At 64.6% G+C, this 55025-nt stretch carries 59 protein-coding genes (1 of these 59 running past the window's edge); 42 read left to right on the top strand and 17 right to left on the bottom strand.

Features of this window, described 5'->3' with window-relative positions:
- The 31 genes from EPB08_RS14880 to EPB08_RS15030 form a co-directional block, all read left to right on the top strand.
- The coding region (locus tag EPB08_RS14880) for an EF-Tu C-terminal domain-related protein (protein ID WP_081500574.1) at positions 1-140 on the top strand (140 nt) is incomplete at its 5' end.
- A gap of 457 nt (positions 141-597) precedes the next feature.
- Positions 598-909: a 30S ribosomal protein S10 gene (rpsJ, locus tag EPB08_RS14885; RefSeq protein WP_017461875.1), complete on the top strand. Its 312-nt coding sequence runs from the start codon at positions 598-600 to the stop codon at positions 907-909.
- Positions 910-929: 20 nt separating this feature from the next.
- Positions 930-1571, top strand: a complete 642-nt coding sequence (gene rplC, locus EPB08_RS14890) for a 50S ribosomal protein L3 (protein WP_130619920.1) — start codon at positions 930-932, stop codon at positions 1569-1571.
- 11 nt (positions 1572-1582) lie between these two features.
- Positions 1583-2185 carry a 50S ribosomal protein L4 gene (rplD, locus tag EPB08_RS14895; protein WP_130619921.1) on the top strand — a complete coding sequence of 201 codons (603 nt, stop codon included), beginning with the start codon at positions 1583-1585 and terminating at the stop codon, positions 2183-2185.
- Complete coding sequence (rplW, locus tag EPB08_RS14900) at positions 2182-2475, top strand: 50S ribosomal protein L23 (protein ID WP_130619922.1); 294 nt, start codon at positions 2182-2184, stop codon at positions 2473-2475. Before rplD ends, rplW begins: the two co-directional genes overlap by 4 nt.
- A gap of 18 nt (positions 2476-2493) precedes the next feature.
- Entirely contained in the window at positions 2494-3315 is an 822-nt protein-coding gene (gene rplB, locus EPB08_RS14905) for a 50S ribosomal protein L2 (protein WP_130619923.1), read from the top strand.
- A gap of 12 nt (positions 3316-3327) precedes the next feature.
- Positions 3328-3600, top strand: a complete 273-nt coding sequence (gene rpsS / locus EPB08_RS14910; RefSeq protein WP_017461870.1) for a 30S ribosomal protein S19 — start codon at positions 3328-3330, stop codon at positions 3598-3600.
- Positions 3600-3935, top strand: coding sequence for a 50S ribosomal protein L22 (gene rplV, locus EPB08_RS14915; protein WP_130619924.1), 336 nt, complete (start codon positions 3600-3602; stop codon positions 3933-3935). The genes rpsS and rplV overlap by 1 nt, the downstream gene beginning before the upstream one ends.
- A 15-nt stretch (positions 3936-3950) precedes the next feature.
- Positions 3951-4700: a 30S ribosomal protein S3 gene (gene rpsC, locus EPB08_RS14920; RefSeq protein ID WP_130619925.1), complete on the top strand. Its 750-nt coding sequence runs from the start codon at positions 3951-3953 to the stop codon at positions 4698-4700.
- An 11-nt stretch (positions 4701-4711) separates the two neighbouring features.
- Positions 4712-5125 (top strand): 50S ribosomal protein L16, encoded by a 414-nt coding sequence (rplP, locus tag EPB08_RS14925; RefSeq protein WP_038620428.1) that lies wholly within the window; start codon positions 4712-4714, stop codon positions 5123-5125.
- A 1-nt stretch (position 5126) separates the two neighbouring features.
- Entirely contained in the window at positions 5127-5312 is a 186-nt protein-coding gene (gene rpmC, locus EPB08_RS14930; RefSeq protein ID WP_019464891.1) for a 50S ribosomal protein L29, read from the top strand.
- Between the two features lie 12 nt (positions 5313-5324).
- Entirely contained in the window at positions 5325-5585 is a 261-nt protein-coding gene (gene rpsQ / locus EPB08_RS14935) for a 30S ribosomal protein S17 (RefSeq protein ID WP_114239849.1), read from the top strand.
- Positions 5586-5599: 14 nt separating this feature from the next.
- Complete coding sequence (gene rplN / locus EPB08_RS14940) at positions 5600-5968, top strand: 50S ribosomal protein L14 (protein WP_007513359.1); 369 nt, start codon at positions 5600-5602, stop codon at positions 5966-5968.
- 14 nt (positions 5969-5982) lie between these two features.
- On the top strand, positions 5983-6297 hold the full coding sequence (gene rplX / locus EPB08_RS14945) for a 50S ribosomal protein L24 (RefSeq protein ID WP_019464889.1): 315 nt from the start codon (positions 5983-5985) through the stop codon (positions 6295-6297).
- A 10-nt stretch (positions 6298-6307) separates the two neighbouring features.
- Positions 6308-6850, top strand: a complete 543-nt coding sequence (rplE, locus tag EPB08_RS14950) for a 50S ribosomal protein L5 (protein WP_130619926.1) — start codon at positions 6308-6310, stop codon at positions 6848-6850.
- Between the two features lie 18 nt (positions 6851-6868).
- On the top strand, positions 6869-7174 hold the full coding sequence (gene rpsN / locus EPB08_RS14955) for a 30S ribosomal protein S14 (protein ID WP_038620418.1): 306 nt from the start codon (positions 6869-6871) through the stop codon (positions 7172-7174).
- 222 nt (positions 7175-7396) lie between these two features.
- Entirely contained in the window at positions 7397-7792 is a 396-nt protein-coding gene (rpsH, locus tag EPB08_RS14960) for a 30S ribosomal protein S8 (protein ID WP_130619927.1), read from the top strand.
- 10 nt (positions 7793-7802) lie between these two features.
- A complete protein-coding gene (gene rplF / locus EPB08_RS14965; protein WP_130619928.1) occupies positions 7803-8330 on the top strand; it encodes a 50S ribosomal protein L6 in 528 nt (175 codons plus the stop codon).
- A gap of 29 nt (positions 8331-8359) precedes the next feature.
- Positions 8360-8713, top strand: a complete 354-nt coding sequence (gene rplR, locus EPB08_RS14970) for a 50S ribosomal protein L18 (protein ID WP_130619929.1) — start codon at positions 8360-8362, stop codon at positions 8711-8713.
- Positions 8714-8831: 118 nt separating this feature from the next.
- Positions 8832-9341: a 30S ribosomal protein S5 gene (gene rpsE / locus EPB08_RS14975; protein WP_019464883.1), complete on the top strand. Its 510-nt coding sequence runs from the start codon at positions 8832-8834 to the stop codon at positions 9339-9341.
- Complete coding sequence (gene rpmD / locus EPB08_RS14980) at positions 9334-9528, top strand: 50S ribosomal protein L30 (protein ID WP_114825377.1); 195 nt, start codon at positions 9334-9336, stop codon at positions 9526-9528. The genes rpsE and rpmD overlap by 8 nt, the downstream gene beginning before the upstream one ends.
- On the top strand, positions 9528-9965 hold the full coding sequence (gene rplO / locus EPB08_RS14985; protein WP_205746368.1) for a 50S ribosomal protein L15: 438 nt from the start codon (positions 9528-9530) through the stop codon (positions 9963-9965). Before rpmD ends, rplO begins: the two co-directional genes overlap by 1 nt.
- A gap of 4 nt (positions 9966-9969) precedes the next feature.
- A complete protein-coding gene (secY, locus tag EPB08_RS14990) occupies positions 9970-11295 on the top strand; it encodes a preprotein translocase subunit SecY (protein WP_038620404.1) in 1326 nt (441 codons plus the stop codon).
- 137 nt (positions 11296-11432) lie between these two features.
- Positions 11433-11789 (top strand): 30S ribosomal protein S13, encoded by a 357-nt coding sequence (rpsM, locus tag EPB08_RS14995; protein WP_019464879.1) that lies wholly within the window; start codon positions 11433-11435, stop codon positions 11787-11789.
- 12 nt (positions 11790-11801) lie between these two features.
- Positions 11802-12188 carry a 30S ribosomal protein S11 gene (rpsK, locus tag EPB08_RS15000; RefSeq protein WP_007513384.1) on the top strand — a complete coding sequence of 129 codons (387 nt, stop codon included), beginning with the start codon at positions 11802-11804 and terminating at the stop codon, positions 12186-12188.
- An 11-nt stretch (positions 12189-12199) separates the two neighbouring features.
- Complete coding sequence (rpsD, locus tag EPB08_RS15005; RefSeq protein WP_130619931.1) at positions 12200-12826, top strand: 30S ribosomal protein S4; 627 nt, start codon at positions 12200-12202, stop codon at positions 12824-12826.
- 16 nt (positions 12827-12842) lie between these two features.
- Complete coding sequence (locus EPB08_RS15010; protein ID WP_130619932.1) at positions 12843-13841, top strand: DNA-directed RNA polymerase subunit alpha; 999 nt, start codon at positions 12843-12845, stop codon at positions 13839-13841.
- Positions 13842-14143: 302 nt separating this feature from the next.
- A complete protein-coding gene (rplQ, locus tag EPB08_RS15015) occupies positions 14144-14521 on the top strand; it encodes a 50S ribosomal protein L17 (RefSeq protein ID WP_130619933.1) in 378 nt (125 codons plus the stop codon).
- A 158-nt stretch (positions 14522-14679) separates the two neighbouring features.
- Positions 14680-15180, top strand: coding sequence for a disulfide bond formation protein B (locus tag EPB08_RS15020; protein ID WP_130619934.1), 501 nt, complete (start codon positions 14680-14682; stop codon positions 15178-15180).
- A gap of 3 nt (positions 15181-15183) precedes the next feature.
- Positions 15184-16575: a class II 3-deoxy-7-phosphoheptulonate synthase gene (locus EPB08_RS15025; RefSeq protein ID WP_229238361.1), complete on the top strand. Its 1392-nt coding sequence runs from the start codon at positions 15184-15186 to the stop codon at positions 16573-16575.
- Between the two features lie 243 nt (positions 16576-16818).
- Positions 16819-18453 (top strand): MASE1 domain-containing protein, encoded by a 1635-nt coding sequence (locus EPB08_RS15030; RefSeq protein WP_165418514.1) that lies wholly within the window; start codon positions 16819-16821, stop codon positions 18451-18453.
- Here the strand turns inward: EPB08_RS15030 and EPB08_RS15035 are convergent.
- The gene (locus tag EPB08_RS15035; protein ID WP_130619936.1) at positions 18450-20057 is read right to left on the bottom strand and encodes an amidase; all 1608 of its coding nucleotides are present in this window, start codon (positions 20055-20057) and stop codon (positions 18450-18452) included. The genes EPB08_RS15030 and EPB08_RS15035 overlap by 4 nt on opposite strands.
- A 154-nt stretch (positions 20058-20211) precedes the next feature.
- On the opposite strand from EPB08_RS15035, the gene EPB08_RS15040 reads away from it, so the two are divergent.
- Positions 20212-20967, top strand: a complete 756-nt coding sequence (locus EPB08_RS15040; protein WP_130619937.1) for a c-type cytochrome — start codon at positions 20212-20214, stop codon at positions 20965-20967.
- Positions 20964-22247 carry a cytochrome c gene (locus EPB08_RS15045; RefSeq protein ID WP_130619938.1) on the top strand — a complete coding sequence of 428 codons (1284 nt, stop codon included), beginning with the start codon at positions 20964-20966 and terminating at the stop codon, positions 22245-22247. The genes EPB08_RS15040 and EPB08_RS15045 overlap by 4 nt, the downstream gene beginning before the upstream one ends.
- Positions 22248-22260: 13 nt before the next feature.
- Here the strand turns inward: EPB08_RS15045 and EPB08_RS15050 are convergent, their stop codons facing one another.
- A complete protein-coding gene (locus EPB08_RS15050; RefSeq protein ID WP_130619939.1) occupies positions 22261-23253 on the bottom strand; it encodes an NAD-dependent epimerase/dehydratase family protein in 993 nt (330 codons plus the stop codon).
- Positions 23254-23344: 91 nt separating this feature from the next.
- Between EPB08_RS15050 and EPB08_RS15055 the strand changes: the two genes are divergently transcribed.
- Positions 23345-24238: a LysR family transcriptional regulator gene (locus EPB08_RS15055; RefSeq protein ID WP_130619940.1), complete on the top strand. Its 894-nt coding sequence runs from the start codon at positions 23345-23347 to the stop codon at positions 24236-24238.
- 27 nt (positions 24239-24265) lie between these two features.
- Here the strand turns inward: EPB08_RS15055 and EPB08_RS15060 are convergent, their stop codons facing one another.
- Positions 24266-24778, bottom strand: a complete 513-nt coding sequence (locus tag EPB08_RS15060) for a mismatch-specific DNA-glycosylase (RefSeq protein ID WP_130619941.1) — start codon at positions 24776-24778, stop codon at positions 24266-24268.
- A gap of 39 nt (positions 24779-24817) precedes the next feature.
- Positions 24818-26776: a hypothetical protein gene (locus tag EPB08_RS15065; protein WP_130619942.1), complete on the bottom strand. Its 1959-nt coding sequence runs from the start codon at positions 26774-26776 to the stop codon at positions 24818-24820.
- Between the two features lie 634 nt (positions 26777-27410).
- Between EPB08_RS15065 and rng the strand changes: the two genes are divergently transcribed.
- The 5 genes from rng to EPB08_RS15090 all read left to right on the top strand — a co-directional run bounded on the left by rng (position 27411) and on the right by EPB08_RS15090 (position 37269).
- Positions 27411-28904: a ribonuclease G gene (gene rng / locus EPB08_RS15070; protein WP_130619943.1), complete on the top strand. Its 1494-nt coding sequence runs from the start codon at positions 27411-27413 to the stop codon at positions 28902-28904.
- Between the two features lie 71 nt (positions 28905-28975).
- Positions 28976-32842 (top strand): YhdP family protein, encoded by a 3867-nt coding sequence (locus EPB08_RS15075; RefSeq protein ID WP_130619944.1) that lies wholly within the window; start codon positions 28976-28978, stop codon positions 32840-32842.
- 92 nt (positions 32843-32934) lie between these two features.
- Positions 32935-34374, top strand: coding sequence for a metalloprotease TldD (gene tldD / locus EPB08_RS15080; RefSeq protein WP_130619945.1), 1440 nt, complete (start codon positions 32935-32937; stop codon positions 34372-34374).
- Positions 34375-34567: 193 nt separating this feature from the next.
- The gene (locus tag EPB08_RS15085; protein WP_130619946.1) at positions 34568-35677 is read left to right on the top strand and encodes a hypothetical protein; all 1110 of its coding nucleotides are present in this window, start codon (positions 34568-34570) and stop codon (positions 35675-35677) included.
- Positions 35678-35850: 173 nt separating this feature from the next.
- Entirely contained in the window at positions 35851-37269 is a 1419-nt protein-coding gene (locus EPB08_RS15090) for a YeiH family protein (RefSeq protein ID WP_130619947.1), read from the top strand.
- 292 nt (positions 37270-37561) lie between these two features.
- On the opposite strand, the gene yjgA is transcribed toward EPB08_RS15090, so the two are convergent.
- Entirely contained in the window at positions 37562-38143 is a 582-nt protein-coding gene (gene yjgA / locus EPB08_RS15100) for a ribosome biogenesis factor YjgA (RefSeq protein WP_130619949.1), read from the bottom strand.
- Positions 38144-38172: 29 nt separating this feature from the next.
- The gene (locus tag EPB08_RS15105; protein WP_130619950.1) at positions 38173-38421 is read right to left on the bottom strand and encodes a DUF1653 domain-containing protein; all 249 of its coding nucleotides are present in this window, start codon (positions 38419-38421) and stop codon (positions 38173-38175) included.
- 370 nt (positions 38422-38791) lie between these two features.
- Here EPB08_RS15105 and pmbA point away from each other — a divergent pair, with 370 nt between their 5' ends.
- Together pmbA and EPB08_RS15115 are read left to right on the top strand one after the other, a co-directional pair.
- A complete protein-coding gene (pmbA, locus tag EPB08_RS15110) occupies positions 38792-40153 on the top strand; it encodes a metalloprotease PmbA (protein ID WP_425598264.1) in 1362 nt (453 codons plus the stop codon).
- A 126-nt stretch (positions 40154-40279) separates the two neighbouring features.
- Positions 40280-40717, top strand: coding sequence for a DUF4870 domain-containing protein (locus EPB08_RS15115; protein WP_130619952.1), 438 nt, complete (start codon positions 40280-40282; stop codon positions 40715-40717).
- A 50-nt stretch (positions 40718-40767) separates the two neighbouring features.
- Here the strand turns inward: EPB08_RS15115 and EPB08_RS21085 are convergent, their stop codons facing one another.
- The 8 genes from EPB08_RS21085 to dnaE all read right to left on the bottom strand — a co-directional run bounded on the left by EPB08_RS21085 (position 40768) and on the right by dnaE (position 51496).
- Positions 40768-41547, bottom strand: a complete 780-nt coding sequence (locus tag EPB08_RS21085; RefSeq protein ID WP_165418513.1) for a hypothetical protein — start codon at positions 41545-41547, stop codon at positions 40768-40770.
- Between the two features lie 118 nt (positions 41548-41665).
- On the bottom strand, positions 41666-42565 hold the full coding sequence (locus EPB08_RS15130) for a polyprenyl synthetase family protein (RefSeq protein ID WP_130619954.1): 900 nt from the start codon (positions 42563-42565) through the stop codon (positions 41666-41668).
- A gap of 251 nt (positions 42566-42816) precedes the next feature.
- A complete protein-coding gene (locus EPB08_RS15135) occupies positions 42817-43074 on the bottom strand; it encodes an exodeoxyribonuclease VII small subunit (protein ID WP_130619955.1) in 258 nt (85 codons plus the stop codon).
- 133 nt (positions 43075-43207) lie between these two features.
- Entirely contained in the window at positions 43208-44497 is a 1290-nt protein-coding gene (gene tilS / locus EPB08_RS15140) for a tRNA lysidine(34) synthetase TilS (protein WP_229238362.1), read from the bottom strand.
- The gene (locus EPB08_RS15145; protein WP_130619956.1) at positions 44490-45242 is read right to left on the bottom strand and encodes an NYN domain-containing protein; all 753 of its coding nucleotides are present in this window, start codon (positions 45240-45242) and stop codon (positions 44490-44492) included. Before EPB08_RS15145 ends, tilS begins: the two co-directional genes overlap by 8 nt.
- Positions 45243-45353: 111 nt before the next feature.
- Positions 45354-46445: an NHL repeat-containing protein gene (locus tag EPB08_RS15150; RefSeq protein WP_130619957.1), complete on the bottom strand. Its 1092-nt coding sequence runs from the start codon at positions 46443-46445 to the stop codon at positions 45354-45356.
- A gap of 359 nt (positions 46446-46804) precedes the next feature.
- Positions 46805-47761, bottom strand: coding sequence for an acetyl-CoA carboxylase carboxyltransferase subunit alpha (locus tag EPB08_RS15155; protein ID WP_130619958.1), 957 nt, complete (start codon positions 47759-47761; stop codon positions 46805-46807).
- Between the two features lie 177 nt (positions 47762-47938).
- The gene (dnaE, locus tag EPB08_RS15160; protein WP_130619959.1) at positions 47939-51496 is read right to left on the bottom strand and encodes a DNA polymerase III subunit alpha; all 3558 of its coding nucleotides are present in this window, start codon (positions 51494-51496) and stop codon (positions 47939-47941) included.
- Positions 51497-51803: 307 nt separating this feature from the next.
- Here dnaE and EPB08_RS15165 point away from each other — a divergent pair, with 307 nt between their 5' ends.
- Complete coding sequence (locus EPB08_RS15165; protein ID WP_130619960.1) at positions 51804-53243, top strand: amino acid permease; 1440 nt, start codon at positions 51804-51806, stop codon at positions 53241-53243.
- 54 nt (positions 53244-53297) lie between these two features.
- Here the strand turns inward: EPB08_RS15165 and EPB08_RS15170 are convergent, their stop codons facing one another.
- The 3 genes from EPB08_RS15170 to lpxB all read right to left on the bottom strand — a co-directional run.
- Complete coding sequence (locus tag EPB08_RS15170; RefSeq protein ID WP_130619961.1) at positions 53298-53513, bottom strand: hypothetical protein; 216 nt, start codon at positions 53511-53513, stop codon at positions 53298-53300.
- Between the two features lie 444 nt (positions 53514-53957).
- Positions 53958-54602, bottom strand: coding sequence for a ribonuclease HII (gene rnhB / locus EPB08_RS15175; RefSeq protein WP_425598262.1), 645 nt, complete (start codon positions 54600-54602; stop codon positions 53958-53960).
- Positions 54595-55025, bottom strand: the final stretch of a protein-coding gene (gene lpxB, locus EPB08_RS15180; protein ID WP_130620094.1) for a lipid-A-disaccharide synthase. Its footprint extends 778 nt past the window's final position; only the last 431 of its 1209 coding nucleotides appear in the window; its start codon lies beyond the right edge, outside the window — the gene reads right to left on this strand; its stop codon occupies positions 54595-54597. The genes rnhB and lpxB overlap by 8 nt, the downstream gene beginning before the upstream one ends.

A 55025-nucleotide genomic window follows, 5' to 3' on the forward strand; every position in this document is an offset into this window, starting at 1 on the left:
AAATGGTCATGCCGGGCGACAACATCAAGATGGTTGTCACCCTGATCCACCCGATCGCCATGGACCAGGGCCTGCGCTTCGCCATTCGCGAAGGCGGCCGTACCGTCGGCGCCGGCGTGGTGGCCAAGGTCATCAAGTAAGAAAGGGAACTCACCCTCGTGGTGACGACCTGAAAAAAACCGGCCTTCGGGCCGGTTTTTTTTAGCAAATTCAGCTGCAAGCACGATTAAGGGCTTTTCTTTAGCCGAATTTGGAGCTATAGTCGCTGTCTTGCCTGTCGCTGCGCCTTGTGTGCAGTGACCTTACAGCGAAATGAGGCACAGGAAGTGCTTCGAGTTCGCTGGCCGGGATGGCCAATACGCAAGAGAGGGCTCGGACGACAAAGCGTGACGCTTTGTTGACCTGGCCATTTCGCGCGTTTTATAGTTTTTAGTCTGGGCGGGCCCGATAAGGGCCTGCCTAGTCTTTTAAGGTCGATTTGGGTCGATTAGATGTCGGCCGAGGTGGCCTGTAGTGCCGCAGTAAATGGGTTGTGCGGATGGGTGAGAAGCCCATCCGGTTCACAGTATTTGTTCTTTCGATAACAGGACACGGTTTATGGCGAACCAAAAGATTCGCATCCGGCTCAAAGCGTACGATCATCGTCTGATCGACCGCTCGGCCAGCGAAATCGTCGAGACGGCCAAGCGCACTGGCGCTACGGTTCTCGGCCCGATTCCGCTCCCGACCAAGATCGAGCGCTACACCATTCTGGTGTCGCCGCACGTCGACAAAGATGCCCGCGACCAGTACGAGACCCGTACGCACAAGCGTGTGCTCGACATCGTCGACCCCAACGACAAGACCGTGGACGCGCTCATGAAGCTTGATCTCGCCGCTGGCGTTGACGTTCAGATCAAGCTCGGTTGAGCGATAGACAGGATACGAAGATGAGTATCGGACTAGTTGGCCGCAAGTGCGGCATGAGCCGACTCTTCACTGAAGACGGACGTTCGATTCCGGTGACCCTGATTGAGGCCACCCCGAATCGCGTCACGCAGCTGAAGACGGAAGATAACGATGGCTACAGCGCTGTGCAGGTCGCAGCCGGCGTCAAGCGCGCCAGCCTGCTGACGCAGCCGCTGAAGGGTCACTACGCAAAGGCGAAGGTCGAGCCGGGTCGTGGTCTGTGGGAGTTCCGCGTGTCTGCCGATGACCTCGGCAAGTACAGCGTGGGCGCCGAGATCAAGGCTGACGACGTGTTCCAGGTGGGTCAGATCGTTGACGTCGCCGGCGTGTCGAAGGGCAAGGGCTTCCAGGGCGCCATCAAGCGCCACCACTTCACCATGGGCGACGCTACCCACGGTAACTCGCTGTCGCATCGTGCGCCGGGTTCTATCGGTCAGCGCCAGACCCCGGGTCGCGTGTTCCCGGGCAAGAAGATGGCAGGCCACATGGGTGCGGTGAACCGCACGCAGCAGGGCCTGGAAGTGGTCAAGGTCGACGCCGAGCGTCATCTGATCGCGGTGAAGGGCGCGGTGCCGGGTGCTACCGGCGGCGACGTCGTCATCCGTCCGACGACCAAGGGCTGAGGAGAGACGCCATGGAACTCAATGTTATTGGCGCCAAGCCGCTCAACGTGTCGGACGAAGTGTTCGGCGGTGAGCTCAAGCAGGCCCTGATCCACCAGGTGGTCGTTGCCTATCAGGCAGGCGGTCGCGCCGGCACCCAGTCGCAGCTTTCGCGCGGCGAAATGTCCGGTACCACCAAGAAGTTCAAGAAGCAGAAGGGCGGCGGCGCCCGTCACGGTGACTACCGTGCACCGATCTTTGTCGGTGGTGGCCGCACGTTCGCTGCCAAGCCGCGCAGCTACGAGCAGAAGGTCAACCGCAAGTCGTACCGCGTTGCCATCCGTTCGATCCTTGCCGAGCTGATCCGTCAGGATCGTCTGAAGGTTGTCGAGAGCTTCGGCATCGACTCCCCGAAGACCAAGGCGATGGTTGCGAAGCTGGCTGAGCTGCAGGTGTCGGGTCGCGTGCTGCTGGTGTCGGAAGACGCCAACGAAGCCACCTTCCTGGCTGCGCGCAACATTCCGTACATCCACGTCGTGGACGTGCTGGCGCTGAACCCGGTCAGCCTGGTCGGTTCCGACCACATCGTCATGACCGTCGATGCGGTGAAGAAGATCGAGGAGTGGCTCGCATGAGCAACGAACGCATCCTGAATACGCTGCGTGCGCCGCACATCTCGGAAAAGGCAGCTCGCCTGGCCGAGAAGAACCAGTACGTTTTCGTGGTTGCTCCCGAAGCAACCAAGGCCGATGTCCGCGCTGCGGTGGAACAGATGTTCGACGTCAAGGTCGAGCAGGTGAACCTCGTCAACGCCAAGGGCAAGGTCAAGTCCTTCCGTTTCCGCGCTGGCAATCGTCAGGGCAAGCGCAAGGCCTATGTTCGCCTCGCCGATGGTCAGACCATCGACGTGTCGTCCAAGGCCTGAGCCAGGAGTTGAATTGAGATGGCACTGATCACTCATAAGCCGACCTCCCCCGGACGCCGCGACGCAGTCAGCGTCCGCACCGAGGGTCTTCACAAGGGCGCGCCGTACGCGGCGTTGACCGAGGCGAAGACCAAGAATGGCGGTCGCAACAATAACGGTCGTATCACTGTTCGCCACCAGGGTGGTGGTCACAAGCAGCGTTACCGCATCATCGACTTCAAGCGCGACAAGGAAGGCATTGCCGCCCAGGTCGAGCGCATTGAATACGATCCCAACCGTACCGCGCATATCGCACTGCTGTGCTATGCCGACGGCGAGCGTCGTTACATCATCGCGCCGAAGGGTGTGCAGGCGGGCGACCGTCTTGTGTCGGGCAGCGATGCGCCGATCAAGGCTGGCAACAGCTTGCCGCTGCGCGCCATCCCGGTGGGTAGCACCATTCACTGCATCGAGATGCGGCCGGGCAAGGGTGCGCAGATCGCGCGTTCTGCCGGCGCTTCGGTCCAGCTGGTCGCCCGTGAATCCGGTTACGCCACGCTGCGTCTTCGCTCCGGCGAAATGCGCCGCGTGCCGGTCGATTGCCGCGCCACCATCGGTGAAGTGGGCAACGGCGAGCACAGCCTGAAGAAGCTCGGCAAGGCCGGCGCCAAGCGCTGGCTGGGTATTCGCCCGACCGTTCGCGGTGTGGTGATGAACCCGGTCGACCATCCGCACGGCGGTGGTGAGGGCAAGACCTCTGGCGGTCGTCACCCGGTTTCTCCGTGGGGTACGCCGGCCAAGGGCTACAAGACGCGCTCCAACAAGCGCACCCAGCAGTTCATCGTGCGTCGTCGCAAGTAACAGGAAACGATTATGCCGCGCTCTCTAAAGAAAGGTCCGTTTGTCGACCTGCACCTCGTAAAGAAGGTGGAAGCCGCCGTTTCCGCCAATAACAAGCGTCCGATCAAGACCTGGTCGCGTCGTTCGATGATTCTGCCGGAGATGGTCGGTCTGACCATCGCCATCCACAACGGCCGTCAGCATGTCCCCGTGCTGGTCAACGAGAACATGGTCGGGCACAAGCTCGGCGAGTTCGCGGTGACCCGTACCTTCAAGGGCCATGGCGGCGACAAGAAGGGCAAGTGATGAGCACTGAAGCCAAAGCGATCCTGCGCAGCGCCCGCATTTCGGCGCAGAAGGCACGCCTGGTAGCTGACCTGGTCCGCGGTATGCCCGTGGGCCGTGCCAGCGACGTGCTCAATTTCACCAACAAGAAGGCCGCAGCCATTGTCCGCAAGGTGCTGCTGTCGGCCGTCGCCAACGCCGAGAACAATCTCGGTGCTGACGTCGACGAGCTGAAGGTCTCGCGCATCTTTGTCGACGAAGGTCCGGCGATGAAGCGCATGTACGCCCGCGCCAAAGGCCGCGGTTCCCGCATCCTTAAGCGCACGAGCCACATCACTGTGGTCGTTGGCAACTGACTGAGGACGTAGACGATGGGTCATAAAGTTCATCCCACCGGTATCCGCCTCGGCATCGCCAAGGACTGGAACTCGAAGTGGTACGCCAATAAGGGCGAATACGCCCAGTACCTCGCTGCCGACCTGAAGGTTCGCGAGATGCTGCGCAAGAAGCTGGCCCAGGCCGGCATTTCGAAGATCCTCATCGAGCGTCCGGCCAAGACCGCACGCGTGACGATCCACACCGCCCGTCCGGGCGTGGTGATCGGCAAGAAGGGCGAGGATATCGAGAAGCTGCGCAAGGAAGTCAGCGACATGATGGGCGTTCCGGCGCACATCAACGTCAGCGAAGTGCGCAAGCCCGAGATTGACGCGCAGCTGGTTGCCGAGTCCATCGCGCAGCAGCTGGAGCGTCGCATCATGTTCCGCCGCGCCATGAAGCGCTCGGTCGGCAACGCGATGCGCCTCGGCGCCCTGGGTATCAAGATCAATGTCTCTGGCCGTCTGAACGGCGCTGAGATTGCTCGTTCCGAATGGGCTCGTGAAGGTCGCGTGCCGCTGCATACGCTGCGTGCGGACATCGACTACGGCACCGCCGAGGCGAAGACCACCTACGGCATCATCGGCATCAAGGTGTGGATCTACAAGGGCGAGATCTTCGATCTGTCCCAGATCAACCAGGAGCCGAAGGAAGAGCAGTCCCAGCCGCGCCGTGAGGGTGGTGAGGGTCGTCGTGAATCGCGTCGCGAGGGCGGTGAAGGCCGTCGCGAGCGGACGGCGAAGTAAGGAGAGTTGCCATGCTGCAACCCAAGCGAACCAAATTCCGTAAGCAGTTCAAGGGCCGCAACGACGGTCTGGCTTTCTCCTCGAACCTCGTCAGCTTTGGCGAGTTCGGTCTGAAGGCCACCACGTTCGGCGCGCTGACCGCGCGCCAGATCGAGGCCGGTCGTCGCTGCATCACCCGCTTCGTCAAGCGTGGTGGCAAGCTGTGGATCCGCGTGTACCCGGACAAGCCCATTACCAAGAAGCCCATCGAAGTTCGAATGGGTGCCGGTAAGGGTGGCGTCGAATACTGGGTCGCCCCGATCCAGCCGGGCCGCATGCTCTATGAAATCGAGGGTATCGACGAGGCAACCGCACGCGAGGCGTTCCGCCTGGCTGCTGCCAAGCTCTCGGTCCAGACCCAATTCGTGACCCGGGCGGTGATGTGATATGGCCATCAAAGATCTGACCAACAAGACGGCCGAAGAGCTGAATAAGCACCTGCTGGACCTGCGCAAGGAGCAGTTCAACCTGCGCATGCAGAAGGGCACCGGCCAGCTCAACCAGCCGCACCAGCTGCGCCGAGTTCGGCGCGACATCGCCCGCACGAAGTTCGTGCTCGGCGGCAAGAAGTAAGGGACGGCCGATATGAGTGACAACCAGAAGCAGACGCGCACCCTCGAGGGCCGCGTCATCAGCAACAAGATGGACAAGACCGTGACGGTCCTGATCGAGCGCCAGGAACAGCATCCGCTGATCGGCAAGATCATCCGTCGTTCGACCAAGCTGCACGCGCAGAACGACCTGGGTGCCAACGAAGGCGACCTGGTCCGCATCGCGGAATGCCGTCCTCTGTCCAAGACCAAGCATCATCGCGTGGTCGAAATCATCACGCGCGCTAACGTCTAAGGGAGGGTGCAGACATGATCCAGATGCAAAGCACGCTTTCCGCGGCCGATAACAGCGGTGCCAAGGAACTGATGTGCATCAAGGTGCTCGGCGGCTCCAAGCGCCGTTACGCCGCGATCGGTGACGTAATCAAGGTCACCGTGAAGGATGCCATTCCCCGTGGCAAGGTGAAGAAGGGCGAGGTGTACAACGCCGTGGTGGTTCGCACCGCCAAGGGTGTGCGCCGTCCCGATGGCTCGCTGATCCGTTTCGACGGCAACGCAGCGGTCCTCCTCAACAACAAGCTCGAGCCGATCGGCACCCGTATCTTCGGGCCGGTCACTCGCGAGCTGCGCAGCGAGAAGTTCATGAAGATCGTCTCCCTCGCGCCCGAAGTGCTCTGAGCGGAGACTAGACCATGAACCGTATCCGCAAGGGTGATCAGGTCCTCGTGATCACCGGCAAGAACAAGGGTCAGCGCGGCGACGTGCTGCGCGTTGATGGCGACCGCGTGTTCGTCTCCAACGTGAACCTGGTCAAGCGTCACACCAAGCCGAACCCCCAGGCCAACCAGGCTGGCGGCATCGTCGAGCGTGAAGCTTCGATCCACATCTCTAACGTCCAGCTGTTCAACTCTGCCACGGGCAAGGGTGAGCGCGTTGGCGCCAAGACGCTCTCTGATGGGCGTAAGGTGCGCGTGTTCAAGTCCAACGGCGAAGTTGTGGACGCGTAAGGAATAAATCATGACGACGCGTCTCGAAACGTTTTACAAAGACCAGGTAATGAAGAAGCTCACGGAGCGCTTCGGTTACCAGAACGTGATGCAGGTTCCCCGCATCACCAAGATCACGCTGAACATGGGCGTGGGCGAAGCGGCGGGCAACAAGAAGGTGCTCGAGAACGCCGTGGCCGACATGGCCAAGATCTCCGGCCAGAAGCCGATCCAGACCAAGGCCCGCGTGTCGGTTGCCTCGTTCAAGATCCGCGACGGCTGGCCGATCGGCTGCAAGGTCACCCTGCGCCGTGCCCAGATGTGGGAATTCCTCGATCGCCTGATCAACATCTCGCTGCCGCGTACGCGCGACTTCCGTGGTGTGTCGGGTCGTGCCTTCGATGGCCGTGGTAACTACAACTTCGGCATCAAGGAACAGATCATCTTCCCGGAAATCGACTTCGACGCCGTCGACGCGATGCGTGGTATGGATATCTCCATCACCACGACCGCCAAGACCGACGAAGAAGCCAAGGCGCTGCTGGAAGCCTTCAGCTTCCCGTTCCGCAACTAAGAGAGTCGCGAGAGACACATGGCCAAGACCTCAATGGTTAACCGCGACCTCAAGCGGACCAAGCTCGTCAAGAAGTACGCCGCCAAGCGCGCCGAACTGAAGGCGATTGTGCTGAGCCCCACCGCCTCCTACGAGGAGAAGATGGACGCCCAGGCCAAGCTGCAGAAGCAGCCGCGTGACGCCAGTCCGGCTCGCCAGCGTACCCGCTGCGCGCTGACCGGTCGTCCGCGCGCCGTGTACCAGAAGTTCGGCCTCGGCCGTAACAAGCTGCGCGAAGCCACCATGCGTGGCGACGTTCCTGGCCTGCGCAAGGCCAGCTGGTAAGACCCCAAACAGGGCAGGGCGGGTGACAACCCTCCCTTGCTCGATGCGGCGGCAGGCCCCACGGTCTGCCGCCGTTGGCGCGAATACGCGCCGACGTTCGCAAAGTCGGAAAAATGCTGCTATAGTCGATGGTCTGCACTTCGCAGACCGGTCACTGTGCCGGCATACAACTCAATTGATTTCCGGTTTTTCGGATATCGGTGCACTCTGAAGGATGTTTTCATGAGCATGACTGATCCCATCGCCGATCTGTTTACGCGTATCCGCAATGCCCAGCTCACGGGCAAGCAGACCGTAAACATGCCGTCGTCGAAGCTGAAGGTGGCCATCGCCAACCTTCTCAAGAACGAGGGCTATATCCTCGACGCCAAGGCCTCCACTGCGGAAGGCAAGCCGGTGCTCGAGATCAAGCTCAAGTATTTCGAAGGCCGTCCGGCCATCGAGACCATTACCCGTGTCAGCCGCTCTGGCCTCCGCGTCTACCGCGGCAAGGACGAGCTGCCGAAGGTCCTTGGTGGCCTGGGTATCTCGATCATCTCGACTTCCGCCGGTCTGCTGACCGACGCGCAGGCCCGTGCCAAGGGTCTGGGCGGCGAAGTCATCGGCCAGGTCGCATAAGGAGCCGACGATGTCCCGCGTTGCCAAACAGCCGATTACCCTGCCGAAGGGCGTTGAGATCACCTCGAACGCCAACGGCATCACCGTCAAGGGCCCGAAGGGCACCCTGACGACCCACGCCCTGCCGGGCGCATCCGTCTCCGTCGACAACGGTGTGGCGAACATCGTCGTTGCCGAAGGCGCCGACGACAAGTTCGGTGGCACCCTGCGTGCGCTGCTGGCCAATATGGCCAAGGGCGTGTCCGACGGTTTCGAGCGCAAGCTCGAGCTGGTCGGCGTGGGCTACCGTGCCTCGATGGCCGGCAAGTCGCTGAACATCGCTCTGGGCTTCTCGCATCCGGTCGTGTTCGAAGCACCGGAAGGCATCACCATCGAAACCCCGTCGCAGACCGAAATCCTCATCAAGGGTTCGGACAAGCAGCGCGTGGGCGAAGTGGCTGCCAAGATCCGCGGCTTCCGTCCGCCGGAGCCCTACAAGGGCAAGGGCGTGCGCTACTCCGGCGAGAAGATCACCCTGAAGGAAGCCAAGAAGGCTTAATCGCCTATCCGCTTCCTGGAGAGAACACGATGAACAAGAACGAATCCCGCCTGCGTCGCGCCAAGTCGACCCGCTCCCACATCCGCAAGCTCGCCGTGGCTCGTCTGTCGGTGCATCGCACCGGTCAGCACCTGTACGCGCAGGTGTTTGCCGCCGATGGCCAGAGCGTGGTGGCTGCTGCGTCGACCGTGCAGAAGTCGGTCGCCGAAGGCCTGAAGGGCACCAAGAACCTCACCGCCGCCGCTGCTGTCGGCAAGGCCGTGGCCGAGCGTGCCCTGGCTGCCGGTATCGAGTCCGTGGCGTTTGATCGCTCGGGCTTCCGCTTCCATGGTCGTATCAAGGCGCTGGCCGATGCGGCTCGCGAAGCCGGCCTGAAGTTCTAAGCCGGTTGGCGTCGAGTGCCGGGTTCACCCGGCACTTGAAGCCACATGTAGTACCCACAACTCCAAGCGGCTTAGCCGCAAGCAAAAGTCCTGGTTCGCCAGGCATACGGAAAAGAACATGTCTTCTACCGATCGCGAAAATTCGGACGGCCTGCTCGAGAAGCTGATTGCCGTCAACCGCGTGGCCAAGACCGTCAAGGGTGGCCGCCAGATGAGCTTCACCGCGCTGACCGTGGTCGGCGATGGCGAAGGTCGCGTGGGCTTCGGTTATGGCAAGGCGCGTGAAGTGCCGGTTGCCATCTCCAAGGCCATGGACCGCGCCCGCCGCAACATGGTGAGCATTGATCTGAACAACGGCACCCTGTGGTACGCCATCAAGGCCAACCACGGCGCAGCCCGCGTGTTCATGCAGCCGGCCTCTGAAGGTACCGGTGTCATCGCCGGCGGTGCCATGCGCGCCGTGCTGGAAGTGGTGGGCGTGAAGAACGTGCTGGCCAAGGCCGTCGGTTCGCGCAACCCGATCAACCTGGTTCGCGCGACCATCAAGGGCCTGCAGGCCGTTGCCTCGCCGAAGCAGATCGCTGCCAAGCGCGGCAAGACCATCGAAGAGGTGCTGGGCAATGGCTAAGAACGAAACCGCCGCCACTGTGCGCGTGCGTCTGGTCAAGGGCCTGCGCGGCGTGCAGCACCGCCATCGCCTGAGCGTGCAGGCGCTCGGCCTGAGCAAGCTCAACGACGTCCGTGAATTGAAGGACAGCCCGCAGGTGCGTGGCCTGATCAACACGGTCTATTACCTCGTGCGGGTTGAGGAGTAATCACCATGCGTCTTAACGACATCAAGCCGGCCGCCGGTTCCCGCAAGACCCGCCTTCGCGTGGGTCGCGGTATTGGTTCGGGCCTGGGCAAGACCGCCGGTCGCGGTCACAAGGGTCAGCACGCTCGCGCGGGCGGCACCCACAAGTACGGTTTCGAAGGCGGTCAGATGCCGCTGCAGCGCCGCCTCCCGAAGGTGGGCTTCCGCTCTCTGAAGAAGAAAGAGAGCCAGGATGTGTTCCTGTATGAGCTGGCTGCTCTCAAGGCTGACGTGATCGACGCGATCGTCCTGCACCAGGCCGGTCTCATCGACAGCCACGCCAAGAAGGTCAAGGTCGTCCTCAAGGGCGAGATCGGCCGCGCCGTGAAGCTGTCGGGCCTGCTGGCTACGGCCGGCGCCAAGGCAGCGATCGAAGCTGCCGGCGGCAGCGTGGAGTAATCACGTGGCGTCAGCCCAGGGCACATCGCTCGGATCGCTCGGCAAGCTGACGGAACTGCGTCAGCGCATCTTCTTCGTGATTGGTGCGCTGATCGTCTTCCGTCTCGGTTCCTTCATCCCGGTCCCGGGTGTGAACCCGGAAGCCATGACGAACCTGATCGAGCAGGGCGGCGGCCTGATGAACATGTTCAACATGTTCTCGGGTGGCTCGCTGGCACGCTTCTCGGTGTTCGCGCTTGGCGTGGTGCCGTACATCTCCGCATCCATCGTGGTGCAGATGATGGGTTCGGTGATCCCGAGCCTGCAGGCGCTGCGCAAGGAAGGTGAGTCGGGTCGTCGCAAGATGACCACCTACACGCGCTTCGGCACGGTGGGTCTGGCCGCCTTCCAGGCGTTCGGTATCGCGGTGGCCCTGCAGAAGCAGGTCGCGGCGGGCGGTGCACCGGTGGTTTATACCCCGGGTGCTGGCTTCATCATGGCGTCGATCGTTGGCCTCACCGCCGGCACGATGTTCCTGATGTGGCTGGGCGAGCAGATCACCGAGCGTGGTATCGGCAACGGTATTTCGCTGCTGATCTTCGCCGGTATCGTTGCCGGTCTGCCGGGTGCCGTGGCGCACACGCTGACCATGGCCAGCAATGGCGAGCTCTCCGTGATCAAGATGATCATGGTGGTCGGCCTGATCCTCGCGGTGACGGCGTTCGTGGTCTTCATGGAGCGCGCCCAGCGGCGCATTACCGTGAACTACGCACGGCGTTCGGGCGGGCAGCGGGCTTACATGAACCAGACCTCGCACTTGCCGCTGAAGATCAACATGTCGGGTGTGATCCCGCCGATCTTCGCGTCGAGCCTGCTGATGTTCCCGGCGACCGCGGCAACGTGGTTCGGCCAGGGTCACCAGTCGCGCTGGCTGACCGAGCTGACCCAGGCGCTGACCCCGGGTGAGCCGCTGTACGACATCGTCTTCGCGGTGCTGGTGATCACCTTCGCCTTCTTCTATACGGCGATCGTGTTCAACTCCCAGGAGACGGCGGATAACCTCAAGCGCTCCGGCGCCTTGATCCCGGGTATCCGTCCCGGCCGCTCGACGGCTGATTACATTGATAACGTGATGACCCGTCTGACCGGTGTCGGCGCCCTTTACCTGGTGCTGGTCTGTCTGGTTCCCTCGTTTATGCAAAAGGCGTGGCACGTCCCGTTCTACTTCGGTGGCACCTCTCTGCTCATCGTCGTGGTTGTGGTGATGGATTTCACTGCTCAGGTGCAGGCGCACTTGGTCAGTCACCAGTACGAAAGCCTGCTCAAGAAGGCCAACCTCCGCCGCAACTGATGGCTGCTGGGGTGGTGGGAAGTTGGTCTGGATTGGAGGGCGGCGGCACCCCTGGTGCCGCAGGGCTTTCCTGTTGGGTTATTTACGGTTAGAATTGCGCGTTTACCGCGCACGAAACGCATCGGAGAAAGTACATCATGGCGCGCATCGCGGGTGTCAATTTGCCGGTCCAGAAGCATGTCTGGGTCGGCCTGCAGAGCATTTACGGGATCGGCCGCAGCCGGGCCAAGAAGGTCTGCGCGGACGCAGGCGTGGTTCCCACCACGCAGATCAAGTCCCTGAGTGAAGGTGAAGTGGAAAAGCTTCGCCACGAAATCGGCAAGTACGTCGTCGAAGGCGATCTTCGCCGTGAGGTCGGTATTGCCATCAAGCGTCTGATGGATCTGGGTTGCTACCGCGGCCTGCGTCACCGCCGTGGCCTGCCGGTGCGCGGCCAGCGCACGCGTACCAACGCACGCACCCGCAAGGGTCCGCGTCGCGCCATCAAGAAGTAACGGATTCCGAACATGGCTAAGCCTGTCAAGACCAAGAAGAAGATCAAGCGCGTTGTCACGGATGCCGTGGCCCACGTGCAAGCCTCCTTCAACAACACGATCGTCACGATCACCGATCGCCAGGGCAACGCCCTGTCGTGGGCGACTGCCGGCGGCGCGGGTTTCCGCGGCTCGCGCAAGTCGACCCCGTTCGCTGCCCAGGTGGCTGCCGAGAAGGCCGGCCGTGCGGCTGGCGACTACGGCGTGAAGACGGTGGAAGTGCGCATCAAGGGCCCGGGCCCGGGTCGCGAGTCGGCGGTTCGTTCGCTGAACGCTCTCGGCTACAAGGTTCTGAACATCATTGACGTCACGCCGATTCCGCACAACGGCTGCCGTCCCCCCAAGAAGCGTCGAGTCTAAGGAGCATACCCATGGCACGTTATCGTGGAGCTACCTGCAAGCTCGCCCGCCGCGAGGGTGCAGATCTCAGTCTGAAGAGCCCCGCTCGCGCTATCGATTCGAAGTGCAAGCTGGAAAACAAGCCCGGTCAGCATGGCGCCAACAAGCGCGCCCGTCTGTCGGACTACGCGCTGCAGCTGCGTGAAAAGCAGAAGGTCAAGCGTATCTATGGCGTTCTCGAGCGCCAGTTCAGCAACTACTACTCGAAGGCGTCGACCCTCAAGGGCAACACCGGCGAGAACCTGCTGCGCCTGCTCGAAAGCCGTCTGGACAACGTCGTCTATCGCATGGGCTTCGCGGTCACCCGCGCCCAGGCTCGTCAGCTGGTCAGCCACAAGGCTGTGCTGGTCAACGGCAAGAAGGTGAACATCCCGTCGTACCAGGTTCGTGCCGGTGACGTGGTGGCCCTGACCGAGCGCGCCCGCACCCAGCTGCGCGTGCAGGAAGCGGCGACCGTGTTCGACACCATGGACCTGCGTCCGCAGTGGGTCGAAGTCGACGCCAAGAAGTTCGAAGGTACGTTCAAGGCGATGCCGGACCGCGGCGACCTGCCGACCGACATCAACGAGAGCCTGATCGTCGAGCTCTATTCGAAGTAATCAACCGGAGCCCTGCATGGCAGTTTCGTCAACTAGCGTGCTGCGGCCTCGCGGCCTCAGCGTCGAGCAGCTTGGACCCAACCGCGCGAAGGTGGTGGTCGAGCCGCTCGAGCGTGGTTTCGGCCACACCCTGGGCAACGCGCTGCGTCGCGTGCTGCTCTCCTCGATCCCTGGCTCTGCCATCGTCGAGGTTGAAATTGATGGCGTGCTGCACGAATACACCACCCTTGAGGGCCTGCAGGAGGACGTGATCGAAGTCCTGCTGAACCTCAAGGACGTGGCGATTCGCCAGCACACGGGTGACGAAGTCACCCTGACCCTGTCCAAGAAGGGCAAGGGCGTGGTCACCGCCGGCGATATCGCCGTCGATCACTCGGTGGAAATCATCAACCCCGAGCATGTGATCTGCCACCTGACCAAGGACATCGCTCTCAACATGCGCCTGAAGGTGCGTCGCGGCGTCGGCTACCAGCCGGCCAGCGCGCGCCAGCATCCGGATGATGAAGCTCGTCCGATCGGTCGCCTGCAGCTCGACGCGTCGTTTGCGCCGGTCCTGCGCGTGGCCTACGAGGTGGACGCTGCCCGTGTGGAACAGCGTACCAACCTCGACAAGCTCGTGTTGGACATCGAGACCAACGGCACCATCGGTGCGGAAGACGCGGTTCGCAAGGCCGCCGAGATCCTCAACGACCAGCTGTCGGTGTTCGGTGACTTCTCGCGTCGCGAGAGCGCCACGGACAAGGCGGAGAAGGGCGGTTTCGATCCGCTGCTGCTCCGTCCGATCGACGACCTGGAGCTCACCGTGCGTTCGGCTAACTGCCTGAAGGCCGAGAGCATCTACTACATCGGCGACCTCGTGCAGAAGACGGAAGTCGAACTGCTCAAGACGCCGAACCTCGGCAAGAAGTCCCTGACTGAAATCAAGGACGTGCTGGGTGGTCGTGGTCTGGCCCTGGGCATGAAGCTTGAAAACTGGCCGCCGCCGGGCTTGTCGCACGGTATGCAGCTGGGCTGATGTTTGAAGGCGACCGTTCGCGGTCGTCGGTAGTATCGGCAAACTGGCGAGCGCACTCCGGTGCGCTCGCCAGCTGCCAAAAGCGGCTCGCAAAGTCGCGTGATGTTCGGGCAACCGTCTTGGTTGTCTGGTTTTGGCAGTCTGACGAGTGTTTATTCCTCGGATTTTGCAGACGCCCCAACGGCACTTAGCCGTCTTGCTCAACAAGAGCCCGTTTCATGAAGGGCTTCATCAGCGGGTAACCGCGGGAAGTCGGACATAACCGCCGACTTTTCATAACAACAGACATAGAGAGTATTGCCATGCGCCACCAGAAATCCGGTCGCAAGCTCAACCGCACGAGCAGCCACCGCGAAGCCATGTTCAAGAACATGGCTGCGTCGCTGATCAAGCACGAGCTTATCCGTACCACCCTTCCCAAGGCGAAGGAACTCCGTCGCGTTGCCGAGCCGCTCATCACGCTCGCCAAGACCGATGGCGTTGCCAATCGTCGTCTCGCTTTCGCACGTCTGCGCGACAAGGAAGCTGTGGGCAAGCTGTTCATCGAGCTGGGTCCCCGTTACCGCGAGCGTCCCGGCGGTTACCTGCGCATCCTCAAGGCTGGCTTCCGCGCGGGCGACAATGCCCCGATGGCGTACGTCGAGCTGGTGGATCGCCCGCGTACCGAAGCCGCCGAGTAATCGGTAGCTGCAAGTGTTTCGCAGAACCCGGCAGGGCAACCTGCCGGGTTTTTGCGTTTATGCCCCGGCTGCAGGGGGGAGGGATGTGATCAGGCGGGGCTGACAGTGACCGGGCGAGCGGGTAATGTCCCGCTTTCGCACCGCAGCATGCCCGAGCCATGAACCCTCTTCGCTGGTCGTATCGCACCACCTATCTCACTGGTTTCCTGATCTGTGTGGCCCTGCTGGCCTACGCGCTGTACGCCGAGCATGTGCTTGGCATGATTCCGTGCCCGCTCTGCATCTTCCAGCGCATTGCCTTCATGGTGATGGGCGTGTTTTTCCTGCTTGGCGGCGTGCACGCGCCGCGCGGCGGAGTACGCTGGGTGTATACCGGCGGCGTCCTGGTGGGCGCGCTCGGTGGCATCGCCACGGCGGCGCGGCACCTGTGGTTGCAGACGCTACCGGCGGATCAGATTCCGGCCTGCGGACCGAACCTTGGCTACATGGTGGACACGTTTCCGTTCGCCAAGGTGCTGAAGATGGTGTTCACTGGTTCGGGCGAGTGCGCCAAGATCGAGCCGGTGTTCGGCCTGCCGATGCCGGCATGGACGCTGCTCTGGTTTCTGTTGCTCGCCTTCATGGCGCTGTACGCCGCAGCGCGCAGGCGCGCTCGATAGGCCATGCTCATGACCAACGCCATACCCCTGACACAAGCGACGACGGACGCTTCCGCTGGCTGGACACCCGCCAGCTGGAAGCAACGCGAAGCGCTGCAGCAGCCGTTGTATGAAGACGCGGCGGAACTTGATCGAGCCATTGGCCAACTGGCCGCGCTTCCCCCGCTGGTAACTTCGTGGGAAGTGCTGGCGTTGAAGCAGGCCTTGGCCGAAGCCCAGGAGGGTCAGCGCTTCCTGTTGCAGGGCGGTGATTGCGCGGAGAGTTTTGCCGACTGCAGCAGCCCGATCATCTCCAATCGGCTGAAAGTGCTACTGCAGATGAGCCTGGTGCTGGTGCACGGACTGCAGAAGCCGGTCCTGCGCGTCGGGCGATTCGCCGGCCAGTACGCCAAGCCGCGCTCCACCGACACCGAAACGCGCGACGGGGTGACCTTGCCGAGTTTTCGCGGTGACCTGGTCAACAGCCCTGAGTTCACCCCGCAGGCGCGCCGCGCTGACCCGCAGCGCCTGATCCAGGCGCATGCCCATTCCGCGCTTACGATGAATTTTGTGCGCGCGCTGATTGATGGTGGTTTCGCCGATCTGCACCATCCCGAGTACTGGGACCTTGCCTGGGTGGAACACTCGCCGTTGGCCGCCGAGTACCGCCGCATGGTCACGGCCATCGGTGACTCCCTGCGCTTCATGGAGACGCTCGCGGGTCCCATCGCCGGTTTTTCGAAGGTGGATTTCTTCACCTCGCACGAAGCACTGCTGTTGCACTACGAAGAGGCGGTGACGCGCCAGGTGCCGCGCCATCACGGCTGGTTCAACCTGTCCACGCATTTCCCCTGGATCGGCATGCGTACCGCAGCGCTGGATGGTGCCCACGTGGAGTATTTCCGAGGCATTCGCAATCCGATCGCCGTGAAGGTGGGTCCCTCGGTCACACCGGACCAGTTGCTGCCGCTGATCGAAGCCCTGAACCCGGACGACGAACCCGGACGCCTCACCCTGATCCATCGCATGGGCAACGGGCCGATCGGCCGTGCACTGCCGCCGCTGCTCGACGCCGTGAAGCGGGAGGGGCGCCGCGTGCTGTGGGTGGCCGATCCCATGCACGGCAACACGGAAACCACCTCCAACGGCTACAAGACGCGTCGCTTCGACAACATCCGCGGCGAGCTGGACCAGGCGTTCGACATCCACGCCGCGGCAGGTACGCGCCTGGGCGGGGTACATCTCGAGCTGACCGGCGAGGACGTGACCGAATGCATGGGCGGAGCCCGTGACCTCAGCGAGGCCGATCTGGACAGGGCCTACAAGTCGATGGTCGACCCCCGACTCAACTACGAGCAGTCGCTGGAGCTGGCCATGCTGATCGTGCGCAAGTCGGTAGGTACCCCGAAGGCCTGAGCACCCGTGCCGTCGTGGTTCCCCAAAGCCCGGCTTCAGCCGGGCTTTTCTTTGCCGAAACCGGTTGGGAAAAGGGAGACTTTTCCGAAAACTGAGTCTGTGATGAATATGTGATGAAAATTCCTGCGAGAATGGCGAAGGCGCAGGCAAATCCGGCAATCGGAGTCGCGCCTACCAAACAGGGGTTGGGTTTCAGCAGTGAAGATGTCTGGCAAGGGTATTGAACGCGTCTGGGGACGCTTCATGGCGCGTAGGGGAATCCAGCATGGGTTGGTGGCGGGCATCTATGGAGCCTGCTACGAGCTGGTCCGCGAAATCTCGGTAGCGAACTGGAATCTCTCCACGGGGCTGCGGGTGCTGTGCCTGTTGCTGGTGCCATATCGTTTCTGGCCAGCGATGATGATTGGCGAGGCGATTCCGCTGGCCTATCAGGGCTGGTTGCACCACGGTGAGTTCGGCTGGCCCTGGGCGGTCGTGATTGCCATTCCCCCCTTGTTGATGGTCGCTCCCGTCGTGGAGCTGGCCCGGCGCCAGCTGCCCTTGTTCCGTGGCGGGGAGCCTGACGTCACGGCGATGTTGGCCTATGTTCTGATCGGCGGCTCGGTCAACGCGTTGGCCAATACGTGGGGGCTGTCGACGGTGCACATGCCGCCAGGCGAGGCGCCGCTGGTCATCACGATGCATATCGTGCTGACCTATTTCCTGGGTAGTTACCTTGGAGCGCTGACCTTGGTGCCTGCGGTCCTGGCGTTCTGGCGGCCCGGAACCGGCTGGTCACGCTTCGCCACGGATACCGCGTTGCTTCGCGATAGCGTCGTCGGCGTGGTCCCGCCCCTGTTGCTCATGATGTGGGTTATCACCCACAGCAAGAATGATGAATTGGTCGAGATTGCCCGCATGGCGGCTTTCCTGCCTGCGGCCTGGATGACCTTGCGCCATGGCTGGCGGGGGGCGGCTATTGCCGGCATGTTGGCCAGCTTCGCGGTCGAGTTCTCGGTCGCCGTCACGGTCAGCCGCGACCCGGCCGTGATCCAGGCGCAGGCCTTGGTGGCCTTTGCCGTGTCCAGCCTGCTCATGCTGGGTGGCCGACTGCCGCTCGCGGTGAAAGGGGCTCGCGCCGATGCGCGTGGTGCCGCTGACTCACTGCGTGGCTTCCAGCTTGCCCAGCAGGGCCTCTATCAGGAAGAGCAGCGTCTTCGTCATGTGGCCGATTCGCTGGACCGGCTGGGCGCGTCCATGCTCGCGGGCCAGAAGCGCATGATGGAGCGACTGGGGCCGGTGCTCCCTTCGAACATGGGGCACTCCTACGCGAAGCATCTGGATCTGACGCAGCGCGAAATGGAGCGCCTGGCCAATGCGCTGCATCCGCGCTCCTGGCGTGAACGGGGGTTGGCCGCGACCTTCGAGGACGGTCCTCTGGCCCAGGCGGCGGCCATGGTCGGGGCCGAATATCGCTGCGAGTTTTCGGGCGCGGGCCTGAGCCAGCTGGCGCCCGACGTGCACATGATGCTCTACCGGCAGGCCTGCGAAGTGCTGGTGTACCTGCTTGCGCGCGAGCCGGTCAGGCGCATTCGACTGCAGATCCGTGGCGGCCGCACGCATGGGCGCCGCTGGGTGGTGTTGCGGGTAAGCGCCGCGCGGGCCGTCAGCTCGCAGCGGGGCCGACCTGCACCCGAGTGGCGCCAGTTGGTATCCCTGTTGGGTACCAACGGGCAGGGTATGGCGACGGTGCGCGAGCGTGCGCTGATCTATGGCGGCCTGGTGCACGAGCACGAGGACGAGGATCGACTCGGCGTCACGCTCTTGCTGCACGACGCCTTGCGAATTGGCGCATCCGCCGAAACCAGCCTGTTGTACGCCCGGCCGGCGTCGGCCTAAGGCGCCGGCGGCACCGGTTTGCCGCCCACCGTGTCAAGGAACGTCGGAGGCTGCCAGGCTTTGGCGTGCTGCTCGAAGCCATAGGCGATGGTGATCAGCGTCGGCTCGCTCCAGCGGGCGCCGAACAGCACGATGCCCACCGGCAGGTCGTGGGCGAAGCCGGCCGGTACGGTGATGGACGGATAGCCGGCCATCGCGGCGGGTTGCGAGGCACCGCCCACGGTAGGGTCACCGCTGACGACGTGGTCGCCGAGCACGGGATCCGTCACGAACGTGGGTCCCCAGGAGGGCGCGAGCAGTGCGTCCAGGTGATGTGCCTTCAGGGCAGCGTCGATGCCCTCGGGACCGGACAGTTGCTTGGATTTGGCCAGTGCCGTGAGATAGGCCTCGTCGCTGAGCGCACCCTTGGCCTGCGCCTGCTCGAACAGTTCCTGCCTGAACCATGGCATCTCGCGATCGGCCTCCTGCTGGTTGAAGGCGATCAGGTCGGCCAGGGTTTTCACCTTCAGGCCGGTACGCGTCGCCAGGTAGGTGTTGATGTCGTGCTTGAAGTCGTACAGCAGCACGGTCAATTCCGAGTCGCCCAGGTCTTTCAGATGGGGCAGTTCCACAGGGTCGACGATGATGGCGCCCTGTGCCTTCATCAGGGCGATCGACTCGTCGAGGATGCGATCCGCATTCGGTTCTGCACCGCCCAGCTCACGGACCACGCCGATGCGCTTGCCGCGCAGACCATCGGCATTGAGGAAACGCGTGTAGTCGGTGGCGTGACGGTCGGCATCGACGGTGGCCGGGTCGCGCGGATCGCTGCCGGCGATGACGCTGAGCAGCGCCGCGGCATCGGCGACGCTGCGCGCCATCGGACCGGCCGTGTCCTGGCTGTGGCTGATCGGCACGATGCCGCTGCGGCTCACCAGGCCCAAGGTCGGCTTGATGCCTACGATGCCGTTCGCGGCGGCAGGGCAGATGATGGAGCCGTCCGTTTCCGTGCCAATCGCGACCGTGACCAGGCCCGCGGCCACGGCGGCACCGGAGCCTGCGCTGGAACCGCACGGGTTGCGGTCGAGCGCATACGGATTGCGCGTTTGCCCGCCACGTCCGCTCCATCCGCTGCTTGCGTGATTGGAGCGGATGTTGGCCCATTCGCTGAGATTGGTCTTGCCGAGAATCACCGCGCCGTGGCTGCGCAGGCGCTGCACCAGGCCGGCATCGCGAGGCGCCGGCGCGTCCATCATGGCGAGCGAGCCGGCGGTGGTCAGCATGCGGTCGCCGGTGTCGATGTTGTCCTTTAGCAGGACCGGGATGCCATAGAGCGGTCCGCGCCGCTTGGTGCGCTTGCGCTGGTCGTCCAGTTTCTTGGCGATCTGCAGCGCGTCCGGATTGGTCTCCAGTACGGCTTTCAGCGTCGGGCCCGACTGGTCGATGTGGCGGACGCGCTCGAGGAACTGCCGGGCGATCGCGCTGCTGCTCAGGGTGCCTGCATCCATATCCTGCTGAAGCGTGGCGATGGAAGCGAAGGCGACGTCCGGCGCATCGGCCGCCACGAGCGGCGGCGTGACCAGCAGCAAGGGGAGAATGGCAAGGGCAAGCGGGCGGCGGAACATGGAGGCAGCCTCGGACAAAGTTGTGCGACATGATGTCGCAAAACGGCAGCCTATCGGAGTTTGCCGTGGCCCACTGAGGGGCGCTGCCTATAATGAACGACCGATATCGCCGCGCCGTCGCGGCGGCAGCGCACCACGCGTACTAGGGACGATCATGAAAGCGCTCTCAGCGAAGCTGCGGATGGCCACGCGTGTCTTTGGCGCATGGACGGGCATGCTCCTCCTGCTGCCCCTGGCGTCCTTGGCCCAGGATGCACCGCACCCGGATATTCCCGACACCCTCCGGCAGCGCATCGCGGCCTGCACGGCTTGCCATGGCGTGCATGGCGAAGGGACGCCGGAGAGCGGCTTCTTCCCGCGCCTAGCAGGCAAGCCGGCGGGCTATCTCGCGCGCCAGCTGAAGGATTTCCAGGAGGGCCTGCGCAAGTACGGTCCGATGGAATACACGGTGGGCCAGCTCAGCCCGGAATACATGCACGAAATCGCCGAATACTTCGCCGCACAGGAAGTGCCGTACAGCCGCTCGCCACTGCCGCAGCTGCCGGCGTCGACGATAAAGCGCGGCGAGGAACTGGTGACCCACGGCGACCCGTCGCGCGAGATTCCCGCCTGCGCGTCCTGCCACGGCAGCCAGCTGACCGGCGTACAGCCGGATATCCCGGGACTGGTCGGGCTTCCCTATGACTACATCAGTTCGCAGCTGGGCTCGTGGCGTACCAAGACGCGCGCCACGGTGGCGCCGGACTGCATGTCGGAGATCGCCAACCGCCTGAGCGAATCGGACATCAGCGCGGTCTCGGCATGGCTCGCCGGGCGTGAGTTGCCGGCGGACATGCATGCGCAGCAGGCCGGTTCGGTGACACCGCCGCTGCACTGCGGTGTATTGGGCGACAAGGGAGACGGCGCATGAAACGCGTACTGGCGATCGCGGTGGTGTTGCTGCTGGCGCTGGGTGGCTGGTGGCTGTTCCACATGCAGGTCACGCAGCCCGTCTCGCCCTCGGCCAGCGAGGTGACGGAGGCGACTCTCAAGGATCCGGCACTCATCGCCAAGGGCGAGTACCTGGCCGCGGTCGGCGACTGCGCGTCCTGCCATACGGAGCGGGGTGGCGTGCGCTATGCGGGTGGTCGCGTGCTGCCCACGCCATTCGGCAACATCCCTGCGCCGAACATCACGCCGGATCGCGAAACGGGACTTGGTGGGTGGAGCTTCGAGGACTTCTGGCAGGCACTGCATAGTGGCAAGGGGCGCCACGGCGAGCTGCTGTACCCGGTGTTTTCCTATACCTCGTTCACCAAGGTCACGCGCGACGATGCGCTGGCGATCTTTGCGTACCTGCAGTCGCTGCCGGCGACGAACCAGGCGGCCAAGCCTTTGGGGTTGGGTTTCCCCTACAGCGTGCGCAATAGCCTGAAGGCCTGGCGCGCGCTGTATTTCCAGGAGGGTGAATTCCAGCCCGATCCGACGAAGTCCGATGCCTGGAACCGGGGTGCCTACCTCGTGCAGGGCCTTGGCCACTGCAACGAATGCCATGCGCCGCGCGATTCGCTGGGTGGTTCGCAGAACAAGCCGTCGCTCGCGGGCGGTCAGATTCCCGTGCAGAACTGGTACGCGCCCGACCTGAGCACGCAGGCCAATGGCGGCCTGGAAGGCTGGAGCGAACAGGACATCATCGACCTGCTCAAGAACGGCCAGTCCGCACGCGGTGCTGCCTTCGGCCCGATGGCGGAAGTGGTGCAGCAGAGCACGCAGCATATGCGTGACGAAGACCTGCGCGCCATCGCGACCTACCTGCAGTCGTTGCCAGCGCGCGTGCCGGTGCCGGAGGAGAAGTCGCAGCTCGACACGCGGCCGATCCTGGCCCAGGGTGCGAAGGTGTACGCCGAGCGTTGCGCGGACTGCCACGGCAAGGATGGCAATGGCGTGGCCGGCGTCTATCCGCCGCTCAACGGGAATTCTTCCGTCAACGAGCCGAGCGGCATCAATGCCATCCGCGTCGTGCTGCTCGGTGGCTTCCCGCCGGTGACGAAGGGCAACCCGCGTCCCTATTCGATGCCGCCGTTTGCCCAGCAGCTCAACGACAGCGACGTCGCCGCCGTGGTCACCTACATCCGCCAGTCGTGGTCCAACCACGCCACGCTGGTGATGGAGCGCGATGTCATCAAGAATCGCCACACGCCGATCGACTGAGCATGGAACCTCGTCATGCGCCCCGTTCCGCGGGGCGCATGTCGTTGGCCGGCATGTGCGGGAGACAGCCCGCGCCAATGAGTGCGGCACGCACGGCCTCGTCGATCGGCGTGTAGAGATCATTGCCGAGGAAAGCGCGCAGCTTGCAGTCGTCAAGACGGATCGCCTCGCGCCACAGGTAGCGCATCTTGCACAGCTCGCGCAGCGTCTCGTTGAACGGCGATGCGAGTCGCGCGATCCACCAAGGGAAGGTCCCGCCGCGGATGTCCGTACGACTGGTAACCCGGCGGAATGCCGCGAGCATCTCGTGGCCGTCCAAGCACTGGCCGCCGAAGTGGAAGGTTTCGAAATCGCCCAGCTCCCGCTCGCGGTCCAGCAGTCGTGCCAGGGCCTCGCCCACATCGGGCAAATAGGCCCAGGCGTGGGCCAGATCGTAACGGCCGGGGTACTGCATGCGGCGGACTGGTTTGCCGGCCTGGGCCAGTCCCTGTGCGAACCAGTTGTTGCCTGCGCTGGGGCCAAAAAAGTCGCCACAGCGCAGCACCAGCGTGCGCACGCCGTCGATCGAGGCATCACGCAGCCTGCGCTCCATCTCTGCGCGGATTTCTCCCTTGCGGGTGCACGGGTGTTGCGGCGAGGCTTCGGTGAGCAAGGGAAAGGCGTCGGCGCCGTAGTTGTAGATCGTGCCCGGCAGCACGATGCGGGCGCGGTTCGCCCTGGCAGCAGCCAAGGTGTTGTCCAGCATCGGCAGTACCAGGCGCTCCCAGCCGCGATAGCCCGGCGGGTTCACGGCATGGACGATGACCTCGACCCCTGCTGCGGCACGCATGACGTCTTCGGCCTTCATGGCATCGCCGGAAAACCATTCGATGCCGTCCCTGCCGGCTTCCGGCGGCGTGCGCACGAGGGCGCGTACCCGCCAACCGTGCCGGCGCAGGGCCAGGCAGGTTTCGCGGCCGATGCCGCCATTGGCGCCGATGACGAGGGCGATGTGCTGAATGCTCATGGTGGGTTCCTCAGGGAAGGTGAGGAAAGCTTGCGGCGGGTCTAGCTCAAAGAAAATTGCCGAATACCGAAGGTCTGCTATAAAAATATGCATGGCCTCGAATGATCCCGGCTGGGAGCTCTACCGATCCTTCCTTGCGGTGATGCGGGAAGGCAGTCTGTCGGCCGCGGCACGGGCACTGGGTATGACCCAGCCCAGCCTGGGACGCCACATGCGGGAGCTCGAGTCCGCGTTGGGTTCCGCGCTGTTCGCCCGCTCGCCCCAAGGGTTGGCGCCCACCGAACTGGCGCATGAGCTGGTGCCGCATGCGCAGGCCATGGCGTCTGCGGCGGCGGCCCTGCAACGCACCGCGTCGGCGGGGCGAGAGGAGATCAGCGGCACGGTGCGCCTGACCGCCAGCGAGGTGATCGGCGCGGAAGTGCTGCCAGCCATCCTCACCGCGTTTCGGGAGCGGCATCCCGGCATCGTGATCGAGCTGGTGCTGTCCAACCAGACCACCGACCTGCTGCGACGCGACGCCGATATCGCCGTGCGCATGGTGCAACCGACCCAGGAGGCGCTGGTGGCCCGCCATGTGGGGCGCATCGAATTGGGCCTGTTCGCCCACCGTCGCTACCTCGACATGCATGGACAGCCCGCGACGCTTGCCGAACTCGCCGGGCACGCGCTGATCGGCTTTGATACCGAATTGCCGTATATCCGCAAGCTTCGACCCGTGGGCTTGCCCTACGCCCGCGAGCATTTCGCGCTGCGCACGGATAGCGACCTGGCATCGCTCGCGGCGCTGCGCGCGGGGTTCGGTATCGGCTTTGCGCAGGTCAACCTCGCGCGGCGTGACCCGCAACTGGTGCGCCTGCTGGCCGAGGAACTGTCCATGCCGCTGCCGACCTGGGTGGTGATGCACGAAGACTTGCGGCAGAGCCTGCGCGTCCGCAGGTTGTTTGCGCATCTGGTCGAGGCACTGGAAGCTTACGTAAGCGGGTAGTCGTTCGTGGGACCGAGGTACCGGCCCTCAAGTCCGCACGAGATCCGCCAGCGCCTGCCAGGGCGCCATGTCCCAGTGGCCGCGCGCCTGGCCGGAAGGGGAGGGCAGCACGAAGAGCTGGGTCTCACCCATGCGTTCGGCTTGCAGGCCATAGCCGGCGGAGCGGCCCAGAGCGGCCCGTGCCGCGGCCTTGCTGGTGAAGGCGAGTACGCGGGGCGCATGCCGCGCGATCCGCTGCTTCAATGCATCGACGTCGAACGCATCCCGTGGAAGCTCATCGTCGTTGCCCATGTGATGCTTGGCCAGATCGGTGAGACCGATGCCCAGCGCGGGGAGCAAGGTGAACTCGACTGGCGCGAACAGGCGGGGTGTCAATTGCACCGTGTGCAGGGTCCGCCAGAACATGTTGCCCGGATGCGCGTAGTAGGCGCCTTCCTGTGCCGAGCGGCGGCCCGCGGCGGTGCCGCAGAACACCAGCCGAAGGCCCGGTCGCAACAGATCGGGAAGAATCGGATCGGGTATCACGACAAGTGTTCCCAAGGCCGGACAGCTCCCGGATCATGGCCACGCGCGGGCAAATTAGCTGATCCTGCTCAGTTGCGCGCCATCGACCATCGCCAGCAAGCCTTCGTTAGTCGTGCGCAGGTCGCGATTATTCAGTTGCAGTGCTTCCACTTCGCGCTGCAACGAACCCGTCATTTGCTCACTTGCGCTGACACGGCGCTCCATGGATTCGACCCGGAGGCTTTCGAGGTCAAGCCCGTATTGATGCACGGCCGTACCTATCAGGGCGATCTGGTCGGGGCGGTACTGATCCCCACCAGACCGCTCACCCAGCAAGAAGATGCCGTTCAAGCGTCCTCGCACCATCATGGGAAATGCCAGCTCGCCTGGGATCGATTCGCGTCCATCATGCAGATCGACGAATCGCCCCGTATGCATCAGGTCGATGGCTACATCGTGGTTTGGGTCGATGACTGCGGGTGCTGCATGCAGAGTGGATTTCTGGAGTTCGTAATTCCCCGAAGATTCGAGTGAATAGAAGGCTGCGCCGTATGCGCCGCAAAACTCGAGGACCGCCCGCATGAACTTTTCCTGCAGCGCCGGTGCCTGGGATACATGCGCGGCCTTATCGAGGAAACGACGTAGCTTTTCGGCAGCCTCGTACCAGTGGTGGAAAAAGGTGTGGTCGACCCGATGGTTGACCCAGTGCTGAATACGATGGAAAGAAAGAATGATGCCCAGCGCCACCAGTGCATCGAACACGGCATTTTTTTCGCGCCCCTCGAAATGGAGCAGCTTGTCGACGCCCCACTCGGTAAGGCTGAATGCGACGAGCAGCATGGAGCTGATGATGGTGACAACCAGGGCGCGGTTGAGCGCGAAGCCAAAATCGAAGAGGCGATGACGTAGCAGGGCATAGCCGAATCCAGCCAGTGCCAGCAGTTGCACAACGTCGGCCGCAAAAACTGCGGAATAAAGAGGGACGGGCCAGCCCAGCTTTTGGTCTAAAACGAAAAGGAAATAGACCGCGTACATGGAACCCATGCAGACGCCTATCCAGGCCAGCCGCTGTCGCATAACCCCTTGGCTATGCCACCAGGAAAATGCGAGCGCGCCAAGTGCAAAAACAACGGAAATACAAACTACGGCGACGTAATACAGGCCCCAGACCTTCCATATTGCTGGTGTCCATAAAGTCGGAAAAATGTCGAGTGCAAATAAATAGGCACCTGCCGGCACCGCTGCAAAACAGGCCGTGTAAACGTAGAACGCATACCGTGCCCGCTTAAACCGCCAGATCGGCCGATCCTCCGGGTAGGTGAGCGCAAAAAGCGTAAATAGAACATACGCACTCGCATCAACGATGGGGTCGATGAATTGGGTGTAGAGGTCAATAACGGCGCCAATCGGTTGGGTGCCGATATAAATTCCCGAGGAACATAACAGCGCCAGCGTCAGTAACCGCATGGCGGGACTCTCGCCTCGGCGCACGCCGATCAACACTGCAATGACCAAGGTAAAGAACGCCACGGCGATGGAGCTCATGATGCTCACTTCCGCGGTCGCTGCATGGGGAAGAATGCCCTTGTCAGGCACAGGCTGCACCGAGAGATGGCTGGCACGATTCCCGGAGAACAGCGTAAATCCGATGGTTTCATCCGTCCCGACAAAGCGAATCGCAAGCACCGACTTTCGGTCAAATTTCACCAAGTCTCCTACCTTGGCGCCCGCCGCTGCCAGGGGCGACGCGGTGTCCATGGCCAGGATGGGGTAGCGACGAGCACTATCGGGATCGCCAAACGTTGCAGCCAGCGTGCCTGACTGAGCGGACGTCGCATGCTTCCAATGGCTCGCGGCCCACAGATCCATAATGAGGATCGACAGGGTGAGCGCGATGAGGCCCACACGCCAGCACCAGAGGGAAAATGTTCTTTTATTCATTGATTTATTTTTGTGTGGTCTTTCAATCAAGCGGGTGGTTATTTCAGTTGCATTCCCGTTGCCCCAAAACCTGGTGCAAGCCAGCCTGGGCATCCGATTTCCGAGCGCTGGGCGAAGTGTATGCAGGACCACTCGGCTGCGGTACTAGTATTTGAAAGCATGAGGCATGGCCGTAATGACGCCGGGGGCGGTTTTTTTGGCGGCGCCTTGGAGCGGAAATGCCAAAACACCCGCGAGGCCGGCCGGCCGTCAAAGAAAGTCGTTGTTGCCGCGGTGGGGTAGCCGGGACCCGCCCGGCTGGACCGGTGCGTTTCGGCCTCAACGTCCCGTTCCACTGTTGAGATGTTTCGTGCCGGGAGGATGCAGGGCCCGCAGAAACGGGCGGCATCCGGGGCCCGCGGTCAGCGAGGCTGCCCGGATAGATCGCCCCGACGCGAGTCGCCCCCCCTGTCGGCGCACGGTCCGGCCTGCGGCCGCACTGCGAACCATGCGTCCGAGCCCGGCTGCAGCAGGTCGGGAAGAATCGGTTCACGCGTCGACGCGCAGCATACCCCGCGTGGGCGATGCTTCCGATTGGAAGACTGCCCGGTACATCAAATGTCGTGTTTCCCTGCGAATGTGCGCGCCAGTTGGCGGCAGTGCCGAACGAGGCATCGGCGCGTCCCGCCACGCATCGACAGTGTGCGCGTACTGCCGCTATAAAGATTGCCTTAGCAGGGGAGTGTCCGTGAGCGAAGAAATCCTGATCAACGTGACCCCACGCGAGACTCGCGTCGGCGTGGTGGAAAATGGCATGTTGCAGGAGGTGCATGTGGAGCGAACCTCCCGGCGCGGCTACGTGGGCAATGTGTACAAGGGGCGTGTGCAACGGGTCATGCCCGGCATGCAGGCCGTGTTCGTCGAGATCGGGCTGGAGCGCGCGGCCTTCCTGCACGCCTCGGACATCCTGCGCCCCCCAGTGCCGGTCGCGGCGGAAGGGGCTGAGCCGGTCAGCAGCGGCAACGGTCACGGACACGTGCCCTCGATCAGCGAGCTGGTCCACGAAGGGCAGGAGATCGTGGTGCAGGTGGTCAAGGACCCGATCGGCACCAAGGGCGCCCGTCTGTCCACGCATCTGTCGATTCCTTCGCGTTACCTGGTGCTGCTGCCGCACGCACGCACGCTGGGCATCTCCGCGCGCATCGAGGACGAAGAGGAGCGCCAGCGGCTCAAGGAAGTGCTGAATGCGCTGATCGGCGACAACCCGCTTGGCTACATCGTGCGCACCAACGCCGAAGGGCAGACCGCCGAATCGCTGGCCTTCGACGTCACCTATCTAGGCAAGGTGTGGCGCGTCGTGCAGGAAAACATCGCCAAGGCGAAAGTCGGCGACCGCGTGTACGAGGAACTCTCGCTGCCGCTGCGCAGCCTGCGTGACATGCTCAACGACGACATCGAGAAGGTCCGCGTGGATTCGCGCGAAACGTTCGAGAAGGTCGTGAAGTTCGTGCACAAGTTCATGCCGCACCTGGACGACCGCGTGGAGCACTACAGCGGCGAGCGTCCCATCTTCGACCTCTACGGCGTGGAGGACGAGATCCAGCGCGCGCTCAAGAAGGAAGTACCGCTGAAATCCGGCGGCTACCTCATCGTCGACCAGACCGAGGCGATGACCACCATCGACGTGAACACCGGCGGCTACGTCGGCTCGCGCAATCTCGAGGAAACGGTCTACCGCACGAACCTTGAGGCCGCGCAGGCCGCCGCGCGCCAGCTCCGGCTGCGCAACCTCGGCGGCATCATCATCATCGACTTCATCGACATGGTGGACGAGGAACACCGCCGCCAGGTGCTGCGCACGCTGGAAAAGGGCCTCGCGCGCGATCACGCCAAGACCACGGTTTACCCGATGTCGGCCCTGGGCCTGGTGGAGATGACGCGCAAGCGCACCACCGAAAGCCTTGAGCGGCAGCTGTGCGAACCCTGTCCGGCCTGCAGCGGGCGCGGCACGGTGAAGACCGCCGAGACCGTGACCTACGAGATATTCCGCGAGATCACCCGCGCGGTCCGCCAGTTCAACACCGAAAAGCTGCTGGTGATGGCCAGCCCCAAGGTGGTCGGCCGCATCCTGGAGGAGGAGTCGGTCGCGGTGGCCGAACTGGAAGAGTTCATCTCCAAAAGCATACGCTTCCAGGCTGAGGAGCATTATTCGCAGGAACAATTCGATGTGGTTCTGCTTTAAGCGCCTGGCGACGGATGTCGCCGGGCTGGTTGCGCTGTGAGCGCCGCGTGAACGCGCTCTGGCGAAGGCGCATGCAATTGGGTGTCCGGGCCTTGGCCTGGATCGCCGGCGTGGGCGTCATCTCACTGGCGGTGATGATGGCGCTGGCCCAGTTGGCCCTGCCCACCCTGGCGCGCCATCCCGACTGGGTGGCGCTGCAGTTGAGTGGGATCCTGCAGCGGCCGGTGACGTTCGACGCGCTGGAAGGCCACTCGCAACCGGCCGGTCCCTTATTCGTCATGCACGGCCTCACGATCGGCGCCGACAACGGCGAGCCACCCGTGCGCATACCCGAGGCGGAGTTGAAGCTCGACTTTGGCGGCTGGCTGCTGCCGGCCCGCCATCTGGTCAACCTGCGCGTGCGCGGGTTGCAGCTGGACCTCAGTCGCGACAACGACGGTACCTGGCACATCAACGGCATCGGGCTGGCTGGGGGAGAAGAGCGGCAGCGCCCGTCGTTCGGACAGCTGTCGGTGGGGCTGTGGTTGCGCGACACGCGCCTGGAGATCACCGATCACCGGCTCGACCGCCATTACACGCTGCTGGCGGACCAGTTGCGCCTGAGTCGCCAGGGAAGCCGTATCCGTGTCGGCGCGCTGTTGCGCCGCGAAGGGGCTCCGGGCCAGGTGCGTGGCGCAGGAACCTTCAGCGACGACGGTGCCGAAGGGAAGGTCTGGATCGGCGGTACCGATATCGACCTGCATGCCATGTCCTCGGGTGTGGATATGGCCGGCTATACGGCTGAAAGCGGAAGTGGTTCGTTTGACACGTGGCTGGATTGGCGCGACGCGAAGATCGTGCGCAGCCTTACCCGGTTCCAGTTGTCACAGCTGTCCATTGCCAACCCCGATGGCGTGAAGGCCAACACGTCGGCGCTTCGCGGCATGGTCGAAGTGGCGATGGACAAGGACACCAGCCAGGTGCGCTGGGCCGGAGACGACGGCAGTGCGCTCGTCGCCACGGTGCAGGGCATCGGTACCGACCAGTTGCAGGCTTCGGCGGCCGCGCGCAACCTGCAACTGGCGAACCTCGTGCCCTGGCTGGCGCTCAAGCCGCAGATGTCGCCGGCGCTCGCGCAGTGGGTCGGCAGCGGTCGGCCCCGTGGCCAGGTGGCGAGCGCGCAACTGGCCTGGAGCAAGGCCGACGGGCTGAAGATGCTCGATGCGGAATTCAGCGGGCTGGCCATCGATCCAGTGGGCAAGCTGCCGGGCGTGGACGGTCTGAAGGGCGTGGTGCGCGGTGATGCGCAGGCCATGTCCCTGTCGCTTCCGCCGCAGGCGACCACGCTGGGCTTCCCGCACACCTTCCGGGAGCCCTTCGTGATGTCCCGCCTCGGCGGCGACGTGGTGTTCTGGCACGAAGATGACGCGTGGCGCATCGGTACCGATCCGTTCGTCTTCGAGGGGGCGGGTTTCGGTGGCTCCGCTCGCGGCGAAGTCGCGCTGCCCGACGCGGGCGGACCCCCGTTCCTGGACCTTTACGCCTCCCTGGACCACGCCGACGTGGTGGCGGCCAAGCTGTTCTGGCCGATCGATTCGATGTCGCCGGCAGCCGTGCAGTGGCTGGATCAGGCGCTGATGGACGGCAAGGTCGATCACGGTGACGTGGTGGTGCGCGGCGACCTGAAAGACTGGCCGTTCCACCATAACGAAGGGCGCTTCGAGGCGCGCGCCGAAATCAGCGGCCTCGTGCTCGACTATGGCAGGGACTGGCCGCACGCCGAAGGCGTCAACGCGGTGGCGAACTTCGTCAACAGCGGCATGTTCGTGGAAGCCAGCGCGGGCCAGTCGCTGGGCAACAAGGTGGATCATGCCGTGGCGCTGATCCCCGAATTCGGCAACACCGTGCTCGATCTCAATGTGAGCGGCTCAGGGACGGGCGCCAGCATGATGGATTTCGTGCGGCGCAGTCCGATCGGCCGCAACCAGGCCGACGTGCTGTCCAAGCTGAAGCTCGGCGGCAGTGGCGCGTTCGATTTCCATCTTTCGCTGCCGGTCGCGGATGCCAGCCAGTTGGTGCTCGACGGCAATGCCCAGCTCAAGGGCGTGGACTTCGATGCGCCGGAATGGAATCTCAAGCTGGACAAGCTCACCGGACCGGCCACGTTCGACAAGGCAGGTTTCCACGCCGGACCGCTGGACACGAGTTTCCGCGGACAGCCCTCGAAACTGGACCTGGCCATTGCCGGCGCCACCGGACAGCCCGACAAGGTGCTCTCCGCCAAGCTCACCGGCCGCTACAGCATGAGCGAGCTGACCCAGGGTTATAAGCAGCTGGACTGGCTCAACCAGGTGGCGGACGGGCGCGGCGATTTCACCATCGGTTTCGACATCGCTCATCCCAATGGCGCGGCGGCAACCACGCAGCTGCTGAGCGTCGATTCCAGCTTGAACGGCATGGCCCTGGATTTCCCCGTGCCGCTGAAGAAAACCGCCGATGCCAGCCTGCCGCTGCACGTGGAAATGAACCTGCCGATGCAGGGCAGCGATGTACAGCTGAGCGTGGGACAGGTGGTGCGTGCAAGGCTGCGCCTGCCGCAGACCGATGCGCAGGAACTGGCAGCCACCTTCGCCTTCGGCACCAAGCCGCCGGACACCGTGCCCGACAAGGGCATCCGCATCCGCGGCCGCCCGGCCAGGCTCGACGTGACCGGCTGGGTGCAGTACGCCGCCTCCGGCAGCAGCAACGGTGGGCCCGGGCTGGAAAGCATCGACGTGAATGCCGATCAGGCCATGGTGTTCGGCCACACCTTCGCCGACATGCATCTGCTCGCAACCTCGCAGGCCGATGGATTGACCGTGGACGTGGACAGCGCAGGCCTGGCGGGACGGTTCTCGATTCCGCTGGCCGATCTCGGACGGCGCGGCGTCACCGCGCGGCTCCAGCGGCTGTACTGGCCCAAGGATGTCGTGCCACCGAAGAAGACTGGCAGCGACGCCGCAACGGCCAGCACCCCCGCAACCGCGTCGTCGACCGCGACGCCTGCCAGCGCCGCGCCTTTGGCGAATCCGGCGGCTACCGGCATCACGCCTTCGGCGTTGCCCCCGTTCCATCTGTGGGTGAGCGACCTGCGTTTCGGCGATTCGAAGCTGGGCGATGCGCGACTGGAAACCTGGCCGACCGACCGCGGCATGCACGTGGACCAATTGCGTACGTTGTCCCGTGGGCTGCAGATCAACGGCACGGGTGACTGGGAAGGCACCGCCGGCAACAGCCACTCGCACATGCGTATCGACTTCTCGGCCGACAACCTGGGCGAGATGCTGGGCGCCTTCGGCTACGAAGGCCTGCTGGCCGGCGGCAAGGTGCGGGCGCAGCTCGACTCCACCTGGCCCGGTGCGCCATCTGCCATGGAACTGGGCAACATGGACGGCAAGCTGAGCATCAACATCACCGACGGGCGCATGCCCGAAGTGGCACCCGGCGTGGCGCGCCTGTTCGGCCTGATCTCGGTGCTGGAGTTGCCGCGTCGCCTGTCCTTCAATTTCGGCGACGTCTTCGGCAAGGGCCTGGCCTTCGACGCCATCACCGGCGACTTCAAGCTGGGCGACGGCAACGCCAATACCGACAACCTGCAGATCCGCAGCCCGGCCGCCGAGATCTCGGTGAAGGGGCGCACGGGTGTGCGCGCCAAGGACTATGACCTGCAGGTGCAGGCGGTACCGCATGCCGGCAACAGCCTGCCGATCGTGGGTGCCGTGGTGGGCGGTCCCATCGGCGTCGCGGCCGGCTTCGTGGCGCAGGGCCTCCTGGGCAAGGGTATCAACCATGCCGCCAGCGCCCGCTACAAGATCACCGGCAGCTGGGACAAGCCGGTCATCACCGAGCTCGAGAAGAAGGATGTGACGGTGACGCCCGCGACGCCGCCGCTGACCGCTGAGCCGCCGGCAAGCGAGTAGCCGCGTTGCCGGGGCCCGCCGCGCCGGGTTTAAACCCCGGCGGGCGGCCCCAACTTGGTAAAGTCCCTTCTTTTACGCATGGCTACGACTTCATGGATTCCCTGATCGCACAGGCTGAACGCCGCCTGCTGGCGCCGGGCGGCTTGGCCGCCACCGACCTGGAACGCGTGTTCAACCAGCTGATGGGCCCCTCCATCGACGCCGCCGACCTGTATTTCCAGCATTCGCGCAGCGAGTCGTGGTTGCTGGAGGAAGGCATCGTCAAGGACGGCAGCCACTCCATCGAGCAGGGTGTCGGTGTGCGCGCCATCAGTGGTGAGAAGACCGGCTTCGCATACTCCGATGAGATCGTGCTGCCACAGCTGCTGGAGGCGTCCAAGGCCGCGCGTGCCATCGCCCAGGGTGGCAACGGTGCGGGCAAGCCGCTGGCGCTGAATGGTGCGCGCCAGCTGTATCCGGCCATCGATCCGGTCGAAAGCCTGCCCAATCCCGACAAGATCGCCCTGCTGCGTGAAGTGGACGCGTATGCGCGTTCGCGCGACCCGCGCGTGAAGCAGGTCATCGTGAGCCTCGCCGCCACCATGGACACCGTGCTGGTGGCCGCTTCCGACGGCACCCTGGCCGCCGATGTGCGCCCACTGGTACGCCTGAACGTGCAGGTGATCGTCGAACAGAATGGTCGCCGCGAGCAGGGCAGTGCAGGAGGCGGTGGCCGCTACGGCTATCGCGAACTGATCGAGAACGGCCGCGCCATGGCGTTTGCCGACGAAGCCGTGCGCGGTGCGCTGGTGAATCTGGAGGCAGTAGACGCGCCAGCCGGCAGCATGCCGGTGGTGCTCGGACCCGGCTGGCCTGGCGTGCTGCTGCACGAGGCGATCGGCCACGGCCTGGAAGGCGACTTCAACCGCAAGGGCAGCTCGGCCTTCGCCGGCCGCATCGGCCAGCGCGTGGCTGCACCCGGTGTCACCGTGGTGGACGACGGCACCCTCGCCGGTCGCCGCGGTTCGCTCAGCGTGGACGATGAGGGCACGCCCACCGAATGCACCACCCTGATCGAGGACGGCATCCTCAAGGGCTACATGCAGGACAAGCTCAACGCGCGCCTGATGGGCGTGGCGCCGACCGGTAACGGTCGCCGCGAGTCCTTCGCGCAGCTGCCGATGCCGCGCATGACCAACACCTACATGCTCGCCGGCCAGCATGATCCGCAAGAGATCATCCGCTCGGTGAAGAAGGGCCTGTACGCGGTGAACTTCGGCGGCGGCCAGGTGGACATCACCAATGGCAAGTTCGTGTTCTCCGCCAGCGAGGCCTACTTGATCGAAGACGGCAAGATCACCCGCCCGGTGAAGGGCGCCACCCTGATCGGCGCCGGCCCGGAAGTGCTCAATCGCGTCTCCATGATCGGCAACGACCTGGCGCTGGACGAAGGCGTGGGCGTATGCGGCAAGGACGGCCAGAGCGTGCCCGTGGGCGTGGGTCAGCCGACGCTGAAGGTGGACGCGATGACGGTTGGTGGTACGGCTTCCTGAATCGAATCGCTCGCCCCCCGGCTTCATGACTTGTGTGAATATGCGCCAGGCAGCGGTCCGATAGCGGACCGCCATGGGCGTAGTTGGGGGGACTATGGCTATGTGCTGGGGATGGTCGCGACTTGCGGTCGTGGCCGCTGCACTTGTGTTCCTGGTCGCATGTAATTCGCCGGGGCCGTCGAGCGAGGCCGGCATGGCGCCCGATGTGCCGTCTGGCGAACCGGCGGTCGTTGCGCAAGACATACACATCGATCCGCTGGGCCCCTTCTCGCCCAAAGAGATGCGCACGTTCATGGCATCGGTCGAGCGTGCCGACGCGATACCCGACTCCATGCAACGCTGCCTGCACTATCCCGATCCCCCCGGCAGCCACTGGTCGCCGCAGGCCATCGAGGCCTACTGCCGGTATCGCCTGCAGCCCGTGGTGGATACCGACCAGCTCATAGCACTGGCTGGCGCAGGGCGCGCCAAAGAAATCGACCGAGAGGTCCGCGCGCTCATGCAGGGCGACGCGCGGCTGAAACCACAGGAAATTGCTTGGCGAACCATCGCAAGGGACTGCTACGACCCTTCGCCACAGCTGCGCATAGCCCTGGACCAGTGGAAATCCCAGGTGCCTGAGAGCGCCCTTGCCTATGCAACCAGCGGTTATTGCTACGTCATATCGGCATGGCGTGCACGCGGCGCCAGGGAGATTGAAGACACGCCGGCGGAGAAGATGAGGGCCATGGGAGTCCTGCTCGACAAGGCAAAGGTCGACCTGGACAAGGCGGCGAAACTTGATCCAAAGCTGGTCACGACTTACGCCGCCATGATCAACGCCGGTCTCCTGGCGAGCGACAAGGACTACATGGTGCAGGCCCTTCAGCATGGCATGGCGGAGGACCGCGCGAGCTTGCCGTTATACGACATGCTCGCCTATGTCACGCAGCCCCGCTGGTATGGCTCCCAGCAAATGCAGCGCCAGCTGATGGCGTCCGCCATGAACGAGGCTGCGCGCAACCCTTTGTTGCTGACTATCAGGGGCTCCGTGCTTGCGGACGTCTACGACCTGCGCCATTGCTACTGCACCACGCGAGATGAGCGGCTCACCGTGCGAGACGCTTTCGATCAGGTGACATCCACGGGCATCCTGATCAACGTGGCCGACAACGCAATGGCCAATCACTATCCGGATATCGCGTATGTGTACTACTCAGAAACGATCCGCTTCTATCCGAAGGACGAGGCTGACGATGCGCTCAAGGGTCGTGCCGCCGCGTTGAGCGCTTTGTGGATTGGGGGAGCAGAGCCGACGGACTGACGCCGAGAGCGGCGTGCCTGCGGTAGGTTCAGGACTCGCGCCCGGTATATCGATAGAACGAAAGCTCATTTCGAATTCACCGCACACCGTCGGACAGTGAGTGTCGGTCCATTGCCAGGGGGCAGGCCGTATGGACGTCTGAAAGTCCACACTCTTCCGACTGGGGCGTTGCCATGAGCGATGTAACACAAATCTTGCCGGGGAAGGCCCGGTCATCTGATGCCGCCGCGGCGCATGCGCCGCGCACGGGGCTGCTATCCAACGAAGACTGGTGGTCGGTCTGGATCGGCCTCGCGGTGATCGTCGTGGCCTGGGCGTTGTTCGCCAACGGCAGCAGTCTGAAGTGGCTGGCGGTGGCGCCGGCGAAGTGGAAAACACTGGCCGAAGCCGGGCGCGGTATTGCGAGTCACTGGCCGAACTACCTGGCGCTGTTCGCGACGTTCGCGCTGCTGTTCGGTACGGCCCTGGCTGTGCTCGGGCAATCGCTGTCGCGCTTCCTGCCGAGCTTCCTGATTCTTTTTGTTGTTTCGCTGTTGATCTTCGCGGCATCCGCATGGAGCGAAGCGGCGCGCTACAACCTGGAAGCGCCGCTGATCGCCCTGTTGCTGGGCCTGCTGGTATCCAACACGGTGACACTGCCGGAATGGTTCCATTCGGGCCTGCGCGTGGAGTTCTACATCAAGGTGGGCATCGTGCTGCTCGGGGCGACGCTGCCGCTGACGTTGCTGGTATGGGCAGGTCCCGTCGCGGTGGGGCAGGCGACCATCGTTTCGCTTGCGACGTTCTTCACCATCTTCCTCGCCGGCAAGGCGCTCGGCCTGGACAAGCGCTTTGCCGCGGTGCTGGGCGTGGGCGGAGCCGTGTGCGGTGTGTCCGCCTCGATTGCCGCGGGCGGCGCGGTGCGCGCCAAGCGCGAGCATGCATCGATGGCGATCACGCTGGTGGTGGTGTGGGCCATCGTGATGATCTTCGTATTGCCCTTTGTATCGCGTGCGCTGGGCCTATCGACGGCGGTGGCCGGTGCCTGGATCGGCACGTCCGAGTTCGCCGATGCCGCCGGTATCGCTGCAGCGCAGGCCTACGGCGATGTGGCGCGCAATGCGGGCGGCACCATCGCCGGGGCGCCGGATGCGGCGGTGCAGGCATTTACGCTGATGAAAGTGGTAGGGCGTGACATCTGGATCGGCATCTGGGCGTTCGCCTTGGCGTGGGTGGCAACGACGCGCTGGAACAGCGAGGGCGGCGTGCAGGCCAAGGCCGACGTGCGCGAAATCTGGGCGCGCTTCCCCAAGTTCGTGATCGGCTTCGTGCTGGCCTCGGCGCTGGTCACCTGGATCGCCAGCCATTATTCGCTGGCCGATTACCGCAAGATCGTCACGCCCGACCTGGTCGCGCCCATCAGTGCGTTGCGCACCTGGGCTTTCACGTTCTGCTTCCTCAGCATCGGCCTGACCACGCGCCTGCGTTCACTCACGGCGATCGGCTGGCGTCCGCTGCTGGCGTTCACCATCGGCGTTGCGGTGAATGTGGTCATCGGCTATGTGCTGTCGGTGCACGTGTTTGCCGATTATTGGAATGGGTTGGGCGGGTGAGCGAGGTCGCCGATCGTCGCGTGGTCTGCTGCGAGCGCTGTCGCTTTCGCTGCGCGGATCCACGCGAGATCGAGCGGCGTCTGCCGGGCATGGCGTCGTTTGGTTCGGCCTATGGCGCGAGCATCGGCGCGAGTGCGTTGTGCGAGGTGCACGATACGTGGGTGTCGCCGGAGGATGGTTGTTCGAGGTTTCGTGCGGTTGAGGTTTGAGGTAAGCGTGAATCGCGCACTGGGTGCGCTCCTACAACAGCTTTGCAACTGTAGGAGCGCACCCAGTGCGCGATCAGATCACCTCAGTCTTCAGCGTCACCCGGCAACTCATCGCCGCCTTCATCAACCCCTTCATCGCCCGCGCCGCCGGATGCCAGCCCCTTGAGCAACTGGTAGATCTCGCGATACGCGCGCGGCGCCTTGTTCGCCTCTTTCTCGGCCTTGGCCTGGCGAACCAGCGAGCGCAGATGCTGGCGGTCGACGTTCGGGTACTCGGCGATGAGCACGCTCATCGCTTCGTCGGTGTTTTCCAGCAAACGTTCGCGCAGGGCTTCCATGCGATGCATGGCCGCGGTTTCCTGGCGCTGGAGTTCCTTGTTCTCGCCGAGTGCCGCGCGCACGCCGTCGAACACTTCCGACTCGTGGCGGCGCATGACCTTGGCGAGGAACTGCAGCTGGCGCTTGCGCGCGATGTGCGCGGTGATGCGGCGCGTGTTGGCGATTTCGCGCTCCACGTCCTCGGGCAGCTCCAGCCGCGCCAGCTTCGATGGCGGCATGTCCATCAGCTGCTGGGCCAATGCCAGCACGGCCAGCGCGTCGCGGCGCTGCTGCGTGCGGGTGGGGCCGTAATCGTGGTCGGGGTCGTGGGTATAGGTACGTTTCACGGAAAACTTCCAGCGGGCCGGCGTGGCACTCAGCGTGCAGCGTCGGCGTGATCGAACGGATTGGGTTCGGCCTGCTCCAGCGCAAAGCGCTGGATCGGCTCGCCATCCAGCTCCACGGTTTCGCAGAACATGGTGGCGGGGCGCACCCACAGGCCGAAATCGCCATAGAGCGCCTGGTAGACCACTACCTCTTCCATGGTCTCGCTGTGCCGGGCGGTGCCCAGGACGCGATAACGCTGGCCTTTGTAGTGACGGTAGATGCCGGCTGCCGGTGACATGGGCTTATCTCCGCGGACGCTCTTTGCAATCGGCCGCGCCACCCCCATGTCGGGAAGCTGCGCGGGTTGGACCGCGTATTCTACCCGTTACCGGAGTCTGGTTCGTGCCTTCCTGTGGCCCGCGTTGGCCGCCCCAAGCGCCCATGCGAGTGTTCCGGGGCGCAGCGCCTGACTGGCTGTCAGGTCAAGCCTCGGGCGCTCGCATGGGCGCTTGGGGCGGCCAACCCTACGGGCCGGGTCTGTTTGCCCGCCAGCCGGCGTCATCCCTCAGTCGTGTATTGACATACACTCCCTCGCTCTTCCTTGGCAGGCAAGCAAACAGCTCCCGGCGCGGGCTACAGGAAGGCACGAACCAGACTCTACTGCAGGAATTTCACGAGTGACCGAACTCAGCCCCACCCAGGACCGCAGCCTCGAAGAACTCGACCGACTGGCCCAGCTAGCCGAGGACGTGATCCGCCGCGCCCGCGCCGCCGGCGCCAGCCAGGCGGAAGTGGCCGCCAGCGTCGACACCGGGCTGAACGTGAACGTGCGCCTGGGCGAGGTGGAGACGGTGGAGCACACCCGGGACCGCGGTTTCGGCCTCACCGTGTATTTCGGCAAGCGCAAGGGCTCGGCCAGCACGGCCGACCTCAACCCCGACTCGATCCAGGCCACGCTGGACCAGGCTTGCGCGATCGCCCGCTACACCGAGGAAGACCAGGCCGCGGGCCTGGCCGACGCCGAGCGCATGGCCACCCAGTTCCCCGATCTGGACCTGTGGCACCCGTGGCGCATCGATACTGAGGGTGCGATCGCCTTGGGCAAGCAGGTCGAGGATGCCGGTCGCGCCCATGCCGGCATCACCAATTCCGACGGCGCTGGCGTGCAGATGGGCGAAAGCATCGCGGTCTACGCCAACTCGCACGGCTTCCTGGGGCGCGAGCGCGGCACCCGCCACTCGTTGTCGCTGTCGCTGATCGCCGGTGACGACGAAGGCATGCAGCGCGACTACTGGTACGACAGCGTGCGCTCCGCCGACGATTTCATGGGCGCCGCCGCGCTGGGCGACAAGGCGGCGCAACGCACGCTGGCACGCATGGGCGCCCAGCGCCTTTCGACGCGCCAGTGCCCCGTAATGTTCGCTCCCGAAGTGGCGCGGGGCCTTATCGGCCACCTGATCGGCGCGGTGAGCGGCGGTGCGTTGTACCGGCACGCCAGCTTCCTGCTCGACCACGCGGGCAAGCAGATCATGCCGTCGTGGCTCAACATCGTGGAGCGTCCGCTGCTGATGCGCGGCCAGGGTTCCAGCGTGTTTGACGCCGAAGGCGTGGCCACGCGCGACAGCACCCTGATCGAGAACGGCGTGCTCGCGCGCTACGTGCTGGGCAGCTATTCGGCGCGCAAGCTGGGCCTGGAATCCACCGGCAACGCGGGCGGCATCCACAACCTGATCGTCGAGCCCGGCCAGGACGACTTCGCCGCGATGCTCAAGCGCATGGGTACCGGCCTGCTGGTGACCGAAGTGATGGGGCAGGGCGTGTCGACGATAACGGGCGACTATTCCCGTGGTGCAGCCGGCTTCTGGGTGGAGAACGGACAGATTGTCTACCCGGTGGAAGAAATCACCATCGCCGCCAACCTGCGTGACATGTACGCCAACATCGTGGCCGTTGGTACCGACGTGGATCCGCGCTCGCACCTGCTCACCGGTTCGATCCTGCTCGAGCAGATGACCATCGCTGGCGAATAGGTCTTCCGGCACCGCTGAAATCAGGACTTCCGGCATCGGAAAAACCTGCGCGACCTTGCTAGGATCAGCTTGTCCGGCTCAGGGGGCCGGACCTGAAAATGCAGGTTCACGACAGGAGAAGCACGCATGAGCGTTCCACCCGAATCCGTCGTACCGCCGCCGTCGGCGAGCCCTGCAGGGCCGTCCGACCTGCCCTCCGCCGAGGAGCGTCAATGGGCGCTTTTCGCCCATCTGTCCGCGCTGCTGGGGTGCATTGTCACCGGCGCCTGGTTTGGCTGGGGCTGCTTCCTCGGTCCGCTGATCATCTGGCTGCTGAGGAAGGACACGATGCCCTTCGTGGACGACCAGGCCAAGGAAGCGCTGAACTTCAACATCACCATTGCCATCATCGGCGTGGCGCTGCTGGTGCTTACCGCCATCACGTTAGGCCTCGGTGTGTTGCTGGCCATCCCGATCGGCGTGGTGGTCGGCGTGGCGTGGCTGGTATTCACCATCCTCGCCGCGATCCGCGCCAACGAAGGCGTGCGCTATCGGTATCCGTTCACGCTGCGGCTGATCAAGTAAGCCCGTCGCGCGGCATTGAAAAGGCGGCCCTCGGGCCGCCTTTTTCGTGGCTAGTGAAGCCCGACGTAGGTGCGTTTGAACGTGACAGGCTGCTGCAGCGTGGGCACCTTCCAGGCACCTGTAACGACCATCTGCTGGCCATCGGGCGAAAGCGCCCAGGTCTGTTCCAGCTGCGTGCCATCGGCGTATTGCACGGAGACGTGAAGCTGTCCGTTTTCCACGTGGCCGCGCACCATGGCGTTGCCGCTGAGTGACTGCCGTGCCTGTCCATCCAGCTTGCCAGTGAGCTGGCTGCCATCGTTGAGGCGGACCTGGAAGGTCTTGTCGTCCTGCTGCATGAGCAGCACCGAATCCACCTTCAACATGGGTGGCATCGGATAGGTCGCCGTGGCGATGGGATCCTTGTCGGTGTCGGGCTTCTTGCTGGTGCTGCTGTCGTCACCGCCATGGTGGCCGTGTCCGCCGCCACCGTGGCCGCCCATGCCGCCGCCACCCATCCCACCACCACCCGCGCCGCCGCCGTGGCCACCCATGCCACCGCCCCCCATGCCGCCACCGTGATGACCGCCACCGTTGCCGGCGCCGCCAGGGGATGAGCCCGACCCGCTGGCAGTCTGGTTCTGGGGGAGTGCGGCCTGCTGTTCGTTGCGCGCTTCATTGCGCATGGCCGCGGTGAGCGAGTCGGCGGAGTCGCTGTTGCGGTCATCCAGGCGCCAGGCACCGGTGAAGTCGGGCTTCTGGGCGGGGGCGGCGAAGGCGGGCAGTGCAAGCAGGGCGGCCAGCAGGGCCGGGCCCAGCAGCCATCGTTTGAGGGAGGGCGTGGCGATCATCGAAGGAGCATCAGCGGAGGTTCCTACGGGAACGTCTGTGCGCGTCCGATGTTGACCTGCGAAACCGTCGAGCCCCGCAGTCGTGCACGGGGTGCGCTCCTGCGGTGGAGAGGTGGGGTCAGTGCAGGCGGGCGGCGGCGTACAGCGCCAGCTCTTCCAGCAACGCGCCTTGCGTGCCCAGCGGTGCGATGGCTTCCAGCGCATCGCTGGTGAGACGGGCGAGGTGCTCGCGCGAAGCGTCCATGCCGATGATCGAGGGGAAGGTGGGCTTGTCTGCTGCCGCGTCCTTGCCCGCCGTCTTGCCGATCACGGCCGACTCGCCTTCCACGTCGAGGATGTCGTCGCGCACCTGGAAGGCCAGGCCTACGGCATGGGCATAGCGGTCGAGGGCGGCCAGGGCATCGTCGGGTGCTCCGGCGGCGAGGGCGCCGAGGCGGACCGAGGCGCGGATCAGTGCGCCAGTCTTGCAGGCGTGCATGTGTTCCAGTTCGGCCAACGTCAGCCTGCGGCCGACGGCGGCAAGATCGAGTGCCTGGCCACCGGCCATGCCCTCGGCGCCGCAGGCACGGCCCAGTACGCGCAGCATTTCCACGCAGCGCGTGGGAGCGACGCCCAGCTCGATATCGTGTGCCAGCAGTTCGAAGGCGAGTGCCTGCAAGGCATCGCCGGCGAGGATCGCCATCGCTTCGCCAAACACGATGTGGCAGGTGGGACGGCCGCGCCGCAGCGAGTCGTCGTCCATCGCGGGCAGGTCATCGTGCACCAGCGAATAGGCGTGGATCAGTTCCACCGCGCAGGCCGGCGCGTCCAGCCGCGAGCCGGTCTCGCCGAAGGCGTGGCCGGCGGCATATACCAGCAGCGGGCGCAGGCGCTTGCCGCCGCCGAGCACGGCATAGCGCATGGCGCGATGCAGTTCGAAGGGGGCGGTGTCTTCCGCGGGCAGCGAACGGGCCAGCGCCTCGTCGGCGCGCGCGATCAGCGACTTGAGATCAGCGCCGAGCTTAGAGTCTGTCTTCATCATCCAAATACGCCGCGCCGGGAGCTGTTTGCCCGCGGGGCAAGGAAGAGCGAGGGAATGTATGTCGATACATGACCGAGCGATGACGTAGCACCGTGGGCAAACAGACCCGGCCCTACGGGTTGCCCTGCAGCGGCCGTCATGCGCCAGCCCGTGGCTTACCCATGCAGCCAGCATGGGCTGCGCCTCGGTCTGCCACCTGACAGCCGCTGCAGGGCAACGCGGCGCATTTGGATGGTGAAGACAGACTCTTAAAGTTCGGGTTCAAACGGTTCAGCGTTTTCGGGAGCATCGGGATCGAGCAGCAGTCGCACGCGCAGTTCGGCACTTTCCAGTGCCTGCTGGCAATGGCGATAGAGGCCGATGCCGCGCTCGAAGGAGGCGAGGGATTCGTCCAGGCTCAGCTCGCCACCTTCCATGCGCGCGACCAGCTGTTCGAGCTCGTCCAGCGAGTTCTCGAAATCAGCGGCAGGGGCCTGACTGGCGGGGGAGGGAGCGGACTTGGCCATGGCCCGCAAAGCTAACGCAGGGGCCTTGCGGAATCAATCTGCGAGCGGTCGATACGGTGTCGAGTGTGCGATTTGGCGCATGCCTTTTGTAAAGGCCAGGCCCGATCAACAGCAGGGGTATGTGGGGAGGGGCTCAATAGGCCGGGTGCCAGCGGGGCCGGGCAACCCCCAGCAGGGAAGCGCCCTGTGCGGTAAGCCAGCGGTCGCCCGCGCCGATCAGTTCGCCTCCCGCGTACAGCAGCGGGCAGGCGAGGCGGCGCCATGGGGGCATGCCGACCTGCTGCATGAGGTCGCGCAGTTCGCGAGTGTGTGCATCGCCCGCCGGACGCAGGTGCTCGCCACCCTGGCGCAGGCGGACGGTCAGTGGCGCGGTGAGGGTGGCGGTGGGTTCAAGATGCAGGCTGCCTCCGTCAGGCAGTGCGAGCGGGGCCCCCGACCATTCGGTTTGCCACAGGGGATCGATGTTGGGTTGGGGTGGCAACGCCCACAGGCGGCCCTTCCACACGTGCAGCTCGGCGCCTGGCCAGCGAATGCACGGCAACTGGCCATCCCGCGCGATGCACTGGCGCTCGATCTGTGCGCGTTGCGCCGTGGTGGGGGCGGGGAGCCCACGCGCATGCAACCAGTCGTCCAGCAGCGGATGCCGCAGTGCCGGGGAGAGTGCCAGCCAGCCGGCGGCATCCAGGCTGCCCGAGGCAGGATCCAGCAGCTCGTCGCGGGCGGCGCGCCACTGCAGCGACAGGGCCAGGGCCGCTTCGCGGCTGTGGCGCGCGCTGTGCACGATCGACTCCATCGCCTGCGGCCAGTGCTCGCTGAGGCGGGGCAGGATCTCGTGGCGGAGAAAGTTGCGCGACAAGCGATGGTCCGCATTCGATGGGTCTGCGATACACGGCAGGCCCATCGTGGCGACGTAGTCGCGCAACACCTCGCGCGGCACGTCCAGCAGCGGTCGCCAAAGCAGGCCGCGTCCGAGTGGACGGATGGGCCGCATGCCGCCGAGTCCTTCCGGACCGGCGCCACGCAGCAGCTTGAGCAGCACCGTCTCGACCTGGTCGTCGCGGTGGTGGCCGAGCACGATGCGCTCGCCGTCGTGCAGCGAAAGCGCGAACGCGCGGTAGCGCGCGTCACGTGCCGCAGCTTCCAGTCCGTAGCCGCTCGCGTGGTTCACCTCCACGCGCAGCACGAGGCAGGGCACCTGCCACTCCTGCGCGAGTTCACGGCAATGCGTGGCCCAGGCGTGGCTGTCGGTGTGCAGGCCGTGGTCGACGTGCAGCGCACGCAGGCCGCGGTCGTGGGCCTCGGGCAGCTGGGCGAGGGCGTGAAGCAGGGCGGTGGAATCGGGTCCACCGCTGTAGGCCACGCACAACTGACCCTGCGGCTCCGTGCGCAAGGCGTCGCGCAGGAGCGGGACGAGCTTATTCACGGACAGTGGCTTTCTTCGTCTTGTTGCGCACGTAGATCACCTTGGGCCGGCCATCGCCCGGACTGCGACGATCCATCTCGAACAGCGTGGTCGCCATGATCAGTTCGCTGAGCTTGTGATAGCCGTAGCTGCGTGCGTCAAAGTTGGGGCGTTGCTTGGTGATGATCGAACCCACGCCGCCCAGTGCGGCCCAGCCGTCATCGTCGGAGGCGGCTTCGACCGCGTTGCGCAGCAGGTTCACCAGGCTGGAGTCCTGCTTGAGCTGTGCGGCCGTACGGGGCTTGAGTGGCTGCTCTTCGTCGGGCTTGGCAACGAGGATGTCGGTGTAGATGAACTTGTCGCACGCCGCGACGAAAGGGTCGGGCGTCTTGCGTTCGCCGAAGCCATAGACGATCAGGCCCGACTCGCGAATGCGCGCGGCCAGTCGCGTGAAGTCGCTGTCGCTGGAGACGATGCAGAAGCCATCGAGGCGGCCGGAGTAGAGCAGGTCCATCGCATCGATGATCATCGCCGAGTCGGTGGCGTTCTTGCCGCTGGTATAACCAAACTGCTGCATCGGCTGGATGGACTGCGTGAGCAGCTGTTCCTTCCAGCTCTTCAGATGATTGGACGTCCAATCACCGTAGGCGCGTTTCACGTGCGCCGTGCCGTACTTGGCCACTTCGGCGAGCAAGGCTTCGGCAATGGCAGGCTGTGCGTTGTCCGCGTCGATGAGGACGGCGAGCTTGGTGCTGTCGGTGGCCATGACCGGCTCCGCAGGGATGGGCGCCGCCGATGATAGCGCCTTGTGATGACGGGTCATGGCAAAAGCACGGCCCCGGCCTGGGAGCCGGGGCCGTGGAACCACGGGATGGACTCATTGCTCGTTGTCAAAGTCGAACGGTGGCGAGAGCCCGGTGAAATCGCCGATGACCTTGGCGTCATACGGTCCATTCAACTGGTTGAATCCGCTGCCGGGCACGTTGAGTGCGCCCTGCTGGAACACGATCTTGCCTGCCTCGGTGATCTCGATGACGCGATTGTTGAACTGGTCGCTGATCAGCGTGTTGCCATTGCGCAGGCGCACCGCGCGGGTCGGCAGTGGCGAAGGGTTGCTGCCCGGCAGGGTGTTGGTGATGTATTGCCAGACGATGTGGTCGCTGCCGTTAACCTCCACGATGCGGTTGTTGTTGGAGTCGGTGATCAGGGTGTCGCCGTTGGGCAGTCGGCTCGCGAACGCCGCGCCGTTCACCGAGCCCTGCGCGGTGAAGGTCTTGACGATGTTGCCCCCGGTGGTGATTTCGATGACGCGGTTATTGCTCTCGTCGGAGATCAGCACATGGCCGTTCTCCAGCAACTCGGCGCTGTTGGGATTGCTGAGCTGGTTGGTGCCGTTGCCCGAAACGCCGGTCGTGCCGTATTGCCACACGATCTGACGCCCCAGGTTGACCAGGATGATGCGCTGGTTGCCCTGGTCGGTGATCAGCACGTGCGATCCGTTATGGCCCGGGAAGTTGTTGAGAAACACCGAGTGCACCGGCGTGTTGAGCTGGTTGGGACCCGAACCCGTGACGCCGGCCTGGCCGTATTGCCAGACGATGTGGTCGGTGGGGTCGACAATGATCACGCGGTTGTCCGGACAGCCATTGACGGTGTCGCTGCAGCCCGGCAGCCCGGGCGGCGTGCCGGTACCGGCCATCAAGGTGAAGGGACCGAAGCGTTCGGCATCGTTGACGCCCACGATGCTGTTCGGTCCTGGCAGGTCAGAACCGTTGCCGAAGTGCCAGAGCACGCGGTGCGTGGCCGAGTTGATCTCGATGACCCGGTTGTTGAATTGGTCGGCGATGAGGATGGGCCCCTCGGACTGGGCCCTGGCGGGCGCGGCGAGGCCGGCTCCTGCCAGCAGGATCGTTCCGGCGATGGCCAGGGCGAGGCGGGACCCGGTGAGTCGAGGTGGGAAGCGTGCCATGTTCAGACACCTCCGTTCGGTGGGAGTGGCGAGACGGAGGGCACTCTCGGCCCGCGCCTGCTCCAAGCCGGGCAGAAGGGCTGGGTGGGCTCTCCGGATCAGCCGCCGCGGGCAACGGCTTGCCTGACTCCACGAACGATCGATGTCACCCGGGGCGGGGCAAGGTGGTCAGACCTCGCAAGCAGTGAATGCCCGAAACGCGTGATTTGGTTGACGTCGGGGCCTCAGCCTGTTCAGGCGCTGGATACCCAGCCGCCGAGCGTTGCGCTTCGGCGGTTGCGAGGTTTCAGGCGATGGGGCACGTGGCGCGATGGCGCGGGTCCGTTGGCAACGACCCACGCGAGCGCCTGCTGTGCGTCTTACTCGATGTACGCGCCGTAGCCGCGCAGGCGCTTGTAGCGTCGGTCGAGCAGGTCCTTCAACGGCATCGCTTCCAGCTCGTCGAGCTGGTTCATCAGCACCGCCTTCAGGCGCACGGCCATCGAGTGCGGATTGCGATGGGCGCCGCCCAGCGGCTCGCGCACGACCTTGTCGATCAGACCAAGCTCAAGCAGGCGCGGTGCGGTGAGGCCAAGTGCTTCGGCGGCGTCCTTGGCCTTCTCGGCGCTCTTCCACAGGATGGAGGCGCAGCCTTCCGGCGAGATCACGGAATAGGTCGAGTACTGCAGCATCACGGTGCGGTCGCCCACGCCGATGGCGAGTGCGCCGCCCGAGCCGCCTTCACCGATCACCGTGCAGATGATGGGCGTCTTGAGATCGGCCATCTCCAGCAGGTTGCGTGCGATCGCTTCGGACTGGCCACGCTCTTCGGCGCCGACGCCCGGGTAGGCGCCTGGGGTGTCGATGAGGGTGAGCAGCGGCAGGCCGAAGCGCTCGGCCATCTTCATCAGGCGCAGCGCCTTGCGGTAACCCTCGGGACGCGGCATGCCGAAATTGCGGCGCACCTTGCCCTTGGTATCGCGAGCCTTCTGGTGGCCGATGATCATCACCGAACGGCCGTTGATGCGGCCCAGGCCACCCACGATGGCAGCGTCGTCCGCATAGGCGCGGTCACCCGCCAGCTCGTGGAACTCGTCGCAGATCACGCTGATGTAGTCGAGCGTGTAGGGACGGCCCGGATGGCGCGACAGCTGAGTCACCTGCCACGGCGTGAGGTTGCGGAAGATCTCGTTGGTCTTGAGCTTCAGCTTCTCGCGCAGGCGGCCGACTTCTTCGTCGATGTTGAACGCCTGGCCATGGCTGGCATGGCGAAGCTCTTCAATCTTCGCGTCCAGTTCGGCGATGGGTTGTTCGAAATCGAGGAAGTTGGGATTCATTCGGTGCAGTTCAGAACACGGAAGCGCGCCAGTATACCGATCTGGAAAAAATCGCGGGAACGGGCGCGTATGGGCGTGAGGAAAGAGTGAAGGGTTTGGCGTTTGGGCGTGTCGCCCCGCGGAGGTGTTCCCGTCATTCCGACCGTTGCCGGAGTGACGGCTTGGGGCGGCGGTCGATCAATCGCCGCCGCGTGGCCGGTCATCCGTCTTGACGATGCGAAGCTTGGCTGCCTCCACGCCGGGCACGGCCCGGATGGCCCGCAGCAGCTCCGGAATGGCATCCACACGCCATTCCTCGCCCAGCTCCAGGTCAGCCTGTGCGGTCTTGTTGTGATAGCCGTAGAGGACCACGCTGGCCCGTCCGCCGCGGTAGCCGGCGAGCGTTCGGCGCAGGTCGTCGATGAAGCTGGGGCCCACGCCGTTCAGTTTTAAACGCAGAAGACGGGCGTAGCGGCGGCAGGCGTCACCCAGGCTGAGCGCGCTGCGCGCGCGCACGGCGAAGCCGCCACCGGAGAAATCGTCGATGCGCAGGCCGCCCTCGACCACCAGCAGTTCGTCGCGAACCAGCAGCGGGGCGACCTGCTGGTACAGCTCGCCGAAGAAGCTCACCTCGATGATGCCGGTGCCATCTTCCAGTCGAACGAAGGCATCGCTGTCACCGCGTTTGCGCACGGCGGTGACCATGCCGGCCACCGTCCACGGCGTATCCGGGCCACGGCGGAAGCGGTTGTCGTCGCCGTCGTTCTTGCGCGGCTTCGGTGGCTGGTAGCGGTCGGCGATCTCGCCGAGCGGGCAGGTGGATAGCTGCGCCAGCTCTTCCTTCCACGGATCGGTGGGATGGCCGGACAGGTAATGGCCAAGCGTGTCGCGCTCGCCCTGCAGCAACTGCTCCAGCGGCCAGTCGCCGACGACCGGCAGGTCCACTTCGACGGTCGGCGCGGCCGCCCCCATCATGGCGCCAAACATGTCGTTCTGGCCGGACTGCTTGTTCTTCAGGTGCTGGTCCGCCGCCTTCATTGCATTCGGCAGCTGTGCCATCAGGCTGGCGCGGTTGGGTGCCAATGCATCGAGCGAGCCGGACAGGATCAAGGCTTCCAGCACGCGACGGTTGAGCTTGGTCGAGTCGACGCGACGGCAGAAATCGGCAAGGTCGGTGTACGCGCCACCGCGGCGGCGCTCGTCGGCAATCGCTTCGCAGGCGCCCTGGCCCACGCCCTTGATGGCGCCCAGGCCGTAGCGGATGACCTTGGGCTCCACCGCGACGAACATGAACTCCGACGCGTTGACGTCCGGCGGCAGCACCTTCAGGCCGATCGCCTTCGACTCGTCGATGAAGGTCACCGCCTTGTCGGTGTTGTCCATGTCCGACGAGATCGTCGCGGCCATGAACTCGGCGGGGTAGTGCGCCTTCAGCCAGGCGGTGTGGTACGAGACGAGCGCGTAGGCGGCGGCGTGCGACTTGTTGAAGCCGTAGCCGGCGAACTTCTCCATCAGGTCGAAGATCTCATCGGCCTTCTCGCCGGTGAGTCCGTCCTTGGCGGCGCCTTCGCGGAACTTGGCGCGCTCCTTCGCCATTTCCTCGAGCTTCTTCTTGCCCATCGCGCGGCGCAGCAGGTCGGCGCCGCCGAGCGAGTAACCGCCGACGATCTGCGCCATCTGCATCACCTGCTCCTGATAGACCATGATGCCGTAGGTCTCTTTCAGGATCGGCTCGACGCGCGGGTCGGGATACACCACTTCCTCGCGGCCGTGTTTACGCGCGACGAAGCTGGGAATCAGGTCCATCGGGCCGGGGCGGTACAACGCCACCAGCGCGATGATGTCCTCGAAGCGGTCGGGTTTTGCGTCCTTGAGCATGCGCTGCATGCCCGAGGATTCGAGCTGGAACACCGCGACCGTCTGCGCCTTCTTCAGCACGTCGTAGGCGGCCGGATCGTCGGTGGGAATCGCCGCGATATCGAGCGCTTCCTCGCCGCTCACCGCGCGACGCGCGTTGATGGCCTTCACCGCCCAGTCGATGATGGTGAGCGTGCGCAGTCCGAGGAAGTCGAACTTCACCAGGCCGACGGCTTCCACGTCGTCCTTGTCGTACTGCGTGACGACGCCGGCGCCGCCCGGTTCGCAGTACAGCGGCGCAAATTCGGTGAGCGGCTTGGGACCGATCACCACGCCACCGGCGTGCTTGCCGACGCCGCGCGTGATGCTTTCAAGGCTGAGCGCCAGGTCGATCAGCGTGCGTGCTTCTTCGTCCTGTTCGTACAGGTCGCAGAAGTCCTTGACGATGCGATCCGGTTCTTTCTTCGCCTTCTCCGAGCGACCCAGCGCGCATTGCAGCGTGAGGTCGAGCGGGCGCGCGGGAATCAGCTTTGCGATGCGGTCGACCGCGTTGTAGCCCATGCCGAGCACGCGACCGGAGTCGCGCAGCACGGCTTTCGCCGCCATCGAACCGTAGGTGATGATCTGGCTGACGTGGTCGCGGCCGTATTTGCGCGCAACGTAGTCGATCACCTCGTCGCGGCGATCCATGCAGAAGTCGATGTCGAAGTCGGGCATCGACACGCGTTCGGGATTGAGGAATCGCTCGAACAGCAGGTCGAACTGGATCGGATCCAGGTCGGTGATCTTCAGCACCCAGGCCACCAGCGAGCCGGCACCCGAACCACGGCCCGGGCCGACCGGGATGCCGTTCTGCTTACCCCAGTTGATGAAGTCCGCCACGATCAGGAAGTAGCCGGGGAAGCCCATCTTGATGATGACGTCCAGCTCGCGTTCCAGGCGTGTTTCGTATTCCTCCTGCGTGCGGCCGGGTGCGACGCCGGCAAACGCCAGGCGCTCCTTCAGGCCTTCGCGGGAAAGCTCGCGGATGTAGCTGGCCAGGTCGTGGCCTTCGGGCACCGGGAAGTCGGGCAGGTAGTACGTGCCGAAGTTCAGCTCGAGCGTGCAGCGCTTGGCCAGCTCGAGCGTGTTTTCCAGCGCCTCGGGGATGTCGGCGAACAGCGCCTCCATCTCTTCCGGTGTCTTCAGGTACTGCTGGTCGCTGTAGTCGCGCGGACGCTTGGGATCGCCCAGCACGCGGCCCTGGTTGATGCACACGCGCGCTTCGTGCGACTCGAAACCTTCCTGCTTGAGGAAGCGCACGTCGTTGCTGGCGATCACCGGCAGGTCGAGTTCGGCGGCCAGTCCCAGTGCGGCGGCGTTCCAGTTTTCCTCGCCTTCGCGACCGGTGCGGGTCAGCTCCAGGTACAGGCGGTCGGCCATCTGGCTGGCGAACGGGCGCAGGCGTGCGGCGGCGGCATCGACGCCCTGGTTCACCGCGATGCGGCCGGCTTCGCTCTCGCGGCCGAGCAGGGCGATCAGCCCATGCGTCGCCTGCGGTGTGAGCCAGGCCATGTCGACCATGGCGCGGCCGCTGTGCTGGCCGTCGCGCCAGGCGCGCGACACCAGGCGCGACAGGTTGAGGTAGCCCTCGTGGTTCTGGCAGAACACGGTGAGGCGCCATGGACGCGGATCGTCCGGTGAGCTCACCCACAGGTCCGCGCCGCCGATCGGCTTGATGCCGGCCGCGCTGCAGGCCTTGTAGAACTTCACCAGCGCGAACATGTTGCTGTCGTCGGTCAGCGCCACCGCCGGAATACCTGCGCGCACGCAGGCATCGACCAGTCCCTTGATGCGGATGGTCGAGTCGACCAGCGAGTACTCGCTGTGCAGGTGGAGGTGTGCGAAGCGGACGGACATGGCGTGCGCGCAGGATGGAACGCCAGCCTACCGGTGCCGGCCCGACCGGACAAGAATTGACATCCGTCTGGGGCGCCCCGGCAGGGGGCGTGAGTCATGTCAGCCATGGTCGCGTGGCGCATCGGAGTAGTCCGCGACTTCGTGGCGGTTGCGCGACCGGATCCTGGCGCGACAAAGCACGTGATCGGCGGGGCGGAGACCGGTATCGTTCTGGACTTATGGCGGTTGCGGGGCTACGCCGCGGCTGGCATGGTTCAGGACTTTTCACGCACGCATGGCGGCCCATTGGGGCCTTCGAAGGCAACGCATGTCACTGATCCGATCGCTCTTTACCGTCAAGCCCATCGAGGCGTCGCTTTCCGCCAGCGACAACATGCGCCGGACGCTCGGCCTCAGGGACCTGATCGTGCTGGGCGTGGGCGCGGTGATCGGTGCGGGCATCTTCGTGATCACCGGGCAGGCGGCCGCCGAGCATGCCGGCCCCGCCTTGACCATCTCCTTCGTGCTGGCCGGTCTGGCGGCCGCCCTCGCGGCACTCAGCTACGCCGAATTCGCGGCCATGCTGCCGGTCTCGGGTAGCGCCTATGTCTATGCCTACGCCACCTTCGGCGAGCTGCTGGCCTGGTTCATCGGCTGGAACGTGGTGGCCGAATACCTGCTGGCGGTGTCCTCGGTGGCCGTGGGCTGGTCGGGTTACGGCGTGGGCCTGCTGCACAGCATGGGTATCGATATCCCATCCGCCCTGGCCAACGCGCCGCTGGCGTTCCGCGATGGGCACTTCGTCGCGACCGGCGCCTTGCTCAACCTGCCGGCCCTGCTGGTGGTCGCCGCGATCACGGCGCTGCTCTATGTCGGCACGCGCCAGTCGACCATGTTCGCCAGCTTCGTCGTGGTGCTGAAGGTGCTGGTGGTGGTGCTGTTCGTGGTGTTCGGGCTGCAGTACATCGATCCGTCGCTGTGGCATCCGTACGTGCCGGCGAACCAGGGTGGCGATCACTATGGCTGGGCGGGCGTGTTCCGGGCCGCGACCAGCGTGTTCTACGCCTACATCGGTTTCGACGCTGTGGCGACGGCGGCGCAGGAGACGCGCAATCCGCAGCAGAACGTGCCGGCCGGCATCCTGATCTCGCTGGCGATCTGCACGGTGCTCTACATCATCGTCGCCGCGGTGCTCACCGGTCTGGTGCCGTACCCGCAGTTGGCGACGGCCGAGCCGGTGGCGACCGCGCTGGCCGCCCATCCGGCGCTGGCCTGGCTCAAGCTGCTGACCCAGGTGGGCGCCGTGGCCGGCCTCACCTCGGTGATCCTGGTGATGCACATGGGCCTGGCCCGCATCCTCTACAGCATGGCGGGCGACGGTCTGCTTCCGCGCATGTTCGGTGCCGTGCACGAACGGTTCCGCACGCCGCATCGCACCACCTTGCTGGTGGGCTGCGTGGGTGGCCTGCTGGCGGCGGTGTTCCCGCTCAGCCTGCTGGGCGACCTGTTATCGATGGGCACGCTGCTGGCGTTCTCCACGGTGTGCGTTGGCGTGCTGGTGCTACGTCGCACGCATCCTGAGCTGCCGCGCGGCTTCCGCGTGCCCGCCGCACCCGTGGTGTGTTCGATGGGCGTGGTGGTCTGTCTGTTCCTGCTGGCGCAGATGAATGCGGCCAACTGGACGCTGCTGGCGTGCTGGACCGCCATCGGCATGCTGATCTACATCGGCTACGGCTATCGGCACAGCCTGCTGCGCGAACGCCGATAAGCATCTGCGCCGTGCGACGGCACGTCGTTGCAGTGCCGCCGCCGATGTTCTCAATCAACCTGAGATATGGAAGCGTCCATCGCCGAGTGGGCCTTCGATATAGTGGTCCAGGCCACGTACTGACAGCGGGTGGCGATCGTAGTCCACATGCCGGTGCTCGGTTTCCACGATGGCCGTGAGCTCCTCGGGGGAAAGGAATTCCACGGGCGCTTCGATGGGATGACTGTCGGGCGACGGTGTGAAGTCGCGCGGGCGGTTGGGAAGCGTCATGACATCACTCCTGCGGTATTTGCACGCGTTGTGCTTTCGGGCCGCACGGCGGGGAACGTGCGGGTCGACCGATGCGTCCATGCCTCGAAGAAGTGCACCGTGCCGCAGGATCAGGCGTAACGGTTGCTTGGCGTGGGCTCGGCACTTGGGCGGCCCGGTGACTTCGTTTCCTGTATCTCTTCGGATGCAGCGGCGGCAAAAAAGGTTGCCTCGGTGGAGAGCCGTATCGCGGATGTTCGAGAGGGCGATGTCGGCCGCCGTTTTCCTGACTTTGCACAGGTCGCGTCGCAGGTCACGGCCTTTTGCGAAGTCGAAGGTACTTTAGCTCCGTTGCATGCACATGACGTGGGCCATAGGGCATGCCTCGACCCTTATGCTTTTGGCCCCGTTGATGCTTGCAGGCGATGCGCGCGGAGTCCGTTTGGACGTCCAATCACCTGATGATCAGAACAGCACGCCCTGGTCCACCAGCAGCTTTACCGGCGCAAAACTGCGGCGGTGCTGGGGGCAAGGCCCCAGGCGCTTGAGAGCTTCGAGATGCACGGGCGTGGGATAGCCCTTGTGCTCGGCGAACCCGTAACCGGGATGCTCCTGATCCAGCGCAACCATCCATCGGTCGCGACTCACCTTGGCAAGAATGGACGCGGCGCTGATGGCAGGTTCCAGTGCGTCGCCGCCGACGATGGCACGACCGGGGCAGGGCAGTTCGCGTGGCAACGCATTGCCATCGATCCATGCTTCGTGGGCCGACGGATTCAAGCCCGCGAGCGCTCGGCACATGCCGGTCATGGTGGCCTGGAAAATATTGATGCGGTCGATCTCATCCGCGGTCACCAGCACCACGCTATACGCGAGCGCGTTCTCGATGATCTGCGGGTAGAGCGCTTCGCGTTTTGCTTCCGTGAGCTTCTTGGAGTCGTTCAGTCCGGCGATCGGTCGCGCCGGATCGAGGATCACCGCTGCCACGGCGACGGGACCGGCCAGCGGCCCGCGGCCTGCTTCGTCGACGCCGGCAATGAGACGAATCACCGTGTCGATCGACGCGACAGGCGGCGACGAAACCTTCGTACGGGGCTTCGGGTTAGCCACGGGTGCTCTCCACCAGCTCCGCCACGGCATCCGCCGCCATGTCGCCGGCGTGGCTTTCGAGGTTGCCGCGCAGGGCGTGATGCAGCTGCTCGAAGGCGCTCACAATGGCGCCACGGCGCTCGCTGTCCTGGAACAGCCCTAGCGTCGCCTCGGCGAGCTTGTCCGGCGTGAAGTCGTCCTGCATCAGCTCGGGTACGAGCACGACCTTCTCGCCCATGCCGCCGGCGCGGGCGAGGATGTTCGGCAGCGAGTAGACGTCCGTCTTCAGCATGTTAAGCATGCGCGCGATGCGGTAGCTCACCGGCGAGACGCGGTAACCCACCACCATGGGGCGCTTGGCCAGCATTGCCTCGAGGGCCGCCGTACCGGAAGCCAGCAGTACGACGTCAGCTGCCAGCATGGCTTCGTGAGCGTGGCCGTCGA

The organism is Dyella amyloliquefaciens, from assembly GCF_004296575.1.
GTDB lineage: Bacteria > Pseudomonadota > Gammaproteobacteria > Xanthomonadales > Rhodanobacteraceae > Dyella > Dyella amyloliquefaciens.

What these genes read in the sequence shown, in the direction of transcription:
- rpsJ (WP_017461875.1), top strand. Translation starts at nt 598, where the DNA reads ATGGCGAACCAAAAGATTCGCATCCGGCTCAAAGCGTACGATCATCGT.
- rplC (WP_130619920.1), top strand. Translation starts at nt 930, where the DNA reads ATGAGTATCGGACTAGTTGGCCGCAAGTGCGGCATGAGCCGACTCTTC.
- rplD (WP_130619921.1), top strand. Translation starts at nt 1,583, where the DNA reads ATGGAACTCAATGTTATTGGCGCCAAGCCGCTCAACGTGTCGGACGAA.
- rplW (WP_130619922.1), top strand. Translation starts at nt 2,182, where the DNA reads ATGAGCAACGAACGCATCCTGAATACGCTGCGTGCGCCGCACATCTCG.
- rplB (WP_130619923.1), top strand. Translation starts at nt 2,494, where the DNA reads ATGGCACTGATCACTCATAAGCCGACCTCCCCCGGACGCCGCGACGCA.
- rpsS (WP_017461870.1), top strand. Translation starts at nt 3,328, where the DNA reads ATGCCGCGCTCTCTAAAGAAAGGTCCGTTTGTCGACCTGCACCTCGTA.
- rplV (WP_130619924.1), top strand. Translation starts at nt 3,600, where the DNA reads ATGAGCACTGAAGCCAAAGCGATCCTGCGCAGCGCCCGCATTTCGGCG.
- rpsC (WP_130619925.1), top strand. Translation starts at nt 3,951, where the DNA reads ATGGGTCATAAAGTTCATCCCACCGGTATCCGCCTCGGCATCGCCAAG.
- rplP (WP_038620428.1), top strand. Translation starts at nt 4,712, where the DNA reads ATGCTGCAACCCAAGCGAACCAAATTCCGTAAGCAGTTCAAGGGCCGC.
- rpmC (WP_019464891.1), top strand. Translation starts at nt 5,127, where the DNA reads ATGGCCATCAAAGATCTGACCAACAAGACGGCCGAAGAGCTGAATAAG.
- rpsQ (WP_114239849.1), top strand. Translation starts at nt 5,325, where the DNA reads ATGAGTGACAACCAGAAGCAGACGCGCACCCTCGAGGGCCGCGTCATC.
- rplN (WP_007513359.1), top strand. Translation starts at nt 5,600, where the DNA reads ATGATCCAGATGCAAAGCACGCTTTCCGCGGCCGATAACAGCGGTGCC.
- rplX (WP_019464889.1), top strand. Translation starts at nt 5,983, where the DNA reads ATGAACCGTATCCGCAAGGGTGATCAGGTCCTCGTGATCACCGGCAAG.
- rplE (WP_130619926.1), top strand. Translation starts at nt 6,308, where the DNA reads ATGACGACGCGTCTCGAAACGTTTTACAAAGACCAGGTAATGAAGAAG.
- rpsN (WP_038620418.1), top strand. Translation starts at nt 6,869, where the DNA reads ATGGCCAAGACCTCAATGGTTAACCGCGACCTCAAGCGGACCAAGCTC.
- rpsH (WP_130619927.1), top strand. Translation starts at nt 7,397, where the DNA reads ATGAGCATGACTGATCCCATCGCCGATCTGTTTACGCGTATCCGCAAT.
- rplF (WP_130619928.1), top strand. Translation starts at nt 7,803, where the DNA reads ATGTCCCGCGTTGCCAAACAGCCGATTACCCTGCCGAAGGGCGTTGAG.
- rplR (WP_130619929.1), top strand. Translation starts at nt 8,360, where the DNA reads ATGAACAAGAACGAATCCCGCCTGCGTCGCGCCAAGTCGACCCGCTCC.
- rpsE (WP_019464883.1), top strand. Translation starts at nt 8,832, where the DNA reads ATGTCTTCTACCGATCGCGAAAATTCGGACGGCCTGCTCGAGAAGCTG.
- rpmD (WP_114825377.1), top strand. Translation starts at nt 9,334, where the DNA reads ATGGCTAAGAACGAAACCGCCGCCACTGTGCGCGTGCGTCTGGTCAAG.
- rpsM (WP_019464879.1), top strand. Translation starts at nt 11,433, where the DNA reads ATGGCGCGCATCGCGGGTGTCAATTTGCCGGTCCAGAAGCATGTCTGG.
- rpsK (WP_007513384.1), top strand. Translation starts at nt 11,802, where the DNA reads ATGGCTAAGCCTGTCAAGACCAAGAAGAAGATCAAGCGCGTTGTCACG.
- rpsD (WP_130619931.1), top strand. Translation starts at nt 12,200, where the DNA reads ATGGCACGTTATCGTGGAGCTACCTGCAAGCTCGCCCGCCGCGAGGGT.
- EPB08_RS15010 (WP_130619932.1), top strand. Translation starts at nt 12,843, where the DNA reads ATGGCAGTTTCGTCAACTAGCGTGCTGCGGCCTCGCGGCCTCAGCGTC.
- rplQ (WP_130619933.1), top strand. Translation starts at nt 14,144, where the DNA reads ATGCGCCACCAGAAATCCGGTCGCAAGCTCAACCGCACGAGCAGCCAC.
- EPB08_RS15020 (WP_130619934.1), top strand. Translation starts at nt 14,680, where the DNA reads ATGAACCCTCTTCGCTGGTCGTATCGCACCACCTATCTCACTGGTTTC.
- EPB08_RS15025 (WP_229238361.1), top strand. Translation starts at nt 15,184, where the DNA reads ATGCTCATGACCAACGCCATACCCCTGACACAAGCGACGACGGACGCT.
- EPB08_RS15030 (WP_165418514.1), top strand. Translation starts at nt 16,819, where the DNA reads ATGGCGCGTAGGGGAATCCAGCATGGGTTGGTGGCGGGCATCTATGGA.
- EPB08_RS15035 (WP_130619936.1), bottom strand. Translation starts at nt 20,057, where the DNA reads ATGTTCCGCCGCCCGCTTGCCCTTGCCATTCTCCCCTTGCTGCTGGTC.
- EPB08_RS15040 (WP_130619937.1), top strand. Translation starts at nt 20,212, where the DNA reads ATGAAAGCGCTCTCAGCGAAGCTGCGGATGGCCACGCGTGTCTTTGGC.
- EPB08_RS15045 (WP_130619938.1), top strand. Translation starts at nt 20,964, where the DNA reads ATGAAACGCGTACTGGCGATCGCGGTGGTGTTGCTGCTGGCGCTGGGT.
- EPB08_RS15050 (WP_130619939.1), bottom strand. Translation starts at nt 23,253, where the DNA reads ATGAGCATTCAGCACATCGCCCTCGTCATCGGCGCCAATGGCGGCATC.
- EPB08_RS15055 (WP_130619940.1), top strand. Translation starts at nt 23,345, where the DNA reads ATGGCCTCGAATGATCCCGGCTGGGAGCTCTACCGATCCTTCCTTGCG.
- EPB08_RS15065 (WP_130619942.1), bottom strand. Translation starts at nt 26,776, where the DNA reads ATGCCCAGGCTGGCTTGCACCAGGTTTTGGGGCAACGGGAATGCAACT.
- EPB08_RS15075 (WP_130619944.1), top strand. Translation starts at nt 28,976, where the DNA reads ATGCAATTGGGTGTCCGGGCCTTGGCCTGGATCGCCGGCGTGGGCGTC.
- tldD (WP_130619945.1), top strand. Translation starts at nt 32,935, where the DNA reads ATGGATTCCCTGATCGCACAGGCTGAACGCCGCCTGCTGGCGCCGGGC.
- EPB08_RS15085 (WP_130619946.1), top strand. Translation starts at nt 34,568, where the DNA reads ATGGCGCCCGATGTGCCGTCTGGCGAACCGGCGGTCGTTGCGCAAGAC.
- EPB08_RS15090 (WP_130619947.1), top strand. Translation starts at nt 35,851, where the DNA reads ATGAGCGATGTAACACAAATCTTGCCGGGGAAGGCCCGGTCATCTGAT.
- EPB08_RS15105 (WP_130619950.1), bottom strand. Translation starts at nt 38,421, where the DNA reads ATGTCACCGGCAGCCGGCATCTACCGTCACTACAAAGGCCAGCGTTAT.
- EPB08_RS15115 (WP_130619952.1), top strand. Translation starts at nt 40,280, where the DNA reads ATGAGCGTTCCACCCGAATCCGTCGTACCGCCGCCGTCGGCGAGCCCT.
- EPB08_RS21085 (WP_165418513.1), bottom strand. Translation starts at nt 41,547, where the DNA reads ATGATCGCCACGCCCTCCCTCAAACGATGGCTGCTGGGCCCGGCCCTG.
- EPB08_RS15130 (WP_130619954.1), bottom strand. Translation starts at nt 42,565, where the DNA reads ATGAAGACAGACTCTAAGCTCGGCGCTGATCTCAAGTCGCTGATCGCG.
- EPB08_RS15135 (WP_130619955.1), bottom strand. Translation starts at nt 43,074, where the DNA reads ATGGCCAAGTCCGCTCCCTCCCCCGCCAGTCAGGCCCCTGCCGCTGAT.
- EPB08_RS15145 (WP_130619956.1), bottom strand. Translation starts at nt 45,242, where the DNA reads ATGGCCACCGACAGCACCAAGCTCGCCGTCCTCATCGACGCGGACAAC.
- EPB08_RS15150 (WP_130619957.1), bottom strand. Translation starts at nt 46,445, where the DNA reads ATGGCACGCTTCCCACCTCGACTCACCGGGTCCCGCCTCGCCCTGGCC.
- EPB08_RS15155 (WP_130619958.1), bottom strand. Translation starts at nt 47,761, where the DNA reads ATGAATCCCAACTTCCTCGATTTCGAACAACCCATCGCCGAACTGGAC.
- dnaE (WP_130619959.1), bottom strand. Translation starts at nt 51,496, where the DNA reads ATGTCCGTCCGCTTCGCACACCTCCACCTGCACAGCGAGTACTCGCTG.
- EPB08_RS15165 (WP_130619960.1), top strand. Translation starts at nt 51,804, where the DNA reads ATGTCACTGATCCGATCGCTCTTTACCGTCAAGCCCATCGAGGCGTCG.
- EPB08_RS15170 (WP_130619961.1), bottom strand. Translation starts at nt 53,513, where the DNA reads ATGACGCTTCCCAACCGCCCGCGCGACTTCACACCGTCGCCCGACAGT.